The sequence below is a fragment of the Streptomyces sp. NPDC057486 genome (assembly GCF_042802415.1).
Taxonomy (GTDB): domain Bacteria; phylum Actinomycetota; class Actinomycetes; order Streptomycetales; family Streptomycetaceae; genus Streptomyces; species Streptomyces yanii.
The window spans coordinates 1-56,035 of sequence record NZ_JBHVEE010000014.1 but is presented as its reverse complement, the minus strand read 5'-3'; the positions used below and the strand labels follow the sequence as shown (position 1 = coordinate 56,035).

General features: G+C 70.2%; 51 protein-coding genes, 1 tRNA gene and 2 pseudogenes (1 of these 54 cut by a window edge). 33 read left to right on the top strand and 21 right to left on the bottom strand.

Annotated features, from left to right (window positions below; translation table 11 throughout):
- The 6 genes from eno to ACFU6I_RS09845 all read left to right on the top strand — a co-directional run.
- On the top strand, positions 1-368 hold the final stretch of the coding sequence (gene eno, locus ACFU6I_RS09870) for a phosphopyruvate hydratase (RefSeq protein ID WP_030926869.1). Its footprint begins 913 nt before the window's first position; 368 of the gene's 1,281 nt are visible here — the last part of the coding sequence; its start codon lies beyond the left edge, outside the window; the stop codon is at positions 366-368.
- A 102-nt stretch (positions 369-470) separates the two neighbouring features.
- Positions 471-941, top strand: coding sequence for a septum formation initiator family protein (locus ACFU6I_RS09865; protein WP_384038785.1), 471 nt, complete (start codon positions 471-473; stop codon positions 939-941).
- An 83-nt stretch (positions 942-1,024) separates the two neighbouring features.
- Positions 1,025-1,558 (top strand): DUF501 domain-containing protein, encoded by a 534-nt coding sequence (locus ACFU6I_RS09860; protein ID WP_384038788.1) that lies wholly within the window; start codon positions 1,025-1,027, stop codon positions 1,556-1,558.
- Positions 1,559-1,673: 115 nt separating this feature from the next.
- Positions 1,674-2,615 carry an exopolyphosphatase gene (locus ACFU6I_RS09855; protein ID WP_384363513.1) on the top strand — a complete coding sequence of 314 codons (942 nt, stop codon included), beginning with the start codon at positions 1,674-1,676 and terminating at the stop codon, positions 2,613-2,615.
- 487 nt (positions 2,616-3,102) lie between these two features.
- Positions 3,103-4,488 carry an NAD(P)/FAD-dependent oxidoreductase gene (locus tag ACFU6I_RS09850; protein ID WP_345517743.1) on the top strand — a complete coding sequence of 462 codons (1,386 nt, stop codon included), beginning with the start codon at positions 3,103-3,105 and terminating at the stop codon, positions 4,486-4,488.
- Positions 4,489-4,779: 291 nt separating this feature from the next.
- Complete coding sequence (locus ACFU6I_RS09845; RefSeq protein WP_384363511.1) at positions 4,780-6,084, top strand: class I SAM-dependent methyltransferase; 1,305 nt, start codon at positions 4,780-4,782, stop codon at positions 6,082-6,084.
- A 93-nt stretch (positions 6,085-6,177) separates the two neighbouring features.
- Here ACFU6I_RS09845 and ACFU6I_RS09840 read toward each other — a convergent pair whose 3' ends face one another.
- Entirely contained in the window at positions 6,178-8,703 is a 2,526-nt protein-coding gene (locus tag ACFU6I_RS09840) for an ABC transporter permease (RefSeq protein WP_384363509.1), read from the bottom strand.
- Positions 8,704-8,761: 58 nt separating this feature from the next.
- Positions 8,762-9,532 carry an ABC transporter ATP-binding protein gene (locus ACFU6I_RS09835; protein ID WP_266984854.1) on the bottom strand — a complete coding sequence of 257 codons (771 nt, stop codon included), beginning with the start codon at positions 9,530-9,532 and terminating at the stop codon, positions 8,762-8,764.
- A gap of 689 nt (positions 9,533-10,221) precedes the next feature.
- Between ACFU6I_RS09835 and ACFU6I_RS09830 the strand changes: the two genes are divergently transcribed.
- Together ACFU6I_RS09830 and ACFU6I_RS09825 are read left to right on the top strand one after the other, a co-directional pair.
- Positions 10,222-10,307: transfer RNA gene (locus ACFU6I_RS09830), tRNA-Leu, on the top strand.
- A 169-nt stretch (positions 10,308-10,476) separates the two neighbouring features.
- Positions 10,477-11,364 (top strand): Bax inhibitor-1/YccA family protein, encoded by an 888-nt coding sequence (locus ACFU6I_RS09825; RefSeq protein WP_384363507.1) that lies wholly within the window; start codon positions 10,477-10,479, stop codon positions 11,362-11,364.
- An 81-nt stretch (positions 11,365-11,445) separates the two neighbouring features.
- On the opposite strand, the gene ACFU6I_RS09820 is transcribed toward ACFU6I_RS09825, so the two are convergent.
- Positions 11,446-11,673: a DUF4287 domain-containing protein gene (locus ACFU6I_RS09820; protein WP_384363505.1), complete on the bottom strand. Its 228-nt coding sequence runs from the start codon at positions 11,671-11,673 to the stop codon at positions 11,446-11,448.
- Positions 11,674-11,773: 100 nt separating this feature from the next.
- Between ACFU6I_RS09820 and ACFU6I_RS09815 the strand changes: the two genes are divergently transcribed.
- Positions 11,774-12,091: a hypothetical protein gene (locus tag ACFU6I_RS09815; RefSeq protein ID WP_384363503.1), complete on the top strand. Its 318-nt coding sequence runs from the start codon at positions 11,774-11,776 to the stop codon at positions 12,089-12,091.
- Between the two features lie 73 nt (positions 12,092-12,164).
- Here the strand turns inward: ACFU6I_RS09815 and ACFU6I_RS09810 are convergent, their stop codons facing one another.
- From ACFU6I_RS09810 to ACFU6I_RS09800, 3 genes are all read right to left on the bottom strand, one after another.
- Positions 12,165-13,025, bottom strand: a complete 861-nt coding sequence (locus ACFU6I_RS09810) for a hypothetical protein (protein ID WP_384363501.1) — start codon at positions 13,023-13,025, stop codon at positions 12,165-12,167.
- Between the two features lie 348 nt (positions 13,026-13,373).
- Complete coding sequence (locus ACFU6I_RS09805; protein WP_384363499.1) at positions 13,374-14,594, bottom strand: acetyl-CoA C-acetyltransferase; 1,221 nt, start codon at positions 14,592-14,594, stop codon at positions 13,374-13,376.
- A gap of 125 nt (positions 14,595-14,719) precedes the next feature.
- On the bottom strand, positions 14,720-15,868 hold the full coding sequence (locus tag ACFU6I_RS09800; RefSeq protein ID WP_384363590.1) for an SGNH/GDSL hydrolase family protein: 1,149 nt from the start codon (positions 15,866-15,868) through the stop codon (positions 14,720-14,722).
- Between the two features lie 156 nt (positions 15,869-16,024).
- Here ACFU6I_RS09800 and ACFU6I_RS09795 point away from each other — a divergent pair, with 156 nt between their 5' ends.
- Entirely contained in the window at positions 16,025-17,428 is a 1,404-nt protein-coding gene (locus ACFU6I_RS09795; RefSeq protein ID WP_384363497.1) for a cystathionine beta-synthase, read from the top strand.
- 407 nt (positions 17,429-17,835) lie between these two features.
- Here the strand turns inward: ACFU6I_RS09795 and ACFU6I_RS09790 are convergent, their stop codons facing one another.
- Positions 17,836-18,675, bottom strand: coding sequence for a helix-turn-helix transcriptional regulator (locus tag ACFU6I_RS09790; protein ID WP_384363495.1), 840 nt, complete (start codon positions 18,673-18,675; stop codon positions 17,836-17,838).
- Between the two features lie 150 nt (positions 18,676-18,825).
- Between ACFU6I_RS09790 and ACFU6I_RS09785 the strand changes: the two genes are divergently transcribed.
- Positions 18,826-19,587 (top strand): SDR family oxidoreductase, encoded by a 762-nt coding sequence (locus ACFU6I_RS09785; RefSeq protein ID WP_384363493.1) that lies wholly within the window; start codon positions 18,826-18,828, stop codon positions 19,585-19,587.
- Positions 19,588-19,629: 42 nt separating this feature from the next.
- Here ACFU6I_RS09785 and ACFU6I_RS09780 read toward each other — a convergent pair whose 3' ends face one another.
- The 3 genes and pseudogenes from ACFU6I_RS09780 to ACFU6I_RS09770 form a co-directional block, all read right to left on the bottom strand.
- A complete protein-coding gene (locus ACFU6I_RS09780) occupies positions 19,630-20,052 on the bottom strand; it encodes a hypothetical protein (protein ID WP_384363491.1) in 423 nt (140 codons plus the stop codon).
- Between the two features lie 282 nt (positions 20,053-20,334).
- Entirely contained in the window at positions 20,335-21,741 is a 1,407-nt protein-coding gene (locus ACFU6I_RS09775; RefSeq protein WP_384363489.1) for a purine-cytosine permease family protein, read from the bottom strand.
- 20 nt (positions 21,742-21,761) lie between these two features.
- Positions 21,762-21,940 (bottom strand): annotated as a pseudogene (locus ACFU6I_RS09770) (glycine betaine ABC transporter substrate-binding protein); the annotation flags it as partial.
- 271 nt (positions 21,941-22,211) lie between these two features.
- Between ACFU6I_RS09770 and ACFU6I_RS09765 the strand changes: the two are divergent.
- From ACFU6I_RS09765 to ACFU6I_RS09755, 3 genes and pseudogenes are all read left to right on the top strand, one after another.
- Positions 22,212-22,559, top strand: a pseudogene (locus ACFU6I_RS09765) (histidine ammonia-lyase); the annotation flags it as partial.
- Positions 22,556-23,404, top strand: a complete 849-nt coding sequence (locus ACFU6I_RS09760; RefSeq protein ID WP_384363487.1) for a MurR/RpiR family transcriptional regulator — start codon at positions 22,556-22,558, stop codon at positions 23,402-23,404. The pseudogene ACFU6I_RS09765 and the gene ACFU6I_RS09760, both read left to right, overlap by 4 nt.
- A 352-nt stretch (positions 23,405-23,756) precedes the next feature.
- Entirely contained in the window at positions 23,757-24,344 is a 588-nt protein-coding gene (locus ACFU6I_RS09755; RefSeq protein WP_384363485.1) for a hypothetical protein, read from the top strand.
- A 16-nt stretch (positions 24,345-24,360) separates the two neighbouring features.
- Here ACFU6I_RS09755 and ACFU6I_RS09750 read toward each other — a convergent pair whose 3' ends face one another.
- From ACFU6I_RS09750 to ACFU6I_RS09735, 4 genes are all read right to left on the bottom strand, one after another.
- A complete protein-coding gene (locus tag ACFU6I_RS09750; protein WP_384363483.1) occupies positions 24,361-24,735 on the bottom strand; it encodes a hypothetical protein in 375 nt (124 codons plus the stop codon).
- Between the two features lie 76 nt (positions 24,736-24,811).
- The gene (locus ACFU6I_RS09745; RefSeq protein WP_384363481.1) at positions 24,812-25,276 is read right to left on the bottom strand and encodes a roadblock/LC7 domain-containing protein; all 465 of its coding nucleotides are present in this window, start codon (positions 25,274-25,276) and stop codon (positions 24,812-24,814) included.
- Positions 25,277-25,314: 38 nt separating this feature from the next.
- Positions 25,315-26,058: a transcriptional regulator gene (locus tag ACFU6I_RS09740; protein ID WP_384363479.1), complete on the bottom strand. Its 744-nt coding sequence runs from the start codon at positions 26,056-26,058 to the stop codon at positions 25,315-25,317.
- Between the two features lie 86 nt (positions 26,059-26,144).
- Complete coding sequence (locus tag ACFU6I_RS09735) at positions 26,145-26,573, bottom strand: hypothetical protein (RefSeq protein WP_384363477.1); 429 nt, start codon at positions 26,571-26,573, stop codon at positions 26,145-26,147.
- Positions 26,574-26,839: 266 nt separating this feature from the next.
- On the opposite strand from ACFU6I_RS09735, the gene hutU reads away from it, so the two are divergent.
- From hutU to hutI, 4 genes are all read left to right on the top strand, one after another.
- On the top strand, positions 26,840-28,498 hold the full coding sequence (gene hutU / locus ACFU6I_RS09730) for a urocanate hydratase (RefSeq protein WP_366135369.1): 1,659 nt from the start codon (positions 26,840-26,842) through the stop codon (positions 28,496-28,498).
- Positions 28,499-28,605: 107 nt separating this feature from the next.
- Positions 28,606-29,820 (top strand): allantoate amidohydrolase, encoded by a 1,215-nt coding sequence (locus ACFU6I_RS09725; protein ID WP_384363588.1) that lies wholly within the window; start codon positions 28,606-28,608, stop codon positions 29,818-29,820.
- Positions 29,811-31,196: a formimidoylglutamate deiminase gene (locus ACFU6I_RS09720; RefSeq protein WP_384363474.1), complete on the top strand. Its 1,386-nt coding sequence runs from the start codon at positions 29,811-29,813 to the stop codon at positions 31,194-31,196. The genes ACFU6I_RS09725 and ACFU6I_RS09720 overlap by 10 nt, the downstream gene beginning before the upstream one ends.
- Positions 31,197-31,228: 32 nt before the next feature.
- Positions 31,229-32,401, top strand: coding sequence for an imidazolonepropionase (gene hutI / locus ACFU6I_RS09715; protein WP_384363472.1), 1,173 nt, complete (start codon positions 31,229-31,231; stop codon positions 32,399-32,401).
- A gap of 132 nt (positions 32,402-32,533) precedes the next feature.
- On the opposite strand, the gene ACFU6I_RS09710 is transcribed toward hutI, so the two are convergent.
- The gene (locus ACFU6I_RS09710) at positions 32,534-33,505 is read right to left on the bottom strand and encodes an RNA polymerase sigma factor SigF (protein ID WP_384363586.1); all 972 of its coding nucleotides are present in this window, start codon (positions 33,503-33,505) and stop codon (positions 32,534-32,536) included.
- Positions 33,506-33,811: 306 nt separating this feature from the next.
- Here ACFU6I_RS09710 and ACFU6I_RS09705 point away from each other — a divergent pair, with 306 nt between their 5' ends.
- The 6 genes from ACFU6I_RS09705 (at position 33,812) to ACFU6I_RS09680 (ending at position 39,380) form a co-directional block, all read left to right on the top strand.
- Positions 33,812-34,180, top strand: a complete 369-nt coding sequence (locus ACFU6I_RS09705; protein WP_384363470.1) for an STAS domain-containing protein — start codon at positions 33,812-33,814, stop codon at positions 34,178-34,180.
- Between the two features lie 236 nt (positions 34,181-34,416).
- Complete coding sequence (locus tag ACFU6I_RS09700; RefSeq protein WP_345517763.1) at positions 34,417-34,920, top strand: ATP-binding protein; 504 nt, start codon at positions 34,417-34,419, stop codon at positions 34,918-34,920.
- Positions 34,921-35,109: 189 nt separating this feature from the next.
- Positions 35,110-35,769, top strand: coding sequence for a peptidase (locus ACFU6I_RS09695; protein ID WP_384038935.1), 660 nt, complete (start codon positions 35,110-35,112; stop codon positions 35,767-35,769).
- A gap of 139 nt (positions 35,770-35,908) precedes the next feature.
- Entirely contained in the window at positions 35,909-36,835 is a 927-nt protein-coding gene (locus tag ACFU6I_RS09690) for a hypothetical protein (RefSeq protein ID WP_384363468.1), read from the top strand.
- Positions 36,832-37,959, top strand: a complete 1,128-nt coding sequence (locus ACFU6I_RS09685; RefSeq protein ID WP_384363466.1) for a hypothetical protein — start codon at positions 36,832-36,834, stop codon at positions 37,957-37,959. The genes ACFU6I_RS09690 and ACFU6I_RS09685 overlap by 4 nt, the downstream gene beginning before the upstream one ends.
- 14 nt (positions 37,960-37,973) lie before the next feature.
- Positions 37,974-39,380, top strand: coding sequence for a hypothetical protein (locus ACFU6I_RS09680; protein WP_384363584.1), 1,407 nt, complete (start codon positions 37,974-37,976; stop codon positions 39,378-39,380).
- Positions 39,381-39,461: 81 nt separating this feature from the next.
- Here ACFU6I_RS09680 and ACFU6I_RS09675 read toward each other — a convergent pair whose 3' ends face one another.
- Positions 39,462-40,952, bottom strand: a complete 1,491-nt coding sequence (locus ACFU6I_RS09675) for an oligopeptide:H+ symporter (RefSeq protein WP_384363464.1) — start codon at positions 40,950-40,952, stop codon at positions 39,462-39,464.
- 492 nt (positions 40,953-41,444) lie between these two features.
- Between ACFU6I_RS09675 and ACFU6I_RS09670 the strand changes: the two genes are divergently transcribed.
- Together ACFU6I_RS09670 and ACFU6I_RS09665 are read left to right on the top strand one after the other, a co-directional pair.
- A complete protein-coding gene (locus ACFU6I_RS09670; RefSeq protein WP_266984907.1) occupies positions 41,445-42,122 on the top strand; it encodes a response regulator transcription factor in 678 nt (225 codons plus the stop codon).
- A 15-nt stretch (positions 42,123-42,137) separates the two neighbouring features.
- Complete coding sequence (locus ACFU6I_RS09665; RefSeq protein WP_384363462.1) at positions 42,138-43,403, top strand: ATP-binding protein; 1,266 nt, start codon at positions 42,138-42,140, stop codon at positions 43,401-43,403.
- Positions 43,404-43,459: 56 nt separating this feature from the next.
- Here ACFU6I_RS09665 and ACFU6I_RS09660 read toward each other — a convergent pair whose 3' ends face one another.
- On the bottom strand, positions 43,460-43,993 hold the full coding sequence (locus ACFU6I_RS09660) for a GtrA family protein (RefSeq protein ID WP_384363460.1): 534 nt from the start codon (positions 43,991-43,993) through the stop codon (positions 43,460-43,462).
- Positions 43,994-44,168: 175 nt separating this feature from the next.
- Here ACFU6I_RS09660 and ACFU6I_RS09655 point away from each other — a divergent pair, with 175 nt between their 5' ends.
- From ACFU6I_RS09655 to ACFU6I_RS09645, 3 genes are read left to right on the top strand one after another with little or no spacing between them, the layout of a single operon-like run.
- Positions 44,169-45,308 carry a 5-(carboxyamino)imidazole ribonucleotide synthase gene (locus ACFU6I_RS09655; protein WP_384363458.1) on the top strand — a complete coding sequence of 380 codons (1,140 nt, stop codon included), beginning with the start codon at positions 44,169-44,171 and terminating at the stop codon, positions 45,306-45,308.
- Positions 45,305-45,844, top strand: coding sequence for a 5-(carboxyamino)imidazole ribonucleotide mutase (purE, locus tag ACFU6I_RS09650; protein ID WP_384363456.1), 540 nt, complete (start codon positions 45,305-45,307; stop codon positions 45,842-45,844). Before ACFU6I_RS09655 ends, purE begins: the two co-directional genes overlap by 4 nt.
- Positions 45,845-45,876: 32 nt before the next feature.
- Positions 45,877-47,109: a dipeptidase gene (locus ACFU6I_RS09645; RefSeq protein ID WP_384363454.1), complete on the top strand. Its 1,233-nt coding sequence runs from the start codon at positions 45,877-45,879 to the stop codon at positions 47,107-47,109.
- 346 nt (positions 47,110-47,455) lie between these two features.
- Here the strand turns inward: ACFU6I_RS09645 and ACFU6I_RS09640 are convergent, their stop codons facing one another.
- Positions 47,456-48,799, bottom strand: coding sequence for a UDP-glucose dehydrogenase family protein (locus ACFU6I_RS09640; RefSeq protein WP_384363582.1), 1,344 nt, complete (start codon positions 48,797-48,799; stop codon positions 47,456-47,458).
- 189 nt (positions 48,800-48,988) lie between these two features.
- Between ACFU6I_RS09640 and ACFU6I_RS09635 the strand changes: the two genes are divergently transcribed.
- Positions 48,989-50,146: an acyl-CoA dehydrogenase gene (locus ACFU6I_RS09635; protein ID WP_326792388.1), complete on the top strand. Its 1,158-nt coding sequence runs from the start codon at positions 48,989-48,991 to the stop codon at positions 50,144-50,146.
- A gap of 377 nt (positions 50,147-50,523) precedes the next feature.
- Positions 50,524-51,003: a hypothetical protein gene (locus tag ACFU6I_RS09630; protein WP_384363452.1), complete on the top strand. Its 480-nt coding sequence runs from the start codon at positions 50,524-50,526 to the stop codon at positions 51,001-51,003.
- 45 nt (positions 51,004-51,048) lie between these two features.
- Here the strand turns inward: ACFU6I_RS09630 and ACFU6I_RS09625 are convergent, their stop codons facing one another.
- Both ACFU6I_RS09625 and ACFU6I_RS09620 read right to left on the bottom strand, forming a co-directional pair.
- On the bottom strand, positions 51,049-51,252 hold the full coding sequence (locus tag ACFU6I_RS09625) for a hypothetical protein (protein ID WP_384363450.1): 204 nt from the start codon (positions 51,250-51,252) through the stop codon (positions 51,049-51,051).
- A gap of 48 nt (positions 51,253-51,300) precedes the next feature.
- Positions 51,301-52,587 (bottom strand): LCP family protein, encoded by a 1,287-nt coding sequence (locus ACFU6I_RS09620; RefSeq protein WP_384363448.1) that lies wholly within the window; start codon positions 52,585-52,587, stop codon positions 51,301-51,303.
- Positions 52,588-52,707: 120 nt separating this feature from the next.
- On the opposite strand from ACFU6I_RS09620, the gene ACFU6I_RS09615 reads away from it, so the two are divergent.
- On the top strand, positions 52,708-53,256 hold the full coding sequence (locus tag ACFU6I_RS09615) for an acyl-CoA thioesterase (RefSeq protein ID WP_266984929.1): 549 nt from the start codon (positions 52,708-52,710) through the stop codon (positions 53,254-53,256).
- Between the two features lie 66 nt (positions 53,257-53,322).
- Here ACFU6I_RS09615 and ACFU6I_RS09610 read toward each other — a convergent pair whose 3' ends face one another.
- Positions 53,323-54,687, bottom strand: coding sequence for an LCP family protein (locus ACFU6I_RS09610; RefSeq protein WP_384363446.1), 1,365 nt, complete (start codon positions 54,685-54,687; stop codon positions 53,323-53,325).
- A gap of 274 nt (positions 54,688-54,961) precedes the next feature.
- On the opposite strand from ACFU6I_RS09610, the gene ACFU6I_RS09605 reads away from it, so the two are divergent.
- A complete protein-coding gene (locus ACFU6I_RS09605) occupies positions 54,962-55,984 on the top strand; it encodes a glycosyltransferase family 2 protein (RefSeq protein ID WP_384363444.1) in 1,023 nt (340 codons plus the stop codon).
- The last annotated feature ends 51 nt before the right edge of the window (positions 55,985-56,035 follow it).

Here is a 56,035-nt window from a genome sequence, read left to right as displayed (position 1 = left end):
TGCAGATCGTCGGTGACGACCTGTTCGTCACCAACCCGGAGCGCCTGGCCCGCGGCATCGAGGAGGGCTCCGCCAACGCCCTGCTCGTCAAGGTCAACCAGATCGGTTCGCTGACCGAGACCCTGGACGCCGTCGAGCTCGCCCAGCGCAACGGCTTCAAGTGCATGATGTCCCACCGCTCCGGCGAGACCGAGGACGTCACCATCGCCGACCTCGCCGTCGCGGTGAACTGCGGCCAGATCAAGACCGGTGCCCCGGCCCGCTCGGACCGCGTCGCCAAGTACAACCAGCTGCTGCGCATCGAGGAGATCCTCGACGACGCGGCGGTGTACGCGGGCCGCTCCGCGTTCCCGCGCTTCAAGGGCTGATCGCAGGCCCGGCATCGGGCAAAGGCCCCGGCCTCCGTCCGTCCCCGCACTCGGTCCCGTACCGTGTGCGGGGACGGACGTGCGTAGTGGGGAGGCGGAGACATGGCCGCGAAGGACCGGGAACGGTTCTCCACCGCGACCCGGCTGCGACTGCTCGGTGAGCAGACCGCCGCCCGCGTCTACCGGTCCCAGAACCGCCGCCAGGCCCGCCGTTCGCGGCTCACCGGCCGGGCCGCGTTCCTCGCCCTGGTCGTCTGCTCCCTGGTGGTGGCGCTCGCGTACCCGATGCGGCAGTACGTGTCGCAGCGCGACGAGATCGCCGACCAGGAGCGGCTGGCGCAGGAGGCCGAGAAGCGCACCGAGGAGCTGCGCGACGAGAAGGCGCGCCTCCAGGACGACGCGTACATCCGGCGGCTGGCCCGGGAACACCTGCACTACGTGAGTCCCGGGGAGACCAGCTACACGGTGATCGACCCCGACGCGGCGAAGGAGCGCAGCGGAGGGGCGAAGGAGACCGACCGGCCGTGGCACTCCAACCTGTGGGACGGCGTGGACAGCGCCGACCGCAACTGACTTCCCATTTCCCTTAGTTCACCTCGTCCCCGCAGCACTGTGCGGAGCCGTGGTTCACACATCCGAGTAGATCCAAGGCAGGCATGGAAACGCCCCCTCCCCAGACCGAGTCCACCACGCCCACCGAGGCGGACATCGCCGCGTTCCAGCAGCAGCTCGGCCGCCCGCCGCGCGGGCTGCGCGCGATCGCGCACCGCTGCCCGTGCGGCAACCCGGACGTGGTCGAGACGTCCCCGCGGCTGGAGGACGGTACGCCGTTCCCGACGACGTACTACCTGACGTGCCCGCGCGCGGCTTCCGCCATCGGCACGCTGGAGGCGAACGGCGTCATGAAGGAGATGACGGAGCGTCTGGCCACGGACCCGGAGCTGGCGGCCGCGTACCGTGCCGCGCATGAGGACTACATCGCCCGGCGCGACGCCATCGAGGTGCTGGAGGGCTTTCCCAGCGCGGGTGGCATGCCGGACCGGGTGAAGTGCCTGCACGTGCTGGTGGGGCACTCGCTGGCGGCGGGGCCGGGCGTGAACCCGCTGGGCGACGAGGCGATTGCGATGCTGCCGGAGTGGTGGCGCAAGGGGCCGTGCGTCACGCCGTGCGGGCCGCCGGACGAGGGCTGACCGCGCCCGGGGGCTCGGCCCCCGGGACCCCCGCCCCTCGACCGCGGGAGGGGATCGAATCGGCGTCGGAGGGGCTTGGACCGGCGCCGGAGAGCTTGAAGACACAGGAGTACTCATGACGCGCGTGGCCGCCATCGACTGCGGTACCAACTCGATCCGTCTGCTCGTCGCCGACGCCGACCCCGCCACCGGTGAGCTCACCGAGCTCGACCGGCGGATGGAGATCGTCCGGCTCGGCCAGGGCGTGGACCGCACCGGCCGGCTCGCCCCCGAGGCGCTGGAGCGGACTTTTGCCGCCTGCCGCCAGTACGCGGCCGTCATCAAGGAGTACGGCGCGGAGAAGACCCGCTTCGTCGCGACCTCCGCCTCCCGCGACGCGGAGAACAGGGACGAGTTCGTCGGCGGCGTGCTGGACATCCTCGGCGTCGAGCCCGAGGTGATCAGCGGCGACCAGGAGGCCGAGTTCTCCTTCGACGGCGCCACCAAGGAGCTCGAGGGCAGCGACCACCTGCCGAAGCCCTACCTGGTGGTGGACATCGGCGGCGGTTCCACCGAGTTCGTCGTCGGCGACGACCGGGTCCTGGCCGCGCGGTCGGTGGACATCGGCTGCGTACGGATGACCGAGCGCCATCTCGTACGCGACGGTGTCGTCACCGACCCTCCCACGCCCGGTCAGATCACCGCGATCCGTGCGGACATCGACGCCGCCCTCGATCTGGCCGAGGAGACCGTCCCCCTCACCGAGGCCGCCACGCTCGTCGGCCTGGCCGGCACTGTCACCACCGTGGCCGCGATCGCGCTGGGACTGGAGGAGTACGACTCCGAGGCGATCCACCACTCCCGGATCTCCTTCGAGCAGGTTCAGGAGATCACCGGACGGCTTGTCACCTCGACCCACGCCGAGCGTGCCGCGATCCCCGCGATGCACCCGGGGCGGGTCGACGTGATCACCGCCGGGGCGCTCGTCCTGCTGGGCGTGATGAAGCGGACCGGGGCCCGCGAGATCGTCGTCAGCGAGCACGACATCCTCGACGGGATCGCCTGGTCCATCGCGTAGCCGGAGGCCGTCGGCAGCCCGTTCGAAAGGGTGCCCGAAAGGCTGTTCGTGAGGGGTGCGGCAGGAGACGCCGAGAACGTGCTCATGCGCACTCCCGCCTGCACCTTTGAGCCGTCGGGAGCCCCTTTGGGAGCCCTTCGCGAGATGCGCCGCGAGGAAGTTCGTGAACTTCTTCACAAGGAATTCGGCCCCTCGGTGCGCACTTCTGCTCCGTACGGGTCCCTGCGGCCGTCCGCGGGCCCGTCCGCAGCGCATACGGGACGGTTCCGGACGTGTCGCTGGAGTGTTGGTCGAAGGGGTGGTTCACCCCGCCTGCGAGGCTCAACGGCCAGCTCACAAGCGGTGAACAACGTTCGCCGTCGCGCTGTGGTTCCCTCGCGGCGCCATGACCTCGGTCACGGGGGCGGCGGAGTGTAGCAGAGGGTGGGCGATACCTTGTGAAGGGGCTCACGAGCATGCCCCCCGAGGGGGGTGGATACTCGATGGCATGAGCACCACGGAGCGTCCCAGGATCCTCGTAGTAGGCGGTGGGTACGTAGGCCTGTACGCAGCTCGACGCATTCTCAAGAAGATGCGCTACGGAGAGGCGACCGTCACGGTTGTCGACCCGCGCTCGTACATGACGTACCAGCCCTTCCTCCCCGAAGCCGCCGCCGGCAGCATCTCCCCGCGGCATGTCGTCGTCCCGTTGCGACGCGTGCTGCCGAAGGCGGAGGTTCTGACCGGTCGGGTCACCACCATCGATCAGGACCGCAAGGTCGCCACGGTCGCGCCGCTCGTCGGCGAGGCCTACGAGCTGCCCTTCGACTACCTCGTCATCGCGATGGGCGCCGTCTCCCGTACTTTCCCGATCCCCGGCCTGGCCGAACAGGGCATCGGTATGAAGGGCATCGAGGAGGCCATCGGCCTGCGCAACCACGTTCTCGAGCAGCTGGACAAGGCCGACTCGACGACCGATGAGGACGTCCGCCGCAGGGCGTTGACGTTCGTCTTCGTGGGCGGCGGCTTCGCCGGTGCGGAGACCATCGGCGAGGTCGAGGACATGGCTCGCGACGCGGCGAAGTACTACACGAACGTGAAGCGCGAGGACATGCGCTTCATCCTGGTCGACGCCGCCGACAAGATCCTTCCCGAGGTCGGCCCGAAGCTGGGCACCTGGGGCCGGGAGCACCTGGAGTCCCGTGGTGTCGAGGTCTTCCTCTCGACCTCCATGGACTCCTGCATCGACGGGCACGTCGTTCTGAAGAACGGCCTCGAGGTCGACTCCAACACCATCGTGTGGACGGCCGGCGTGAAGCCGAACCCGGCGCTGGCCCGCTTCGGCCTGCCGCTGGGTCCGCGCGGTCACGTGGACACGTCCGAGAAGCTCCAGGTGCAGGGCACCGACTACATCTGGGCCGCGGGCGACAACGCCCAGGTTCCGGACATGGTCGGCCGCAGGGCCGGTAACCCGAACGCTTGGTGCCCGCCGAACGCCCAGCACGCGCTGCGTCAGGCCAAGGTCCTCGGCGACAACGTCATCTCCGGGATGCGCGGCTTCCCGCAGAAGGAATACAGCCACGCCAACAAGGGTGCGGTCGCCGGTCTCGGCCTGCACAAGGGCGTCGCGATGATCGTCATGGGCAAGATGAAGATCAAGCTCAAGGGCCGTCTCGCCTGGTACATGCACCGTGGCTACCACGGCATGGCGATGCCGACCTGGAACCGTAAGATCCGGATCTTCGCCGACTGGACCCTTGCGATGTTCCTCAAGCGCGAGGTCGTCTCGCTCGGCGCCATGGAGACGCCGCGCGAGGAGTTCTACGAGGCCGCCAAGCCGACCCCGGCTCCGGCCGCCGCCAAGTCCGAGGGCGAGAAGGCCAAGGCCTCCTAGTCCGGGCTCCGGTCCGCCGGATCCCGTCCGTACGACGCCCGAAGGGGCCGCCCGCCATCCGTGGTGCGGGCGGCCCCTTCGGCGTGTCCGGGGGCCGGGAACGGCCTCCCGGAAAGTGCATGTGGTGTACAGGTGTTTTGCCGTTCCATTGCGCCACTGCGGGATGGCGTTGGCGCCGGAGAGTGTTGACGGGGTGTACCTCGTCGTGGCACCACGGGTGCATGGCGTGGTTCGAGGCATGTTTGGGCATGTTTGGGCTCGTTGGGACACACCATCACGGAGGTGTACGCCATGGCAGACGCCGCGTTGCGGCTGACCGCTCTCGCCGAGGAGTTGCTTGGAGAACCCCTGCCGGTCCGGATCCGGGCCTGGGACGGCAGCGAATCCGGGCCGCCCGGCGCCCCCGTTCTCGTCATCCGGAACCGCCGCGCGTTGCGCAGGCTGCTCTGGAAGCCGGGCGAACTGGGCCTGGCCCGCGCCTGGGTGGCCGGCGAACTCGACATCGACGGCGATCTCTACGAGACGCTGGATCTGATGGCCGGACTGCTCTGGGAGCGTGGCGCGGACGCGAAGGACACCGTCCACCCGGTCCGGGACCCGAAGCTCCGGACCGCCGCCCGGAGCCTGCTGCGCCTGGCGGGTCCCTGGCCGCCACCGCCCCCGCCCGTCGAGGAGGTCCGCCGCCGCACCGGCCCCCTCCACACCAAGCGTCGCGACAAGGAGGCCATCAGCCACCACTACGACGTGGGCAATGACTTCTACGAACTGGTCCTCGGCCCGTCCATGGTCTACTCCTGCGCCTACTGGGAGGACGACGGGAACCTGGAGGACGCCCAGCGCGACAAGCTCGACCTGGTCTGCCGCAAGCTCGCGCTGAAGGAGGGCGACCGCCTCCTCGACGTCGGCTGCGGCTGGGGCTCCATGGCCATCCACGCGGCCCGTGAGTACGGCGCCCGGGTCACCGGGGTGACCCTCTCCGTCGAACAGGCCGCATACGCCCGCAAGCGCATCGCCGAGGAAGGACTGACCGACCGGATCGAGATCCGGGTCCAGGACTACCGGGACGTCAGGGACGGCCCGTACGACGCCATCTCGTCGATCGGCATGGCCGAGCACGTCGGCTCGGTCCGCTACCGCGAGTACGCCGACGACCTCTACGCCCTTCTGAAGCCGGGTGGCCGGCTGCTCAACCACCAGATCGCCCGCCGCCCCGAACGGGACGAGTCCGCGTACCACGTGGACGAGTTCATCGACGCATACGTCTTCCCCGACGGCGAACTCGCCCCGTTGGGCCGGACCGTCGCCACGCTCGAGGAAGCCGGCTTCGAGGCCCGCGACGTCGAGTCGATCCGCGAGCACTACGCGCTGACCCTGCGCCGCTGGGTCGCCAATCTGGAGAAGCACTGGGACCGGGCGGTCACGATGACCTCGCCCGGCCGGGCCAGGGTCTGGCGCCTCTACATGGCCGCCTCCGCCCTGTCCTTCGAGCACAACAAGATCGGGGTCAACCAGATCCTCGCGGTGCGTCCGGTGGACGACGGGTCCTCCCGGATGCCGCTGCGCGCCCGCGTATGGAAGGCGTCCGCGACCGGCTGAAGACGTACGGGTGCAGAGAGGGCCGGTACCCGCAGCTCCAGCTTGCGGGTACCGGCCCTCCGTATCAGGGGCTCACTGCAGGGGGCTCACTCGTCACTCGGTCTTGATCGCCGTCAGCATGTTCAGCTTCGCGGCGCTGCGGGCCGGCCAGAGCGAGGCCAGCACGCCCACCAGCGCCGCCAGCACCAGGAAGACCGCGATCCGGTCCCACGGGATCACCAGGGCGTAGTCCGGGATGGACGAGGCCAGCGTCCGGCCGATCGCCCAGCCGAGGAACGTACCGAGCGCGACCCCGACCACCGCGCCGAAGACCGAGATGACCACGGCCTCCAGCCGGATCATGCGCTTCACCTTGCGCCGGTCCAGACCGATCGCCCGGAGCATGCCGATCTCCTGCTGGCGCTCGAAGACCGACATCGCCAGGGTGTTGATGACCCCGAGCACCGCGATGATCAGGGCCATCGCCAGCAGCCCGTACATGATGTTCAGCGCCATGCTGATGAAGCCGCCGAACGTGTCCCGGATGTCCTGCCGGTCCATGACGGACATCGCCGGGTTGTCACCCAGTGCGTCGACCACGGCCTGCTCGTTGGCCTTCGACGCGCCGCCGTCCGTCCTCAGCCAGATCTCGCGGATGTCCGGGTGGCTCTGATGCGCGTTCAGGATGTTCCTCGGCATCAGGACCGGTGAGAGGAACTCGTTCTCCTCGTAGACCGCGCCGACCGTCAGGGTGCCCTTCTTGTCGTCGTCGTACGTCACCGGGAGGGAGGTTCCGGGCTTCCAACCGTTCGACTTCGCGGTCTTGTCGCCGACCGCGATCTCGCCGTCGCCCAGCGAGTCCAGCGAACCGGAGACCGTCTTCAGGGAGAAGACCTTCTGCACATCGCCCGGCGTGACCCCGGAGACCGCGTGGTACGTGCCCTCTACCTTGACGGAGGCGGCCTGCTGGGGGGAGACCGCGACGACGGCGTCGGACTTCTCCAGGGCGGTGAGCGCCGACTCGTCGAGCGAGTCGCCGCTCGCCATCGAGATCATGTAGTCGGCCCTGATGTTGTCCGTGGTCATCCGGTCGACCGCCTGGCCGAGCGTGACGCCCAGCACCGAGATGCCCGTGACCAGGGTGAGGCCGATCGCGAGAGCGGAGGCGGTTGCCCCGGTACGCCGCGGGTTACGGACCGCGTTCTGTGCGGCCAGCTTGCCCGAGACCCCGAACAGCTTCAGCAGTATCGGCCGCACCAGCGCGATGACCGGTCGCGACAGCAGCGGGATCAGCACGATGACGCCGATCAGCGCCACGAAGGCACCGATGCCGATGATTGTCCGGCCGTCCGAACCGGCCGCCGCGCCCGCGACGATCCCGGCCGCGCCGAGCAGGGTGAGCACCCCGCCGATCGAGTTCCGCACGACCAGCGACTTGGTGGTGGCCACCGCGTGGACGCTGCTCATCGCGGCAACCGGTGCGATCTTCGCGGCGCGGCGGGCCGGCAGCCAGGCGGCCAGCACGGTGATCAGGATGCCGACAGCGAATGCGGCGCCGATCGCGACGGGGGAGATCACCAGCGGTCCGGCCGGGATCTTCCCGCCGATCAGGCTCATCGCCGAGCGCAGTCCGGTGGCGAGACCGAGACCGAGCAGGAAGCCGATCACGGAGGCGAGCGCGCCGACCACGGCCGCTTCGAGGAGTACGGAGCGCTTGACCTGGCGGCGGGAGGCGCCTACGGCGCGCAGCAGGGCCAGTTCCTTGGTGCGCTGGGCGACCAGCATGGTGAACGTGTTGGCGATCAGGAAGATGCCGACGAACAGGGCGATGGCCGCGAACGCGAGCAGCATCGTGTTGAGGTTGCTCAGGGCGCTCTCGATCTGCTTCGCCTGGTCGTCGGCGAGGAACTTGCCGGTCCGGGCGGTGGCGTCCTTGGGCAGCAGGGGCTCCACGGCATCCAGCAGCTTCCGGTCGGAGGCGCCGGCCGCGGCGGTGACGGTGACGTCCTGGAACCAGCCGGGCCTGAGGTAGAGCTGCTGGGCGACCGGGGTGTCGAAGAGGACCAGGCTGCCGCCCGCGTTCACCGCACCGTCCTCGGTGGTGAAGACACCGGAGAGGGTGTACTCCTTCACCGGGCCGTTCGTGGCGACCCGTACCCGGTCGCCGACCCGGTACTCGCCCTTCTTCGCTGTCTCCTCGTCGAGCGCGATCCGGTCGTCGCCGGCCGGTCCGCTGCCGTCGACGAAGGTGTACGAGGGGTCCTTGCCGTTCGTGCCGGGGGAGAAGTTGGCGCCGGTGTTGGACCAGCCGTTGCCGATCAGCTTGCCGCCCGGGTCGGCGACCCCGGCGAAGCCGGAGACCCGGCCGGTGGCGGTGGCCACCCCTTCCAGGCCCTGGATCTTCTCGAGCGTGGCGGCGTCGATGCCGGAGGTCTTGTCGTCGCGCCGGTCCGCGTGGGTGGTGACGGCGACGGCGACGTCGTCGTAACTCTTCGCCGACTGGTTGCGGAAGGCGTTGCCGAGGGTGTCGGTGAAGACCAGGGTGCCGGACACGAAGGCCACGCCGAGCATCACGGCGAGAACGGTCATCAGCAGCCTGGCCTTGTGCGCGAGCACATTGCGCAGGGCAGTACGGAACATGTCTGTCAGTCCTGGGATGGGGAGGGGTTCCGGAAGGGGGCGCGGGGGCGGTCCGTGCTCAGCTGGTACGGCCCTTGGCGTCGAACGCCTTCATCCGGTCGAGAACCCCGTCCGCGGTGGGACGCATCATCTGGTCGACGATCGCCCCGTCCGCCAGGAAGATCACCCGGTCCGCGTAGGAGGCGGCCACCGGGTCGTGGGTCACCATCACCACGGTCTGCCCCAGCTCGCGCACGGAGTTGCGCAGGAAGCCCAGCACCTCGGCACCGGAGCGGGAGTCCAGGTTGCCGGTGGGCTCGTCACCGAAGATGATCTCGGGCTGCGAGGCCAGGGCGCGGGCCACCGCGACGCGTTGCTGCTGGCCGCCGGAGAGCTCGGTGGGCCGGTGCTTCAGCCGGTCGGAGAGGCCCACCATCTCGATGACCTTGCGCAGCCACTCGGCGTCGGGCTTGCGGCCCGCGATGTCCATCGGCAGCGTGATGTTCTCCGCCGCGGTCAGCGTGGGCAGCAGGTTGAACGCCTGGAAGATGAAACCGATCTTGTCCCGGCGCAGCTGGGTGAGCTGCTTGTCCTTGAGGGAACCGAGCTCCGTCTCGCCGATCCGTACCGAACCGCTGCTGAAGCTGTCGAGACCGGCCACGCAGTGCATGAGGGTGGACTTGCCGGAGCCGGACGGGCCCATGATCGCGGTGAACTCACCCTGCGGGAAGTCCACGGTGACCCGGTCCAGGGCCTTCACCTGGGTCTCGCCCTGTCCGTAGACCTTGGAAAGATCCGTGGCGCGGGCAGCCACCGCGGTGGCGCGGTGAGCGGTGGAGGTGATGGTCACGGGGACACTCCTGTTCAGGACTTCGGTTCGGTGCCCGGAAGCGGACCACTCCATCGTCGGCGCCGATTCGCCGCAGGTCGTCAGTCCCCGTGCCCGTTCCGGGGGGCCACTTGAGTCGCACCGGAGGGGCGATTCGTCCTCCTCGGGTATGACACCGACCCTGAGCCGGTCGTACGCCGAACCGGTTCCTCCGCAGCGCGCACACCCGGATCCGAAGATCACACAGAGTGAGGGTCGGGCGGAGCGGGGCGCGGCGCCCCGCTCACCCCTCGCACGACTGTGCCGACGCATGACTGTGTCGCTCGATCGGCTGATTCCGCCCGATGGGGCGGACGGGTCGGGAAGTGCGTCGCAGACCCGGGGCAGACGGTGTGATCCAGGTGACACGTGCGTGTCCGCGGCCCCGCGGGAGCCGAAGATCGTCCGGGAGTGAGAAGTGCCGGTGAGGCCGTTGCCCGGCGGGGGGCGGGCCCATGGCGCACAGGGCCGCTCCGGGGAGGCGAGTTTCCGTCATTCCCGATTGTGCGTCCGGGTGCCCACCGGCCCGCCCAGGCATGTGGCTATGCCTTCCACGCTGTGCTGACGGCCCCTCAAGCGGTCAATAAAATAAGACAACATCGCGCCACTGTTCCGCTGATCGGGGGACACCCCCGGATAGGGTCATGTGCCAACGCGGAGCCGCGCGCCAAGCCCGGATGGTGGAATGCAGACACGGCGAGCTTAAACCTCGCTGCCCCTCGGGGGCGTGCCGGTTCGAGTCCGGCTCCGGGCACCACTGCGACGTTCAGTGACGCTGTCGATCGGCCGGACGTCACTTCGGCGGTCAACCTCCACAAAGATCCTCCCCTGGCACGAGAAAGATCCTCCCCTGGCACGAGGGTGATTCTTTTGCCTACCCATTACTCTTGTGGCAAGGCCACGCAGGGTGGCCATGAAGGAGTGAGATGAGGAGCAGCAACCCGGTCTTCTCGCGACGGGGGTTCAGCCGCGACAACGGCTACGCGGGCTTCAACGCGGCGCCGCAGGCCGGGGCCGCTACCGCGGGTGCCAACCCGTACGCGCAGGGCACCGCCGCCAACCCGTACGCCACCAACCCCTACGCCCAGCCGGACGCCCAGTACGGCGCCCCGCAGGCGCCCGCGCGCACCGGCGCGATGACGATCGACGATGTCGTGTCGCGTACGGCGCTGACGCTGGGCACCGTCGTTCTCACGGCAGCGCTCGCCTGGGCGCTGCTGCCGGTCGACCCCGCCAACATCGGCAAGTCGTACGGCATCGCGATCGGCGCCGCCCTGGTGGCCTTCGTCCTGTCGCTGGTCCAGTCCTTCAAGCGCCGGCCCGTTCCGGCGCTGATCATCGCGTACGCGGCCTTCGAGGGCATCTTCCTCGGGGTGATCTCCAGTGCGGTCAACGCCGCTCTGGGCATGGACGTCGTGGTGCAGGCGGTGTTGGGCACCATGTGTGTCTTCGCCGGCGTGCTCGTCGCGTACAAGATGCGCTGGATCCGCGTCACCCGTCGTTTCTACGGCTTCGTGATGGCCGCGGCCATGGGCTTCATGCTCCTGATGGTGGTCAACCTGCTGTTCTCCGTCTTCGGCGGAGGTGACGGCCTGGGCTTCCGCACCGGCGGTCTCGGCATCCTCTTCGGCGTCATCGGGATCATCCTCGGCGCGTGCTTCCTGGCCCTGGACTTCAAGCAGGTCGAGGACGGCATCGCGTTCGGCGCCCCGCGCGAGGAGTCGTGGCTGGCGGCCTTCGGCCTCACCATGACCCTGGTGTGGATCTACCTGGAGATGCTGCGCCTGTTCTCCATCCTGAGCGGCGACGACTGACCGTACGCACGCTCCGTCCGACGGAACGGCCCGCAGGCTCACCGCCTGCGGGCCGTTTCCGTCGGTCCGGGTTCCGCTCGCCTAGAGCGGCTTCCGCGCCGCCCGCCTCAGGTCGTACTCGTGGACGAGCGCCTTCGCGTGTCCGTAGGCGAGGTCGTGTTCGCTCCGCAGCCAACTGACCTTCTCGTCGAACCGGAGGGCAGGGCCGTCCTCGACGGTGCGGAGCCAGTCGGAGACTTCACGACCGGTGCAGTGAGGGATTCTGGAGAGCAGATCGCGATGGGTCTCTTCGGAGAAGACATGGGTCACCGGCGCCTCCGACGCATTGCGCGTTGCTGGTCCTTCCCGACACCGTGCCCGAGCGTCGGCCCGTTGGCAACCATCACGGGAGGGCGCGTAGGGTCGCGGCATGCTCGATACGACCCCGCTGGTCACCGCCGTGGACCGATTCGCCGACCGGCTGCGCGCCGCTCCGCAGAGCAGGCTGCAGCGCGGAGCGGCCGCCGAAGGGCTGGCCGCGGCCAGGGAATTGGCCGTACGAGCCCAGCGCATCGAGTCACCGGGCCGCGAGCCCCGCATCATGCCGGACGTGGGGATGTTCGCGATCGGCGACCAAGTCGCGGTCGCGGGACGGGACTTGGCGGTGGCATTGGAAAGGGCCCCGTCCGTCGAACTGGACGAGGCCGTGCGATTCGTCGAGGAAGCGACCGCCCGGGCTTTCGCGTAGCGGCCGTCCCGTACGGGAGGTCGTGGCAGCGGCCGACGAGGGCCGCTGCGCGGGAACCGGGGGTTCCCGCGGGTCAGAACGAGGCGATGACGCGGTCGGCGAGAATGTAGACGTTCTCCTTGCCGCAGGAGAAGGTCAGGGCGTACGCGCCGGAGACCCCGGAACCGCCCAGCAGTACCGGGTGCTCACCCGCCAGCAGCGCCTCGGCGAGCCGCTCGGCCGTCTCGCGGTGGCCAGGGGTCATGCAGAGCGTGGTGCCGTCGGCGAAGACGTAGACATCGAGCGTGCCGAGCGGGCCGGGGCGGACGTCGGCGAGCTCGGTCCGACTGTCGGCGAGCTCCTCCAGCCGGTTCACGGTGCGCTCGTGGTCGGTGACGACCGGGGTCTGTACCGGTACGAAGTCGGGGTGCGAGGGGTGCCGGCGCCGGGCCGCCGCCAGCTCGGGGGAGTCCTCGGCGAACTCCACCATCTCCGGGAGGTCGGTCATGTCGGCCTGACCGACCAGTTCCGTCAGCTCCTCGAGCGCCTCGGTGGCATCGAGGTCCATCGCCTCAAGGCCCGCGAAGTCCGCCTGGCGCGGCATGAAGAACGGCGCGTCCTCGCCGATCCCGGACAGGCCGCCCAGCAGGGACGGGGTGTCCGCGGCGTCGCGCGCCTCCTGGGAGGCCCAGAACGCGCGGGCCTCGGCGAGCTCGCGCTCACGCTCCTCGGCGAGTGCCTCGGCGACGGCCGCGCGTATCTCGGCAGCCGGGGTGGCGGTGCTGCGGATCTGCTGGGGCACGGCGGCGGTACGGGCGTGGCCGGCAGCCAGCTCCGTCCGCAGGGCCGTCACCTGCTTGCGCAGCCCGTGAGCAGCGTGCAGAGCGGCAGCGCCCACGGCCGTGGCAGCGGCGGTGGTCAGCAACAGGGCAAGAGGCATGACGCTCACTGACATACTCCCGGTTTCAATCGATCCCCCGACTTCCTACATCAGCTTGTCCTCTACCTGCGCCCGGTGTCAGTGCATTACGTCACGAATTGGACAGGTCTTTGTGCCTGGGGTTTAGCCCTGATGCGGGTGTGACCTGCGGAAATGGCTCTCCCCCAGGAGATAGGTCACATCCTGGGGGAGATTCGGTCACGGTCGGGGCTCGGAACCGGCCGGCTCGTCGGCGCGGGACACCCGCTCAGCCGCTCGTACGCGTGGCCGCGTTCGCTTCTGCGTGTGGTCGTGTTCGCTTCGCTTCCGCTGCGGGCAGGTGCCGCCTTCGTACCTCAGGCGCCCCCTTCCTTCCGCTGCAGCTCAGCTCAGTCGCTCGATGACCATCGCCATGCCCTGGCCGCCGCCCACGCACATGGTCTCCAGACCGAACTGCTTGTCGTGGAACTGCAGGCTGTTGATCAGCGTGCCGGTGATCCGGGCGCCGGTCATGCCGAAGGGGTGGCCGACGGCGATGGCACCACCGTTGACGTTCACCTTCTCCAGCGGCAGGCCGAGGTCGCGGTAGGAGGGGATCACCTGGGCGGCGAACGCCTCGTTGATCTCGGCCAGGTCGATGTCGTCGACGGTGAGGCCCGCACGCTTCAGCGCCTGCTTGCTCGCCTCCACCGGTCCGTACCCCATGATCTCGGGGGAGAGGCCGGAGACGCCGGTCGAAACGATGCGGGCCAGCGGGGTCAGACCCAGCTCGCGCGCCTTGGTGTCAGACATGATCACGAGCGCGGCGGCACCGTCGTTGAGCGGGCAGCAGTTGCCCGCGGTGACCAGGCCATCGGGGCGGAAGACCGGCTTCAGCCCCTGCACGCCCTCCAGGGTGACGCCCGCGCGCGGGCCGTCGTCCTGCGACACGACAGTGCCGTCGGGGGTCGTCACCGGGGTGATCTCGCGCGCCCAGAAGCCGTTCTTGATGGCTTCCTCGGCGAGGTTCTGCGACCGCACGCCGAACTCGTCCATGTCCTGACGGGTGACTCCCTTGAGCCGGGCCAGGTTCTCGGCGGTCTGCCCCATCGCGATGTACGCGTCCGGGACGAGGCCGTCCTCGCGCGGGTCGTGCCAGCCCGCGCCGGTCTCCTCGGCGCGGGCGGCGGTACGGGCCTCGGCCTCGGCGAAGAGCGGGTTGTGCGTGTCCGGCAGGCTGTCCGAGTTCCCCTTCACGAAGCGGGACACCATCTCGACACCGGCGGAGATGAAGACATCGCCCTCGCCGGCCTTGATGGCGTGCAGCGCCATGCGGCTGGTCTGCAGCGAGGACGAGCAGTAGCGGGTGACCGTGCAGCCGGGAAGGTGGTCCATGCCCATCTGCACGGCGATGATGCGGCCCAGGTTGTTGCCCTGCTCGCCGCCGGGGAGGCCGCAACCGAGCATCAGGTCGTCGATGTCCTTCGGGTCGAGCTCGGGGACCTTGGCCAGCGCGGTCTGGATGATCGTGGCGGTCAGGTCGTCCGCCCGCAGGTCCTTCAGCGACCCCTTGAAGGCCCGGCCGATGGGGGAACGGGCAGCAGAGACGATCACGGCTTCGGGCATCACGCGGCTCCATGAGGGCTGGAAGGCTGTCAGGGCTGAGCAGGACTGTCTTGGAAGTTACCCGTACGTATCGCCGAGGTCACCCGGCAGGCTGTGTGATGCGGGCCTCTTTTCTAAGCAACCGCTCAGGCGGTCCGGGGTGCGGGATCCGTGCCGGAGTCCCCGCCTGCGCGAGGGTCCCTGTCCAGCGGAACGTCCGGACCCTTGCCGTCCGGATGCAGGGCGTCCAGGTGCTGGACCTCCGGGGGCTGGACCTCCGGGCGACGGCCGTCCAGGTGCTGTGCATCCGAGTGTCCGACAGCCGGCTCCGGGTGCGGCTCCGTGGCCGCGGGCAGACGCCTGCGCCTGCGGTGCTTGAGGAGAGCCCACGGTGCCCGCGCCGCCGTGACCTCCGTACCGGCCTCCCGGGCCGCCTGGGACGCCGCCTTGGCCACGGGCAGCATGTCCTCGCGCCGCGACCCGTCGAGACGGTCGGACTCCGGCCACAGCCCCAGCGCGGCGCACAGCGTCGGCAGCAGTGCCATCGCCGCCGTCGCGTACCCCTCGGCCGACGGGTGGTAGTTGTCCGGGCCGAACAGCTCGCGCGGATTCGCTTCGAACTCCGGCCCCAGCAGGTCGCCCAGCGACACCGTCCGCCCGCCCTGCTCCACCGAACCGATCGTCTGCGCCGCCGCCAGCTGACGGCTCGCCCGCCGGGCCAGCCAGCGCAGCGGCTGGTAGACCGGCTCGATCGTGCCCAGATCCGGGCAGGTCCCGACGATCACCTCCGCACCCGCCGTACGCAGCCTGCGCACGGCGGTGGTCAGGCACCGCACCGACTCGGTGGCGGGCATCCGGTGCGTCACATCGTTCGCCCCGATCATGATCACGCAGACGTCCGGCGCACGGGACGTGTCGGCCAGCAGCAGCGAGACCTGTCGCTCCAGATCGTCCGACCGGGCCCCCGGCTGCGCGACGTTCCGCAGATCCACCGGCCGCTCCGACACCGCAGCGAGCCCCGAGGCGAGCAGCGCCCCGGGCGTCTGCCCGGCCCTGCGCACACCCTGGCCGGCCGCGGTCGAGTCACCGAGCAGCACGAGCCGCAGCGGCTCCGCAGGCCCGGTGAACGCCACCCCGTACCGCCCGTCCGCACTGGGCGGAACCGGTGCGATACCGCCTCCCACGTGCCGCTTCGCCAGCTGGACCTCCGCCAGCAACACGCCTGCCGCCGCCGCGCCGAGCAGTCCGATACTGCCGCCGCCGTAGGCCGCGCCCGCCGCGATCCGCCGTGCCACCCTTGCTCTCGACACAGTCCGGTCCACCTCCTCGTTGCCGTACCGCCGTACATACAGCTAACTGCCCCGTAACGACCGTCGCCCAATCGCTTCGCCCAATCTCATGCCCGTACGCATACCCTGGCCGCACCATCTCGGAGACCCCGGAGTAACACGGTGCAATTTCACGATTCGATGATCAGTCTCGTTGGCAATACCCCGCTGGTGAGGCTGCGCAGTGTCACGGCCGGCATCCAGGCGACGGTGCTGGCCAAGGTCGAGTACTTCAATCCCGGCGGTTCGGTGAAGGACCGGATCGCCCTGCGCATGATCGAGGCCGCGGAGGAGAGCGGAGCACTGAAGCCCGGCGGCACGATCGTCGAGCCGACGAGTGGCAACACGGGCGTCGGCCTGGCGATCGTCGCCCAGCAGAAGGGCTACAAGTGCATCTTCGTCTGCCCGGACAAGGTGTCCACGGACAAGATCAATGTGCTGCGCGCCTACGGTGCGGAGGTCGTCGTCTGCCCGACGGCCGTTGACCCCGAGCACCCGGACTCGTACTACAACGTCTCGGACCGGCTGGTCCGGGAGACGCCGGGTGCCTGGAAGCCCGACCAGTACTCGAACCCGAACAACCCGCGCTCGCACTACGAGACCACCGGTCCCGAGCTGTGGGAGCAGACGGACGGGAAGATCACCCACTTCGTGGCGGGCGTGGGAACCGGTGGCACGATCACCGGCACCGGCCGCTATCTGAAGGAGGTCAGCGGCGGCTCGGTCAAGATCGTCGGCGCGGACCCGGAGGGCTCGGTCTACTCCGGCGGTTCGGGTCGTCCGTACCTGGTCGAGGGCGTCGGCGAGGACTTCTGGCCGACCGCGTACGACCGGACGGTCACGGACGAGATCGTCGCCGTGTCCGACAAGGACTCCTTCCAGATGACCCGGCGGCTCGCCAAGGAGGAGGGTCTGCTCGTCGGCGGCTCCTGCGGCATGGCGGTCGTGGCGGCCCTGGAGGTCGCGCAGCGCCTCGGACCGGACGACGTGGTCGTCGTGCTCCTCCCGGACAGCGGCCGCGGCTATCTGAGCAAGATCTTCAACGACGAGTGGATGGCCGACTACGGCTTCCTGGACGACACGGGTACGTCCGCCCGCGTCGGCGACGTGCTCGACCACAAGGACGGTCCGCTGCCGACGCTCGTCCACATGCACCCGGAGGAGACCGTCGGGGAGGCGATCGACGTCCTGCGCGAGTACGGCGTCTCGCAGATGCCGATCGTGAAGCCGGGCGCCGGCCACCCGGACGTGATGGCCGCCGAGGTCATCGGTTCGGTCGTGGAGCGGGAACTGCTGAACGCGCTGTTCGCGCAGCGCGCCTCGCTCACCGACCCGCTGGAGAAGCACATGTCGGCGCCGCTGCCGCAGGTCGGCTCCGGCGAACCGGTCGAGGACCTGATGTCGGTGCTCGGCGGCGCGGACGGTGCCGACGCGGCGATCGTGCTGGTGGAGGGCAAGCCGAAGGGCGTCGTGAGCAGGCAGGACCTGCTGGCGTTCCTGGCGAAGGACGCGGGTCCGAAGCAGTAGGGAGCGATTCGGGGCTTCGCGAAAACGGTACGAGCACGACACGTACGCGCAGCACCGGCTTAACACGGCTCCGGCACATTGGTGGGTGTCGGCAGGGAAACCCGCCGGCACCCAAGACGGCGACGCGGACTACGGAGCGGCTCCCGGACCTCCACTGTCGCCAGGACGCGCGCACCCGGCCCTGACCCGGACCCGCGTCCCTCGCGGGGACCGCCGTCGTCCCGCCCCCTGGGAAACCGGGGGTGCGGCGGTCCCCGCGACATATCTATGCGCGTCAACAGGTGATTGCGTCGGGCGTGTCCGCAGGTGACGGCTGTCAGCGCGTCCCCGTGCGTCGGTTCGCTGTGTCTCCCCGTGCGACGGTTGTCGGCGCTTGCCCGCTGTCGCTCTCCGCGGCCGCGGGCCACTCACCCGGCCGGTGCGGCCGCCCAGCTCGCCAGCAGCGCCATGCGCTCCGCGGTCTCCGTGCCCGGTTCCGGGGTGTAGACCACCAGCGACTGGCCAGGGTCGCCGGGCAGCCCCAGCGTCTCGTACGGAAGCGTCAGTTCGCCCGCGACCGGGTGCAGGATGCGCTTGACGCCGTACGTCTTCGTCTTCACCTGATGGTCGGCCCACAGTCGGCGGAAGTCCTCGCTCCGCATCGACAGCTCGCCGACCAGGGTGGCGAGCTTTCTGTCCGTCGGGTGCAGTCCGGCGTCCAGGCGCAGATGTGCGACGGTCTCCGCCGCCACCGCCGCCCACTCCGGGTACAGCTCGCGGGCCGCCGGTTCCAGGAACACCTGGCGCGGCATGTTGCGCTCGGCGACGGGCATCCGGGAGAAGCCGACGAGGGCGTCACCCAGGGCGTTCCAGGCCAGGACGTCCATCCGGCGGCCCAGGACGAACGCCGGGGCCCTGTCGACGGTGTCCAGCAGCAGCCGCAGACCGGGCCGGACCCGCTGGGCGGCGTTGGCCGGCCGCCCGGTCCGTGCCTTCGGTGCCGGGCGGGCCACGGTGTGCAGATAGGCCTGTTCCGTCTCATCCAGCCGCAGCACCCGGGCGATCGCGTCGAGCACCGCGTCCGAGACGCTCGGCCCACGGCCCTGTTCCAGCCGGATGTAGTAGTCGACGCTCACCCCCGCGAGCTGCGCGACCTCCTCGCGGCGCAGCCCGGGAACCCGCCTGCGGCCGTATGCCTGTAGGCCGACGTCCTCGGGCTGAATGCGCGCGCGTCGTGAGCGAAGAAAGTCTCCGAGGTCCCCGTCCATGCCCCGATCGTAGGAGACCGGTCGGAACGGAGCCTGGTACTGGCAGACCCAGGAAAGACGCATCCCTGGGTAGCGGGCGGGCGACGGCGGAGGGTGGGTCCTGCCACCGGGGAGACGCCCCGGCGGACACCACGTACAAGGAGTACGGACATGTCGTACGAGACGCTCGCAGGCCGCACCGCCGTCATCACCGGAGCAGCCAGTGGCATGGGCGCCGCCACCGCCGCGCTGCTCGCAGCCCAGGGCGTAAGGGTCGCGCTGCTGGCCCGGCGGGCGGAACGGCTGGAGGAAGTGGCCGCCAAGATCGTGTCCGAGGGCGGCGAAGCGCTCGTAGTGGTGACCGACGTCACCGACCAGGCGTCCGTCGACACGGCAGCCGAGCGCGTGCACACCGCCTATGGCCGGGCGGACCTGGTGGTCAACGCGGCCGGAGTGATGCTGCCGAACCCGGTGGACGAGGGCCGCACCGACGAATGGCAGCGGATGCTCGACACCAATGTGTCGGGCGCGCTGCGGATCATCCGGGCCTTCACGCCCGACCTGGTGGCGGCGGCCGCCGACGGCCGCACCGCGGACCTGGTGAACATCTCGTCGATCGGCGCGCACGTCACGTTCCCCCACTACGCCGTGTACGGGGCGACGAAGGCGGCGCTCAGCCATCTGTCGGCTTCCCTGCGTACGGAGCTCGGCCCGCGCGACGTCCGCGTCACCAATATCGAACCGGGCCTCACCGACACGGAGCTGGCCGGCCACATCGACAACGCGGAGCTGTCGAGCCAGCTGGACGGCATGTTCGACGCGCTGGGCGGACTGTCGGGCGACGACATCGCGGACCTCGTCGCGTACACCACCAGCCGCCCGCGCCACGTCAACCTGCGCCAGCTGATCGTGCTTCCCACGCGCCAGGCGTAGCCGCGCGTCGGCCTCGCACCCACCGCGCGCTCAGCCGGCTGCTCAGTCCTCCCAGTCGGACTTCGAGCGGTTCTCCGAGCGCCGGAACAACGGCCGACTGCGGGCGGCGTTGAAGGCGTTCACCCCGACGATCCCCAGCCAGGCCACGACGAGTCCCTCGATCCCGGCGTTCGCGACCCCGATCGCGGACAGCGGGATGGCCAGGACCAACGAGACGATCCCGAACCCGAACCGCTCACCGAAGTCGCCCAGCGGCGGCTGGGGCGTATGGGCCCCTCGGGCGACTTTGATCTGCTGCTCGCCCAGGTGCCGCCGCACCCGCCGGTCGAGCGTGGCGTCGAGACGCTGCTCGACCTTCTCCAGAAACGAGTCGATGAGCGCGGACTCGTATTCCGGCCCCAGCTCGCTGCGCGCCTGCAGGGTGGCATTGAGCTCTTTCTTGAACTCGGAGTCACGGGCTTCCATGCGCCTACGGTACGAAGCGGCGGGGCCGGGCGCAGTGGGGCTAGCCCCCCTGTTGGGCCTCGGGCGCGTACCGGGGCAGGCCGTCGGTGGAGATCGTCCACTCGCCGGTCGTGATGTCCGCGCCGTGCACGAAGTCCTTGCGGGTGGCGTGGCGCGGACCGCTCGGAGTCGGATGGATGACCGCCCGGCCACACCACGTCCACCGGCAGTCCGGCGGCACGGGTCTCTTCAACTGTGCCGGCGGGCCGCCGCAACTGTGTCGGCGCGCAGCCGCCCTTCGGCTCAGCCGACCGGCACCCGGTCCGTCGGCATGATGGTGGCGGCCGGAATGTGGGTGGTGTCGCGGCGGGCGAGCAGCCAGTACAGCAGGGCCGGTACGAGCAGGCCGATCACCCAGGAGATGTCCGCGCCGCCCAGCGGCTCCACCAGCGGGCCGGTGTAGAAGGTCGTCGCCAGGAAGGGGAGCTGGGCGACGATGCCGACCGCGTAGACCGTCAGTGCGTCCCAGCGCCAGGCGCCGTAGCGGCCGTCCGGGTCGGACAGGGCCGGGATGTCGTAGCGCTCGCGCGATATCAGGTAGTAGTCGACGAGGTTGATCGCCGACCACGGGGTGAAGAAGGTCAGCAGGAACAGCAGGAAGTCCTTGAACGAGGCGAGGAAGGTGTCCTTGCCGAGCAGGGCGACCGCCGTGCCCGCGATCATGATCACGGCGATGTACGCGGAGCGGCCGCGCTGCGACAGTGCCCGCTGCCCGCGGAAGCCGCTGATCCCGGTCACCATCGACATGAAACCGCCGTAGGTGTTCAGCACGTTGATGGTCAGCTTGCCGAGAGCGATCACGAAATAGAGCAGCGAGGCGATCAGCCCGGTGCCGCCCAGCGAGACGACGTAGCTGACCTGGTCGTCGAGGAACGCGGCGCCCGCCGATGCGGCGACCAGCACGCCGAAGGTCATGGACCACTGGGAGCCGAGCGTCGTGCCGGCCAGCGTCCACCAGAAGGTGGCGCGGGAGCTCGTACGGCGCGGCAGGTAGCGCGAGTAGTCGGCGACGTAGGGCCCGAAGGCCAGCTGCCAGGACGCCGCGATCGACACCGCGAGCAGGAACATCGGCAGGTCGAAGGCGCGGTCGGCGAGGGCGGCGCCGAGATCGATCCGGTCCAGCAACCGGATACCGAGATAGATGAAGGCCAGCGCGCAGACCACACTGGCGACCCGGCCGAGGGCGTGGACGACCCGGTAGCCGATCGCCGCCATCAGTGCGGTGATCGCCGCGAAGACGAGGATGCCGGGGGTCTGCCCGAGGTGGGTGAGCTCGCCGACCGCCTGGCCGGCCAGCACGCTGCCGCTGGCGAAGAAACCGACGTACATCACGACGACCAGGAGCAGCGGCACGACCGCGCCCCGCACCCCGAACTGTGCCCGGCTGGAGATCATCTGGGGCAGGCCCAGCCTGGGGCCCTGCGCCGAGTGCAGCGACATCACCGCTCCGCCGAGCAGGTTGCCCACCAGCAGGCCGATCAGGGACCAGAAGGCACCGCCGCCGAAGATGACTGCGAGTGCGCCGCTGACCACCGCGGTGATCTGGAGGTTCGCTCCGAGCCAGAGGGTGAACTGGGAGAACGCGGTACCGTGCCGTTCGTCGTCCGGTACGACATCGATCGAGCGGCGCTCGACGAGGGAGTCGGCCATCGGGGATTGCTCCTTTTCTCTTACTTCTCTGCCGGACCGTGCGCCGCGGCCCAGTCGTGCGCCACGTCCTCCGGGTCCTTCTTGTCCTTGTCCACCAGGCGGTTCATCTCCGTGAGGTCCTCTGTCGTGAGGGTGGCGCCCAGGCGGGCCAGTGCCCTGTGGACCGTGGAGTGGAGTCCGCCGCGCGGTCGGCGATCAGCTCCCTTGCCCCGGCTGCATATAGTCATGCAGAGTTCTCGTTGGCTGAATAGATTGTCAATGCCTTGAGGTAAAACACTGGTCATAGAAGCCCGAAAAGCAGGATCGAGTGTCCGGATGAGGAGTGTTTGCGCGTGATGTCGTCCCGCATGATGGACTTCTCGCCCTTCGGTGGATGGGCCGCGGACCACGCCGTCTCCATCGTCGAGCTCGGCGGAGAGGCACTCCCCGTCGCCGATGCCGTCCGGATTCCCCGCGGCGCCGCCCGCCCCGCGCCCGCCTCGCTCGGCCACGCCGTGCTGTCCAGGGGCGTGGAGGAGCGGGCGAGTTTCGCCTCGCCGGCAGCCCGCCGGACGCTGCGTGTGTGCGGCGCCCACCGGCAGGTCGTCGCCCGCGAACTCGTCTCCGCCGTAAGGGTGTTGCGGCTGCGTGACCTGCGACCCGATCCCGGTCTGCCGGTCGGGCGGGGATTCGAGCCGGCCGATTCCCTGCTCGAAGGGGAGTTCGCGGACCGGCCGCTCACCGATGATGTGAAGGTGGCGGCCGGGTACCTGCTCGACCGCTGCACGGACCTGTGGAACACCGATCTCACCAGCACGAGCAGTAGGGGGACAGCATGAGCGGGAGCAGCCCGGCCGCGCGGTTGCAGCAGCTCTTCGAGGGGCACCGGCTCACGCCCACCCAGCGGCGGATCGCGCACTCGATGGTGCGCAGGGCCGGGGACGTCCCGTTTCTGTCGAGTGTGGAGCTGGCCGAGCTGGCCGGGGTCAGCCAGCCGTCCGTCACCCGGTTCGCCGTCGCGCTCGGGTTCGACGGGTATCCGGCGCTGCGCAAGCATCTGCGGGAGGTTGCGCCCGGACCCGTCGAGGGCGGTGCGCGCGCCGCCGACACGTACAACGAGTACCAGCAGGCCGTCCGCGCCGAGATCGAGAACCTGCAGCACCTCGCCGAACTCCTTGCCGACCCCACTCCGGTCGAGCGGGCGGGGCGGCTGCTCGCCGCGTCGCGCCCGCTGCCGGTGCTCGGGCTGCGCGCCGCCTCCTCGCAGGCGCGGGGCTTCGGCTACTTCGCGGCCAAGGTCCACCCGGATGTGCGAGTGCTCGACGAGGGCGGCAGCATGCTGCACGACCGGATCGACGCCGCATGCCGGGCGGGGGCGAGCGCGCTGGTCTGCTTCGCGCTGCCGCGCCATCCCAAGGAGGTCGTGGACGCGCTCGCGTACGCCCAGGAGCAGGGACTGGCCGTGGTGTCGGTGGCCGATTCGGCGTTCGCCCCGGTGGCCAAACACAGCGACCTGCTGATTCCCGCCGCCGTCGGCACCGGACTCGCCTTCGACACGGCGTGCGCGCCGATGCTGCTGGGCCGGGTGCTGCTGGAGGCGATGTGCGACGACCTGCCGGACGCGCAGGCGCGGCTGGAGGAGTTCGACGCGCGGGCGGCGGCGCGCGGGCTGTTCGTGGAATGAGGGCGTGACGCACGGGATGTGGCTGCCGGGCCTCCCGCCGGGGTGAGCCGCCCGGGGGTTGTCGTCGCCGCCCGGGGGACCGGGCGGACGGCCGATGCCGATGCCGACGTCGGGTCTGCGGCTGGGCGGGCGGTCGTCGGCGTCCGGAACGTGATCGTTTCCGGTGCTGAAGGGCCCGGGAATTCGCCGGCTGGGAACGGCTCCGCGGAGGCGCGTCCGCCTGCGCCGGGGCGAGGACGGCAGGGCGGGTGTCCGGTGCTGAGGGAAGTCCGGCCGGTGGTCGGCATTCCTCGCCGATTCTCAGACACCGCTCAGATACGGCCATTAATCTGCGCCCCGGGAATCAGCATCGATGGCTGTCGAGAGGGGTACCGACGTGGGGCGCGGAGCGCAGTCGCTGGCGAGGGTGGCCGTGATCGTACGGGCCGGAGCCGCACCGCTGTGGTGGCCGGGGCTGCTTGCCGCCGCCGTCGGTGCGCTCGTCCCGGGGCTCACCGGTCGTCGGATCGGACTGCTCGCCGGAGCCGCGCTCTTCCTGATCACCGCGGTTGTGGTGGCGCTCGCACGCGGGCGCAGGTACGCGGAGCTGGCGAGGGCCGCCACCCGTGCCGGTCGGACGGACTTCCTCCAGGACCGGGCCGTGACCGTACGCAACTGGCGGCGCGGGCACCGGTGGTGGCTGCTGGGCGGGGTCCTCGTGGCGATCGCCGGCGGAGTCGTGCTGCCCGGCGCCGGTGGGCTGATGCTCGCGGGCGCGGGGGCCGGCCTCTGGGCCAAGTCCGTCCGGATCGGGCAGCGGGAGCGGAAGGACGAGGTCCTGTACTGGGTGCGGACCGACTGGGTGGAGAACGGACGGCCCGCGGGCAAGCAGGTCGCGGCATACCGGACGACCGGGCCGGTGGCGGGCGACGCCGCGCCCGGTGGGGCGCGGCGCCGCTGAGGGCGGTCTGCGGAGGTCAGACCTCCAGTTCGGCCTCGATCCGCTTCAGTTGGTGGCGGGCCATCGCCAGGTTGGCGCGGCCGCCGTCCAGCACCAGGTAGAGGAAGAGACCGTTGTTGCCGCGCGCCTTGAGCAGCCGGATCAGGTGGTACTGGGCACCGAGGGTGATCAGGATGTCCTCGATCTCGTCCTTGATGCCGAGATGTTCCATGGTGCGGAGCTTGGCGCGCACGACATCCGTGTTGCCCGCGGCAGCGACCTCCAGGTTGAAGTCCTTTCCGCCGCCGAGGGTGCCCAGCGCCATGCCGCTGGTGTAGTCGACGAGTGCGACACCGAGGGTGCCCTCGATGGACGTCATTGCTTCCTTGAGCGACGCTTCGGTGTTGGCCATGAGTGCTCGTTTCCTTTCCTTGCCGGCCGAGGTGACCGGCTCCGTTTCTGGCGTTCCCGGTGCGGTGCGACTGGTGCTACGTGCGGTGCGGGAGGGGGCCGGAGGGTGGGGTCCGTGGACGCGGGGCATGCGTGGCCGGCGCGGGTTGTGCGGTGCGTTTCAGCGTGGCGTCGACCAGTTCGCCGATCCGGGCGCTCGCCCGGCGGCCTTCCAGGTGGAGCCGGCCGACGTTGATCCGGTCCTCGGCCAGGAGTGTGAGGACGGCGGATGAGCCCGCCGCGTAGGTGGCGATGTAGCCGGTCTCGCCGCGTACGAGCAGTTCGCGGAAGCCGCCCCGGCCGGTCGCCTCCGCCATCCGGAGCGCGACGCCGAGCGCGGCCGCGGTGAGCGCGGCCACACCCTCCGCCTCGACTCCCGGGGTGTCCTGCGCCAGGACGAGGCCGTCGGTGCTGGCGGCCAGCGCGCCCGCGAGGAGCGGCACCCGGGCCCGCAGCCGCTGGAGTTCGTCCAGGACGCCCTGGACCTCGGCCTCGGGAACCATCAGCTGTCTCCTCCCGGCACGCTGTCTGAGCGCGCGTATCACAGGGCCTCCAATGCGTCTCTGAGTCGGCGCAGCAGGGCGACGTCGGGGTCGGCCGTGACCTCGGGAAGCGTGATCCGGCCGGGCGCGGAGGCGGACGGGGCCGCCGTCTGCCGGACCGCTTCGACCAGTCCGGCGGCCGTGAGCCGCCGAAGGTCGACGAGGATGTGGAACGCCGAGCGGCCCAGGTGCTGGGCGATGTCGGGTGCCGTGCGCACTCCGTCCACCAGGTCGAGTACGCGGCGCCGGCGCGACGGGACAGGAGCGTCGACGGGATGGGCCGCCCGGGCGAGCGGGGCGGTGTCGGTCACTGCGTCGGGCCAGATCCGGTCGAGCAGCTCCCGGCGCCGGAGCGTCTCGCGCTGCACGGCATCGACGGGGACGGGGTGCACGGGACCGATCCAGTGCGAGACCCCGTAGCGGAACCGGGCCGGGGTGCGGGTGGGGGCGAGGGCGAAGAAGGCGGCGTCGTACAGCGCACTCAAGTGGCAGAGCTCCAGTGCGCCGCCGGGTATTCGTCCGCTGTCCACCAGGTAGCGGCCGACCCGCTGCCCGGCGCCCGCCCGGGCGACCGCGTCCCACCAGCCGTCGCGGTGCAGGGCGCCGCTCGCGGTGAGCAGGATGTCCAGGCCTGGTGTCGAGGGGCTCTCGGCGTGCACGACCTGGCCGTCGACGAGGTAGAGCGTGCCGCGGTCGCGCATCAGGGCGCCGGTGGCGCGTTCGGCGGCGAGACGCTGGAGCATGGGAGAGAGGGTGGAGGCTGCTGTCACGGGAGAGGTGCTCTCGGGTGAGGTTCTCGCGGGAGGCGTTCTCTCGGGCGCGCCGGTTCTCATGCCAGGACCAGCCGCTCCGCCATCTCGCCCAGCCTCATCCGGGCCAGCGCCAGGTTGCCGTCGGAGCGGTCGAGCCACAGATGCAGGAAGACGCTGCTGTCGAAGGCCGTCTCGACGAATCGGATGATGTGGTAGCCGGCGCGGGTCGTGACGATGACGTCTTCCACAGGTGGCGCGGCGCCCGTCGCGGTAACGTCGTTCTCGCCCGGGCCTGTTAAGGGTTCCGGGGCGGAGAGGGCGAACACGGGCTGCTCCGCCGCCATGCGCGCCACCTCGGCCGTCTCGGCGGCGGTCGCCTCGTGATCGCCGTTGGGCGAGTCGCCGATGGTGCCTAGGGCGAGACCGCTCGTCCAGTCGACCACCGCGGCGCCGCGGGCACCGGGCAGCCTCATGACTTCGAGCAGACACTCGTCGATTCCGGGCACGCGGATTCCCTCCCGACATGACGTGCGGCTGTGACCCAGAGGCTACGCAACGTGCCTGCGCCAGGTGGGAGTTCTGGCATTTTCCATTGGTACATGCGGGAGGCGATCGGAAACGGTCGGAGCCGCCGCCGCCCCTGCCGTGTTCTGTCCGCGTTCGGTGCCGCATCCCGTGTTCGGGGCAGGTCTTTCGGGCGCGCCTGTTGACTACAAGTATTCAGGACAGCAGGATGTGAATAGATGCAACACAGTCGCGAGGAGGCATTGTCATGTCAGGACCCCGCCCCGTACGGGCACCGCGCGGTACCGAACTGAGCGCCCTGGGATGGCAGCAGGAAGCCGCCCTCCGCATGCTGCAGAACAATCTCGACCCCGAGGTCGCCGAGCACCCCGACAAGCTCGTCGTCTACGGCGGCACGGGCAAGGCGGCCCGCGACTGGCGCTCGTTCGACGCGATGGTGCGCACGCTGCGGACGCTCAAGCAGGACGAGACGATGCTCGTCCAGTCCGGGCGCCCGGTCGGTGTCATGCAGACCCACGAGTGGGCGCCGCGCGTCCTGATCGCCAACTCCAACCTGGTGGGCGACTGGGCGAACTGGGAGGAGTTCCGCCGCCTGGAGGCGCTCGGACTCACCATGTACGGCCAGATGACGGCCGGGTCGTGGATCTACATCGGTACGCAGGGCATCCTGCAGGGCACCTACGAGACGTTCGCCGCCGTCGCCGCCAAGAAGTTCAACGGGACGCTGGCCGGGACGATCACCCTGACCGCCGGGCTCGGCGGCATGGGTGGCGCCCAGCCGCTCGCCGTGACCATGAACGACGGCGTCGCGATCTGCATCGACTGCGACCCGCGCGCCATCGAGCGCCGCATCGAGCACCGCTACCTGGACGTGCGCGCCGACTCCCTGGAGCACGCGCTCCAGCTCGCCACCGAGGCGCGCGACGCGCGCAAGCCGCTCTCCATCGGGCTGCTCGGCAACGCGGCGGAGCTGCTGCCCCGGATGCTCGCCGAGGGCGCCCCGATCGACATCGTCACCGACCAGACCAGCGCGCACGACCCGCTCGCGTACCTCCCGATCGGCGTCGACTTCGACGACATGGCCTCGTACGCCGCCGAGAAGCCCGCGGACTTCACGCAGCGGGCACGCGAGGCGATGGCCAAGCACGTCGAGGCGATGGTCGGCTTCATGGACGCCGGGGCCGAGGTCTTCGACTACGGCAACTCGATCCGCGGCGAGGCCCAGCTCGCGGGCTACGACCGGGCATTCGACTTCCCCGGGTTCGTGCCCGCGTACATCCGGCCGCTGTTCTGCGAGGGCAAGGGCCCGTTCCGGTGGGCCGCGCTGTCCGGCGAGGCGTCGGACATCCACAAGACCGACAAGGCGATGCTCGAGCTCTTCCCGGAGAACGAGTCGCTGCACCGGTGGATCAAGATGGCCGGTGAGCGCGTCCACTTCCAGGGTCTGCCCGCCCGGATCTGCTGGCTCGGCTACGGCGAGCGCGACCGCGCCGGTGAGCGGTTCAACGACATGGTGGCCTCCGGCGAGCTGGCCGCACCGCTGGCGATCGGCCGCGACCACCTGGACTGCGGGTCGGTGGCGTCCCCGTACCGCGAGACCGAGGCGATGCTCGACGGGTCTGACGCCATCGCGGACTGGCCGCTGCTGAACGCCATGGTCAACGTGGCGTCCGGCGCCTCCTGGGTCTCCATCCACCACGGCGGCGGCGTCGGGATGGGGCGCTCCATCCACGCCGGTCAGGTGACCGTGGCCGACGGTACGAAGCTGGCGGGCGAGAAGATCCGCCGGGTGCTGACGAACGACCCCGGAATGGGGGTCATCCGGCACGTCGACGCGGGGTACGACATCGCGGAGTCCGTTGCCGCGGACAAGGGCGTGCGGGTTCCCATGACGGAGGGGCAGTGAGCCTGCCGGGCGGAGGCGGCTCCGTGGAGGCCGAGGGTTCCCCGGCGCCCACCCTTCCCCATGGTCCGCAGGGACCGGGACGGGGCGGGCAGCCGTCCTTCCAGGACATGTGGAAGGAACTTGCCCCCGTCGGACGCCACGCCGGGAGCGGTGGGTACCGGCGGTACGCCTGGACCGGTGCCGATGCCGACTGCCGGGTGTGGTTCCGGGAGCAGGCCGAAGCGCGTGGGCTCGGGTACGAGGTCGACCGGAACGGGAATCAGTGGGCCTGGCTCGGGGATCCGCTCGGTGACGACGCCGTCGTCACCGGGTCGCATCTCGACTCCGTGCCCGACGGCGGTGCGTTCGACGGACCGCTCGGTGTGGTCTCCTCCTTCGCGGCGCTCGACGAACTCCGCCGCAGAGGAGTCGAGTTCACCCGGCCGTTCGCCATCACCAACTTCGGTGACGAGGAAGGGGCCCGGTTCGGGCTCGCCTGCGTCGGGTCCCGGCTCGCCGCCGGGCAGCTGACCGTCGAGAAGGCGCACCAGCTCCGCGACGGCGACGGCATCACGCTGCCGCGGGCCATGGAGGCGGCCGGGTACGACCCCGACGCCATCGGCCCGGACCCCGAACGGCTGGCCCGTATCGGCGCTTTCGTCGAGCTCCATGTCGAGCAGGGGCGCTCCCTCGACCTCACCGGTGACCCGGTCGGTATCGCCTCCGCGATCTGGCCGCACGGCCGCTGGCGGTTCGACTTCCGGGGCGAGGCCAACCACGCGGGGACCACCCGGCTCGTCGACCGACGCGACCCGATGCTCACGTACGCCGAGACCGTGCTGGCCGCCCGTCGTGAGGCGGAGCTCACCGGCGCCCTCGCCACCTTCGGGAAGATCGCCGTCGAGCCGAACGGCGTCAACGCCATCCCCTCGCTCGTCCGTGGCTGGCTCGATTCGCGCGCCGCCGACCAGGACACCCTCGACGCCGTCGTCACCGGCATCGAGCGGGCCGCCAGGGAGCACGCCGAGCGTGCGGGCATCGATCTCGATGTCGTACGGGAGTCCTTCACGCCCGTCGTGGAGTTCCAGCACGCCCTGCGTGACGAACTCGGCAAGATCCTGACCGGCCGGGGCGGCGACGACGCGGGCAGGGCCGTGCCCGTCCTCGGCACCGGCGCCGGACACGATGCGGGTATTTTGTCCGCTTCGGTCCCTACCGCCATGCTGTTCGTACGGAACCCCACCGGGATCTCGCACTCGCCGGCCGAGTACGCCGCCGAGGACGACTGCACCGCCGGGGTGATCGCCCTCGCCGATGTACTGGAAGGTCTCGCGTGCAGCTGACAACGACACCGACGGGCGCGCACCGCACCGCCACGTTCTGGATGTCCCACGCCTGGCTCGGCACCCATGTCGAGCCGGGCGTGACCCTGGACGTCGCCGACGGGCGGATCGCCGGAATCCGCACCGGTGTCGACGCCCCGCCGCGGGGCGCCACCGTGCTGCGCGGGCTCACGGTGCCGGGTCTCGCCAACACTCATTCGCACGCCTTTCACCGCGCCCTGCGCTCCACCGTCCAGGTCGGCTCCGGCACCTTCTGGACCTGGCGCGAGCTCATGTACCAGGTCGCGGCCCGGCTCACCCCCGACACGTACTACGACCTGGCCCGTGCCGTGTACGCCGAGATGGCGCTGGCCGGCATCACCGCGGTGGGTGAGTTCCACTACCTGCACCACGCGCCGGGCGGGGCACCGTACAACAACCCCAACGCGATGGGCGAAGCCCTGATCGCCGCCGCCGAGGCGGCCGGGATCCGGATCACCCTGCTGGACACGGCCTATCTCGCCGCCGGATTCGGGCAGCGGGCCGGCCGGTACCGGGAGCCCGACCAGCACCAGCTGCGTTTCTCCGACACTACCGCGGACGCCTGGGCCGAACGCGCCTCCCTGCTCAAGGGAAGCGACCACGCCCTGATCGGCGCGGCCGTCCACTCCGTACGAGCCGTGCCCGCCGGGCAGCTCGCGACCGTGGCGAAGTGGGCCGAGGAGCGGCAGGCGCCCCTCCACGTCCACCTCTCCGAACAGACCGCGGAGAACGACGCCTGCCAGGCAGCCCACGGCTGTTCCCCCACTCGGCTCCTCGCCGACCACGGGGTTCTCGGCCCGCGCACCACCGGCATCCACAACACCCACCTCAGCAGTGAGGACATCGCGCTGCTCGGCGTCTCGGCCACCGGCACCTGCATGTGCCCCACGACCGAACGCGACCTCGCCGACGGCATCGGACCCGCCGTCGCCCTGCAGCGCGCCGGCTCGCCGCTCTCCCTCGGGAGTGACAGCCACGCCGTGATCGACCTCTTCGAAGAGGCCCGCGCGATGGAGCTCAACGAGCGTCTGCGCACCCATGCCCGCGGCCACTGGACAGCGGCCGCACTGCTGCGCGCCGCCACCGTCGACGGGCACGCCGCCCTCGGCCGGTCCGACGCGGGCACCCTGGAACCGGGCGCGCTCGCCGACTTCACCACCGTCGCCCTGGACTCCGTCAGAACAGCGGGACCGGTGCCTCGACTGGCTGCCGAAGCAGTCGTATTCGCCGCCTCCGCGGCCGATGTGCGCCATACGGTCGTGGCAGGCCGCCACATCGTCCGCGACGGGCAGCACACGCTCGTCGAGGACGTCCCCGCAGCACTCGCCTCGGCCATCGCCGTCCTGCACGGCTGACCCCGGACCCCCGCAAGGAGAACAGTCCCCCGATGACGACGACCGCCATCACCAACATCGCCAGTCTGGTCACCAACGACCCCTCCCTCGGTGACGGTTCCCCTCTGGGCCTGATCCTGGACGCGGCCGTCGTCATCGAGGGCGACCGGGTCGTCTGGACCGGTGAATCAAGGAAAGCACCCGCCACTGACAACGCCGTCGACGTGGGCGGCCGCGCGGTGATCCCGGGATTCGTCGACTCCCACTCCCACCTCCTCTTCGCGGGCGACCGCACGGAGGAGTTCAACGCCCGGATGTCCGGCCGCCCTTACACCGCGGGCGGTATCCGCACCACGGTCGCCGCCACCCGCGCCGCCACGGACGACGCGCTGGACGCCAACGTCGTCCGCTATCTCGACGAGGCGCTCCGCCAGGGCACCACCACGTTCGAGACCAAGTCCGGCTACGGGCTCACCGTCGAGGACGAGGCCCGCGCCCTGCGCATCGCCGCCCGCCACACCGACGAGGTCACCTACCTCGGCGCCCACGTCGTCCCCCCGGACTACGCCGACGATCCCGCCGGGTACGTCGACCTGGTCACCGGGCCGATGCTCGACGCCTGTGCCCCGTACGCCCGTTGGGTCGACGTGTTCTGTGAGAAGGGCGCGTTCGACGGCGACCAGGCCCGCGCGATCCTGACCGCGGGCATGGCCAAGGGCCTGCACCCCCGGGTCCACGCCAACCAGCTCACCTACGGCCCCGGCGTCCAGCTCGCCGTCGAGCTGGACGCCGCTTCCGCCGACCACTGCACGCACCTCACCGACGCGGACGTCGACGCCCTCGCCCAGGGCAACACCGTCGCCACGCTCCTCCCCGGCGCCGAGTTCTCCACCCGTGCGAACTGGCCCGACGCCCGCCGCCTCCTCGACGCGGGTGCCACCGTCGCGCTGTCCACGGACTGCAACCCGGGCTCGTCGTTCACCTCGTCCATGCCCTTCTGCATCGCCCTGGCCGTACGCGACATGGGCATGACCCCCGACGAGGCCCTCTGGTCCGCCACCGCGGGCGGCGCGGCGGCCCTGCGCCGCACGGACATCGGCCGCATCACCCCGGGCGCCCGCGCCGACCTGGTCCTCCTCGACGCCCCCAGCCATGTCCACCTCGCCTACCGGCCGGGCGTCCCCCTGGTCCAGGCGGTCCGACAGCGCGGTGAACGCGCTCTCTGAGCGATGTCTCCGGCCTCGCCCCCGAATTGGAAGAACCCGACTTTCACTCTTCAGCCGCATGCGGAAGGACCTGCCCTTTGTCGGGCAGGTCCTTCCGCAAGTGGTCCCGCTGGGGCGCGGGGAACTCCGGGATCATTCCTCCAGAGTCAGGCCCTTCCTGAGCTTGACCAGCGTCCGGGAGAGCAGCCGCGAGACGTGCATCTGGGAAATGCCGAGTTCGTCGCCGATCTCCGACTGCGTCATATTGGCGACGAAGCGGAGCGAGAGGATCTTCCGGTCGCGACCGGGCAGCGCGGCGATCAGCGGCTTCAGGGACTCGACGTACTCGATGCCTTCGAGTCCGTGGTCCTCGTAGCCGATCCGGTCCGCCAGCGCGCTCTCGGTCTCGTCCTCCTCGGCCTTGGCGTCGAGCGAGCTCGCGGTGTACGCGTTGCTCGCGGCCATGCCTTCGACGACCTCGTGGTCGGTGAGTCCGAGGCGGTCGGCGAGTTCGCCCACGGTGGGTGCCCGGTCGAGCTGCTGGGCGAGTTCGTCGCCCGCCTTGGCCAGGTCGAGCCGCAGCTCCTGCAGTCGGCGCGGGACGCGCACGGACCACGTGGTGTCGCGGAAGAATCGCTTGATCTCGCCGATGATGGTCGGCATCGCGAAGGTCGGGAACTCGACGCCCCGGCTCAGCTCGAACCGGTCGATCGCCTTGATCAGGCCGATGGTGCCGACCTGGATGATGTCCTCCATCGGTTCGCTGCGGGAGCGGAACCGTGAGGCGGCGAACTTGACCAGGGCCAGGTTCAGTTCGACGAGTGTGTTGCGTACGTACGCGTACTCGTGGGTGCCCTCTTCGAGGGATTCGAGCCGCGCGAAGAGTGTCTTCGACAGAGCCCGGGCGTCCAGTGCGCCCACTTCGTCGTACGGCGGGATCTCGGGAAGTCCTTCGAGATCGTCGCTGCCCTTGGCGCTGCCGATGTCGCTGGTGCTGCTGGTGCTGCTGGTGCTGCGGCGCGGAGCGGGTATGGCGACCGCGGCAGGGGAGTCTGATTCGGTCAGTCCCTGAGGACATGCTGACGTCGCGATGTGGGTACGCGGTCCGTCGAGCCGGGGTGACATGGTCTCCTCCATCGTTCTCGGCATATGGCTGCCGATGCCCATACGTGTTCCTGCGGTGAAGCGGCGCCTCCAAAGCCGGTTGTGTTTCGGGTGTCCCTCTACCCTTACCCGGTCCGGACGTGCAGATACAACCGCCAATTGAGGCTATATGTCCGGTTTGTTGAGGTCTTCGGCTACCGTGTGCCGTACGGAACGCGTAGTGTTTTACGAACGTCAGCGACAGCTACACACGCAACCGCACGCGCCATCGCAGAGAGTGACGCGCACGGTGACGCAGGCAGTGACGAACGGCGAAGAGGGACGGGCATGGACCGCCAGACGGTCGGCAGTGCGAACCGGGGTCGACTTCGGGTCGAGGTCCGGACAGAGGGGCGCAGCGAGGTGGTGACGCCGGTGGGTGAGCTGGATCACCACACGGCCGATCTGCTCCGCGAACCCTTGGAGAGCGCGGTCGAACAAGGACGGACCCGACTGGTGGTCGACTGTTCGCGACTCGAATTCTGTGATTCCACCGGGCTCAATGTGCTGCTCGGTGCCCGCCTCAAGGCGGAGGCGGCCGGGGGAGGCGTCCATTTGGCCGGAATGCTGCCGGTGGTGGCGAGGGTCTTCGAGATCACCGGGGCCGAGGCGGTCTTCACCGTCCACGACTCCCTCGAATCGGCGCTGGACACCTGATCGTGGCCCGGAGCGCAGTCTCAGCCGTCCCGGGTGTCGCCTGCCTCACGCATTCCGCATGGGCGAAGTGGGTGTTGTCACGATACGGCCGGGCAGGAGACACCCCGGCGAACCTCGTGTGACCCGAGTGGCCTGCACACTCCGTATGCGGTCGGTGCCCGTTTCGGCAGCCGCACCCGTATCTGTATCTGTAACTGTTCAATGGCGACATGGTGAATCGGTGAGGTGAAGCGCTGATGAGCACCACCCGGCAGCATCCGCCGGGCGACCTCGGCCGGGAGCCGGAGGGCGCGGGCGACGGCGCCGACGCAGCCTCCTCCGGGCCCGTCGACCGGCGGTGGCGCACGCTGCCCCTGCGGGAGGTCAGCGGCATCGTGCCGACGGCCCGCGATTTCGCCCGTCAGGCACTCCACGACTGGGGCTGGCTCCCGGCGTCGAGCGCCGACCGGCGCGCAGCCGCCGAGGACGTCCTGCTGGTCGTCTCCGAACTGGTCACGAACGCCTGCCTGCACGCGGAAGGCCCCGAGGAGCTTCGCATCGCCTGCACCTCGAAGGTGCTGCGGGTGGAGGTCGTCGACGGCGGTGCGGGACAGCCCGCGCCACGCACCCCGCACCGGGCGGGCCGGCCCGGCGGGCACGGCATGTTCATCGTGCAGCGGCTCTGCCTGGACTGGGGTGTCCAGCGGGTGCCGGGCGAGCCCGGCAAGACCGTATGGGCGGAGCTGGCCGCCCCCGCGTAGTCATCACCCGAACCGTCGGGCCGTACGGCCCCTCCTTCCTGCCCACGAAGAGCGCGCCGGATCGGCGCGCTCTTTGTCTTCCCTCCATACGGCCCCAGGCGTACCTTGAGCGCCCAATCTGATGTGTCGTCAGTAACTTGCGTCGGAGTGATACGGCGCGCGGCGACTTCCGGCATGAGGGGAACTGAGGTGCCGTACCCGAAGCGAACAGCTCTCGCGCTGGCGTCCGCGCTGGCCGGCTCGGTGGTGCTGCTGGCCGCGCCCGCCGCCCACGCCACGGTCGTGGACGTCGACTACAAGTGCAAGACGCCGATCGGCGACAAGAGCGCGGTCTCGCCCATCGACATCAAGAGCGTGAAGAGCGGCAGCAGTTACACGCTCACGATGTCCTTCCAGAAGGGCGTCTCGTCCAGCCCCGTCGAGCTGGGCAAGGGCGCCATGAAGCCCAGCGCTGTCATCCGGCTGAGCGGCGCCGAATCGGGTCAGGTCCAGGTCTCGGGACCGGCGAACTCCGCGGCGATCCCGGCGAACACCCCGATCAAGATCAGTGACCTCTCGGGTACGTACACCCCGAGGAAGAGCGGCAAGGTCGGCTTCACGGCCGGGGTCCTCACCATCAAGGCGCTCGGTACGACCACGACCTGCACGCCGGGCAACAGTCCGAAGCCGTCGCTCGAACTCGATGTGACGGCGGCGGGCGGCTCGAAGGACACCTCGGAAACGACCCTGCCGAAGACCGGACCGCTCGACTCGGCGATGGCGCTCGGGACGCTCGGCGGCACGGTACTGCTGACCGGTGCGGCCGGGGTGCTGTGGCTGACCAGGCGCGGACAACGGGCCGCGGGCTGAGCTCCACGGAGCCGCCGCGCGCCGTCCGTACGTACACGCCCGTTCTGTACGCAGCAGGGAGCCCGCCCCTATGTCACCGTCGACCGGTCACGCCGTCCGAGCCGTTCTCGCAGCCCTGTTGTGCGCTTTCGCCTGCGCCTTGACCGCGAACCCGGCGACCGCCGCCGACCGGAGCGGCGCGGACTGGACGGCGCAGCCCGCGGTGGGCGCCGGGAACCGGAGCGGCGAGGACGGCGGCAGACCGTACTTCTATCTGGAGGGACTGCCCGGCACCGTGCTGCAGGACCGGCTCTCCGTCACCAACCCGGGCACCGCCCCGGTCGCCGTGCGACTGCGTGGGGCGGATGCGTACAACTCCGGGAGCGGTGACCTCGCCGTACGCGGAACGAAGGACTCCACCGGGACCGGCGCCTGGCTGCGGCTCGCCGCGGACCGGATCACCGTCCCCGCCCGTACCCGCGCCGAGGTGCCGTTCTCCGTCACCGTCCCGGCAGGTGCGTCACCCGGCGACCACCCGGGGGCGATCGTCGCCGAGCACTCCGGGCGCTCGGTGGGCGTACGCGTCCATCTGCGGGTCAGCGGGCCCACGCTGACCGCGCTGACCTTGGAGGACGTCAGCGTGTCCGGGCGGACCATCCACTACACCCTCGTCAATCGGGGCAACGCGGCCCTCGCCCCGCGCCTCGCCGTCAGCGCGGACGGGGTCTTCGGCACCCTGCTGCGGCGCGAGGCGCGGAACCTTCCGGTGGACCTGCTGCCCGGACAGCGGGTGAAACTCACCGAACCGTGGCGGAACCCCCCCGCCCTCGATTCCGCCACCGTCCGGCTCCGCGTCACCGCCGCGGGCGGAGCGCACAGCGAGGCGACAGTCCGGGCGGTCCTCGTCCCCTGGGCGCCGGTGGCCGGTGGCGCCCTGGTCCTGGCCGCGGCCGCCGCAGGCGCGTACGCGTACCGGCTGCGGCGCAGCCACCGCCGCCCACCGGGCGACGACGGCCCGGACCACGGCGACGCAGCTCGAACCACGGCAGAGAGAAGGCACTTGGTGAAGGCGGGAGCGGAATCGTGAGACGACAGATCGGACCGGCGTCCCTCCGGCGCGACAGCCACCGGTGGGCCGCCGCGCTCCTCGTCGCGCTGCTGCCCGCCCTGCTGCTCCTGCCCGCGCCCGGCGCCCGCGCGGCGGACGGAAAGCCCGCGGTCACCCTCTCCGAGCAGCAGGCGGGCAAGGGCGGTGACATTACCGTCAAGGGCACCGGATGGCGGCCGAACACCCTGCTGATGATGCTGATCTGCGGACAGTCCGCCCCCGGCACGGGCGTCATCGGCGGCACCAACTCCTGCGCCAACGCCGACGGACGCGCCGTCACCACCGACGCCAGGGGCGCCTTCAGCAAGAAGATGCCGGTATCCGAACCGCCCAGGCCGTGCCCCTGCGTGGTGCATGTCGCGACGGTCACCGGGGAACAGGCAGCCGCCGACGCCGGGTTCGTCGTCGCCGGACACCCCGTCGCCCCACTGCCGGAACAGACGAACGGCGGAAAGCTCGCGGTGCTCGCCACCACCCGGCTGGAGGGCGACAGCGGAATCCTCACCTGGTTCGGCGCCCCGCCCTCCCGGCAACTCGTCTTCACCGTGGGCAACCTCGGTTCGGCGCCGGTCAAGGACCCGGTCTTCCGGGTCGGCACCGCTCACGGCGTCTTCGCCCCGCAGTGGGAGGAGCGGCAGTGGCGCGGCACCATCGCGCCCGGCCGCAAGGCACGGATCGCACTGCCGGTCGAACTGACGGCGGGCGCCCACGGCGACTACCGGATCTCCCTGCGGTACGGGACGAAAACACTGGCCGAACAGCCGTGGGGGGTGGGCCGCCCCTGGGGCGTCACGCTCTTCTGGATCCTGCTCTGCGTCGTCGTACCGGCCGCGGTGTTCCGCATCGGCATGGCGATCGTCGACAAGGTGCGGCCCCGCGCCGCGTACACGCCGGCCCGCGCCGGCCGCCACCGCCATCCGCTGTCGGCCGACGTGACGGCGAAGCTGCCGAGGCTGCGCCGGGGACCGCGCGCCCCGGAGACCCCCTCGACAGCGTCCGCGGCAGGACCCGCCACGGGCGCGACCACCACGGCCGCGCTGCCGTGGTTCACACCGGATTCCGCACCGTCAGAGAACAGACCCACGACGAAGGGACATTCGTGAGCACGCAACGGAGGATGAGCGCGGCCGGAGTCGCGCTGATGCTCGGCGGCGCGGGGATCCTGCTGGCCGCGAGCCCAGCCCTGGCCGCCGACGTCTCGTACAAGACGGAGTGCATACCGCCATCCATCTCCGGACTGCCTCCTGTGCAGGGCACGACCGAGGTGCAGCTGACCGCGCCCGCCGAGGCAAAGGTCGGGGACAGCGTCGAGGTGGTGTGGAAGACGGTCCAGGCCGCTTCCAGGAACCCCGACGTCCTGGACCTGGCGAAGGACACGGTCAAGCCGACCGGCACCATCGAGGTCGGCGGCGCGGCCACGGGAACACTGCAGATGGAAGGGCCACGGCAGAACCCGCCGATCCCCAAGAACAGCGCCATGGTGCTGCCCGACATGAAGGGCACGCTGAAGCTGGAGAAGGCCGGTGAGATCACGCTGACGCCGGGCGCGTACAACATCAACGTGTCGAAGCCGATCTCCACCGACACCAAGTGCTCCCCGAAGGAGGCCGTTCAGCCGGGCGCGACGATCAAGGTCACGGACGGTGGCGGTACGACGGCGGGCGGGACGACCACCGGCACGACAGCGGGCGGGACGACCACCGGTACGACAGGGGGCGGGACGACCACCGGTACGACAGGGGGCGGGACGACCACCGGCTCCACCACGGCGGGCGGCACGACGGCCGCAGGGGGAACGACAGCGGGCACGACGGCCGGCGGTACGGACACCGGAGGCAGTGGCTCGGGCGGCACCACCGCCGGGGCGAGCGGCGGCGGTGGTGGTCAGACCGACTTCGAGGGCAAGGAGGTGTCTGTCGCGTACGCCTGCAGGACGCCGATCGGTGACAAGAACGCCACCTCCCCGGTGAAGATCAACGCGAAGAGGAACGGCGGCAGCTTCGACCTCACGGTGAAGTTCGGCAAGTCGGTCATGGACAGCCCCGCCGACATCCCGGCCGATTCCGTGAAGCCCTCCATGGAGGTCAAGCTCGGCGGAGCCGACAAGGGCACGGTCCATGTCGAGGGCCCCACCAACAAGGAGCCCATCAAGTCCGGTGAACCGATCGAGATCCCCGATCTCACGGGTACGTACAAGCCGGGCGCGAGCGGTAAGTCCACCCTCAGCCCCGGCGTGCTGACCGTGAAGGCGCTCGGCACGACGACGACCTGCACCCCGCCCGCCGGCGTCGCGGTCTCCCTGGAGCTGGACACCTCGTCCCAGCCCGGCGGGGCCGTGGGCGGCTCGGACACGGGCGGCGCCACGACCGGTGGCGGTACGGACTCCGGAGGCGGACTGGCCGAGACCGGCGCCGAGGACAACGGCACCCTGCGCGCACTCGGCCTGGTCGCCGGTACGGCGATCCTGCTGGGCGGTGCCGTGTTCACGTTCACCCCGTGGCGCAGGCTGCGCGGCACCCGGTGAGCTGAGCCGCCGGATACGCGAAGGGCCGCTGCACCGACGATCCGGTGCAGCGGCCCTTCAGTGCTTCAGCGCCTCAGTGCCTCAGTGCACGTCGCCCATGAGCTGCTTGACCTTGTTGCGGTACAGGAAGATCGCGACACCCGCGGCCGCCGCGAGGGCGGCCTGCAGAGCGACGATCCCGGTGCCGTTGAGGTCGACACCCGCGATGGAGAGCAGACCCGTGGTGCAGTCACCGGCGGTGACGGCGAGGAACCAGACACCCATCATCTGGCTCGCGTACTTGGCCGGAGCCATCTTCGTGGTGACGGAGAGACCGACCGGGGACAGCGTCAGTTCGGCGACGGTCTGCACGAAGTAGATCGCGACCAGCCACATCGCGGCGGCCTTGTGGCCGTCCGTGGCGATCGTCAGCGGCATCAGGAAGAGGAAGAACGACGCACCGACCAGCACCAGACCGGAGCTGAACTTCACGATCGTGCTCGGCTCCTTGCCACGCCGGTTCAGCGCCAGCCAGAAGGCGGCGAAGACCGGGGCCAGCGCCATGATCAGGACCGGGTTGACCGACTGGTACCAGGAGACCGGGAAGTTCCACCCGAAGACGCTGTTGTCGGCCGAGCTGTCGGCGAAGATCGCCAGGGTCGAACCGCCCTGGTCGTAGATCATCCAGAAGATGGCGGCGGCGACGAAGAACCAGATGTAGCCGGACATCTTCGACTGCTCGGCGGCGCTGAGTTCCTTGTCGCGCTTGATGCGCGTCAGGACCATCACCGGAATGACCAGACCCGCGATGGTGATCGGGACCAGGATCCAGTTGAGCGTGTAGACGCCGGTGACGACCGTGACGATGTAGAAGACGGCCGCGACGGCCAGCCAGATCATGCCCTTGCGCAGCGTGGAGGCGCGCTCGACGGCCGACAGCGGCTTCGGGACGACGAGGCTGCGCTGGTTCAGGTGGCGGGTGCCGAGCAGGTACTGGACGAGGCCCAGCCCCATGCCTGCCGCGGCGAGCGCGAAGCCCAGGTGCCAGTTGACGTTCTCACCGATGGTGCCGATGACCAGCGGGGCGGCGAAGGCGCCCACGTTGATGCCCATGTAGAAGATCGTGAAGCCACCGTCGCGGCGCGGGTCGTCCGGGCCGTCGTAGAGGTGGCCGACCATCGTGGAGATGTTGGACTTCAGCAGACCGGAGCCGATGGCGACGAGTCCGAGACCGGCGAAGAAGGTGCCCTGCAGGGGCAGCGCCAGCGCCAGGTGGCCGATCATGATGACCGCGCCGGCGATGGCGACCGTCTTGCGGGGACCCCAGACACGGTCGCCGAACCAGCCGCCGGGCATCGCGAGCAGGTACACCAGCGACACGTAGACCGAGTAGATCGCCGTGGCCGTGGCGGGGTTCATGTGAAGCCCGTTGGGGGCGATCAGGTAGAGGGGGAGCAGGGCCCTCATGCCGTAGTAGCTGAAGCGCTCCCACATCTCGGTCATGAAGAGAGTGGCCAGGCCGCGGGGGTGGCCGAAGAAGGTCTTCTCGGAGCCAGACGTGCTGGCGGAGTCCTTCGTCAGGCTGGACGCCATGGTCGATCCTTGCTTGCTCGGGACGCGGCGCCTCGTGAGCGTGACGCGCCCGGTGGGGGGAGGCCGGCACCGACGCGGCAAATGCCCCATCCCTACACGCCTGAGAAGGGATTCGCTCCGGACTCCGCACGGTGTACGGAGCGGGTACCGGAGTCGGGGACCAGCTGCATCGGGATCCACGCCCGGCGCACTTCCTTGCGCTCCGGGCCCGGCCACAGGTCATTCACTGAAGTCAGGGCTGGCAGTTACCAGCCCACGCACAAAAAAGACCCTTGGCGCTTAAAGCTGCCCAAAGGTCTTTGAGTAGTGCAACAGGCGTCGAGTCACCATACGACACGACGGTGGTCGATATGAAAGGACTTGAGAGATGGATCACAGGTCCGGGTGCAACCAGACTCGCATATTCCAAGGTCCCCCTCCGAATGGGGCGCAGACCTAAAGGCCTTGTGGATCACCTCCCGGTGGCCGCCCCATGCGGACTACCATCACTCCATGACCCGTGTACTGCTCGCCGAGGACGACGCTTCCATCTCGGAGCCGCTGGCTCGCGCCCTGCGTCGGGAGGGTTACGAGGTCGAGGTCCGCGAAGACGGTCCGACCGCTCTCGACGCCGGCCTCCAGGGGGGCATCGACCTGGTCGTGCTCGACCTGGGCCTGCCGGGGATGGACGGCCTCGAAGTGGCCCGACGGCTCCGCGCCGAGGGCCACGCCGTGCCCATCCTGGTGCTCACCGCCCGCGCCGACGAGGTGGACACCGTCGTCGGCCTGGACGCCGGAGCCGACGACTACGTCACCAAGCCGTTCCGCCTGGCCGAACTCCTCGCCCGGGTCCGGGCGCTGCTCCGGCGCGGCGCCACCGACCCGACCCCGCAGCCCGCCACGCACGGGGTGCGGATCGACGTCGAATCGCACCGGGCCTGGATGGGCGACGAGGAGCTCCAGCTCACCGCGAAGGAGTTCGACCTGCTGCGGGTCCTGGTCCGCGACGCCGGCCGGGTCGTCACCCGCGACCAGCTGATGCGCGAGGTCTGGGACACCACCTGGTGGTCGTCCACGAAGACGCTCGACATGCACATCTCCTGGCTCCGCAAGAAGCTCGGTGACGACGCGGCCAACCCCCGCTACATCGCGACCGTCCGGGGCGTCGGCTTCCGGTTCGAGAAGAGCTGACGTACAGAAACAGTCATGCGCCGCCGACTGATCAACTCCACGCTCGCCGTGGTGCTCGTGGTGATCGCCGTCTTCGGCGTCTCCCTCGTCATCGTCGAGACCCGCACCATCAGCAACAGCGCCCAGGAGAGTGTCGACTCCGAGGCGCTGCGACTGATCAGCGTGGTCGAGAGCCGGCTCCTCGGGGCGGAACGGATCAACCCCGGGGTGCTGGCCCAACAGGTCGCCCACAACCGGTACGCCCGGGTCGAGATCCCCGGCCGCACCCCCATCGAAGTGGGCACCCGCCCCACCGGCAGTGTGATCAGAAGCACAGCGAAGGGGGAGCAGGGCGAGAAGGTCACCGTCGAGGAGTCCAGCTCCGCCGTCACCAGCGAGGTCGGGCGCACCCTGATGATCATCGGGGCGGTGGCGTTGCTCGCGATCGTCTCCGCGGTGCTCCTCGCCGTACGCCAGGCCAACAAACTGACCTCGCCGCTCACCGACCTCGCCGAGACCGCTGAACGCCTGGGCTCCGGTGACCCTCGGCCGCGCCACAAGCGGTACGGGGTGCCCGAGCTGGACCGGGTCGCGGACGTCCTCGACTCGTCCGCCGAACGGATCGCCCGGATGCTGACCGCGGAACGCCGGCTCGCAGCCGATGCCTCCCACCAGCTCCGCACGCCGCTGACCGCGCTCTCCATGCGGATCGAGGAGATCTCCGTCACCGACGACCCGGACACGGTGAAGGAGGAGGCGAACATCGCCCTCACCCAGGTCGAGCGCCTCACCGACGTGGTGGAGCGGCTGCTGACCAACGCCCGCGACCCGCGCACCGGCTCGGCGGTCGTCTTCGACCTCGACGAGGTCGTCAAGCAGCAGATCGAGGAGTGGCGCCCCGCCTACCGCGGCGAGGGCCGCGCCATCGTCCGCTCCGGCAAACAGGGTCTGCGGGCCGTCGGCACGCCGGGCGCGGTCGCCCAGGTGCTGGCCGCGCTGATCGAGAACTCACTGATGCACGGTGGCGGCACGGTGGCCCTGCGCACCCGGGTCACCGGCAACCAGGCGGTCATCGAGGTGACGGACGAGGGTCCCGGCGTCCCGCCCGATCTGGGCGCCAGGATCTTCGAGAGGACGATCAGCGGCCGCAACTCGACGGGAATCGGCCTCGCGGTCGCCCGCGATCTGGCCGAGGCGGACGGCGGTCGCCTGGAACTGCTCCAGCAGCAACCGGCGGTCTTCGCCCTGTTCCTGAGCCGGGTGGCCCTGAACCGCGCGGAACCGGAACGACCGGTCCGCTGAATCGAGCCCGTCGAGGGGGATCGAGGACGAGGCGGCGACCGGTCGGTCCCGGTGCCTCAACGCCGTACGGGCTCCGCCGGCTCGACCGGCACCCGTTCCACCGGCACCTGGTCCGCGGCCCCGCGCCCCTGCGCCACCACACCTACGCCGTCTTCGGCAGGCAGCGCCTTGAACACCCAGCTCCGGTAGGACCAGAACCGGAACAGCGTCGCGATCCCGATTCCCAGGATCTTGAAGACGTTGCTCTGGACCGGGCCGTTCCATCCGAAGCCGTACGTCGCCGTGTACAGCACGCCGTTCTCGATCGCCGCACCCACCGCGCTGAACAGCAGGAACAGGGTGAGTTCCCGGGTCCGCCCGGTCTTGTCGCGGTCCCGGTACGTCCAGTAGCGGAAGCCCACGTAGTTGAAGAGGATGGCGACGAACGTGGCCAGCAGACTGGCCCGCACCACTTGAAGGTCCGTGGTGTGCCACAGCAGGTTGGACACCCCCACATTGACCAGCAGACCCATCGCACCGACCACGCCGAACTTGGCGATCTCCCGGGCCAGCGCATCCAGCCGGGTCCGTAGTACGCCCCGTTCGTTCATGGTGATGGCTCAGCCCCGTCCGTGGATTCGGTCAACCCAGTCATGCTATCGAGGCCTCCCATGAGATACCTGTGAGCATCCATCGAGGCGTGGCGAGCCTGTGGCACGGAGCCTCCGGCCGCCGCCCTCCGGGGCTTCGTCCGGCGGTCCCCCGGACGCCCGATATCCTGGAGGCGTGACGTTCCCGGTAGTCGGCATGGTCGGTGGCGGTCAGCTCGCCCGTATGACCCACGAGGCGGGCATCCCCCTCGGCATCAAATTCAAGCTCCTCAGCGACACCCCTCAGGACTCGGCGGCCCAGGTGGTGAGCGAAGTCGTCGTCGGCGACTATCGCGACCTGGACACGCTGCGCGCCTTCGCGCGCGGTTGTGACGTGATCACCTTCGATCACGAGCACGTCCCGACCGAGCATCTGCAGGCCCTGGAGGCGGACGGCATTCCCGTGCGCCCCGGCCGCGACGCGCTGGTGCACGCCCAGGACAAGGGGGTGATGCGCGCGAAGCTCGGCGAGATCGGCGCGCCCTGCCCCCGCCACCGCATCGTGACCGACCCGGCGGACGCCGCGGCGTTCGCGGCCGAGGTCGGTGGCTTCCCCGTCGTCCTGAAGACGGTCCGCGGCGGATACGACGGCAAGGGCGTCTGGGTGGTCCGTTCCGAGGCGGACGCGGCCGACCCGTTCCGGGCGGGTGTCCCGGTCCTCGCCGAGGAGAAGGTCGACTTCGTACGGGAGCTGGCGGCCAACATCGTCCGCTCGCCGCACGGCCAGGCAGTCGCCTACCCGGTCGTCGAGTCGATCCAGGTCGACGGCGTCTGCGACACGGTCATCGCTCCGGCTCCCGAGCTGAGCGAGCAGCTCGCCGGTGAGGCGCAGCAGCTGGCCCTGCGGATCGCCGCCGAGCTCGGTGTCGTCGGCCACCTCGCCGTCGAACTCTTCGAGACCCGTGACGGCCGCATTCTCGTCAACGAGCTCGCGATGCGCCCGCACAACTCCGGGCACTGGACCCAGGACGGCGCGATCACCTCGCAGTTCGCCAACCACGTCCGGGCCGTTCTCGACCTGCCGCTCGGCGACCCGCGCCCGCGTGCCACCTGGACGGTCATGTGCAACGTCCTGGGCGGCGACTACCCGGACATGTACCAGGCGTACCTGCACTGCATGGCCCGCGACCCGCAGCTCAAGATCCACATGTACGGCAAGGACGTGAAGCCGGGCCGCAAGGTCGGGCACGTCAACACCTACGGCGACGACCTGGCGGACGTGCGTGAGCGCGCCCGGCACGCGGCCGACTACCTGCGAGGAACGATCACCGAATGACTTCCCCCGCCTCCGTCGCGCCGGTCGTCGGCATCGTCATGGGTTCGGACTCCGACTGGCCCGTCATGGAAGCAGCGGCCAAGGCCCTCGACGAGTTCGAGATCCCGTACGAGGTCGACGTCGTCTCCGCCCACCGCATGCCGCACGAAATGATCGCGTACGGGGAGAACGCCGCGGACCGCGGCCTCAAGGCGATCATCGCCGGCGCGGGCGGCGCAGCCCACCTGCCCGGCATGCTCGCGTCGGTCACCCCGCTGCCCGTCATCGGCGTCCCGGTTCCGCTGAAGTACCTGGACGGCATGGACAGCCTGCTGTCCATCGTGCAGATGCCGGCCGGTGTGCCCGTTGCGACCGTGTCGGTCGGCGGCGCGCGCAACGCGGGTCTGCTCGCCGCCCGTATCCTCGCCGCCCACGACAGCGAACTGCTGGCCCGCATGCGGGAGTTCCAGCAGGAGCTGAACGACCAGGCGACCGAGAAGGGCAAGCGGCTGCGCAGCAAGGTCGAGGGCAGCGACTCCTTCGGCTTCGGCAAGTAGACACAGCGGACAACAAGCGGAAGCGGGCGACCATGGCGGAGCAGATCGCGGACCGGACCACGGACCACGTCGGGGACCACCGGGCACAGGCCGCGGAACTCCTCGCCGAGTACCCGGTCGTCGACGGTCACAACGATCTGCCCTGGGCACTCCGGGAACAGGTCGGATACGACCTGGACGCCCGCGACATCGCCACCGACCAGTCCGCCCACCTCCACACCGACATCGGGCGGCTGCGCGCCGGTGGCGTCGGGGCGCAGTTCTGGTCCGTCTACGTACGGTCCGACATGGCGGGCGAGGACGCCGTCAGCGCCACCCTCGAACAGATCGACGTGGTCGCCGAGCTGCTGGACCGCTACCCCGCGGACCTGCGGCGCGCACTGACCGCCGACGACATGGAGGCGGCCCGCACCGAGGGCCGGATCGCCTCCCTGATGGGCGCCGAGGGCGGCCACTCCATCAACAACTCGCTGGGCACCCTGCGCGCCCTGCATACCCTCGGCGTCCGCTACATGACGCTCACCCACAACGACAACATCGCGTGGGCGGACTCGGCGACGGACGAGCCGGGCGTCGGCGGTCTCTCGCCGTTCGGCCATGAGGTGGTGCGGGAGATGAACCGCACCGGCATGCTGGTCGACCTCTCCCATGTGGCGGCCACGACGATGCGCGACGCACTCGCCACCTCCACCGCGCCGGTGATGTTCTCGCACTCGTCGTCGCGGGCGATCTGCGACCACCCGCGCAACATTCCCGACGACGTCCTCGCGCAGCTCCCGGCCAACGGCGGCATCGCCATGGCGACCTTCGTGCCGAAGTTCGTCCTCCCGGAAGCCGTCGAATGGACCCGCGCGGCGGACCGGAACATGCGTGACCACGGTCTGCACCACCTCGACACCACCGCGCAGGCCATGAAGATCCACGCGGAGTTCGAGGCCGCCCACCCGCGCCCGATGGCCACCGTGGCGACGATCGCCGACCATCTCGACCACATGCGTGAGGTCGCCGGGATCGACCACATCGGCATCGGCGGCGACTACGACGGCACCGCGTTCCTCCCCGCAGGTCTGGAGGATGTCGCGGGCTACCCGAACCTGATCGCGGAACTTCTGGGCCGGGGCTGGTCCGCCGCCGACCTCGCCAAGCTCACCTGGCACAACGCGGTACGGGTGCTGCGCGACGCCGAGGCCGTCGCCCGCGACCTGCAGACGCGACGCGGCCCGTCCCACGCCACGATCCAGCAACTGGACGTCCGGGCGTCCTGACGTTCCACGGGACGGGAGGACGTTCCCCCGTCCGCCGGTGCGACCCCGAACCGGGCGAACGATCCCTGGACACGGACGCCCCCCGGCTGCGCGTCGGCGCCCGGTTCCGGTCCCTCCCGGTCGCCGCGGAGCACGCCGACGACCGGGCGGTCAGCGCCACCCTCGACCGCATCGACCGGGTCCGCGCCCTCGTTGCCGCATACCCTCGTCGGCATTCGATGTCGCGGCGCTGACCTGGGAGAACACGGCACGCGTGGTGCGTGAGGCCGAATTCGCCTCCCGTGCGGCACAGCTCCGCCGGGCCCCGTCGACGGTCACGATCGGCGAACTCCGCCGGTAGGGCGGGTCAGGCGCGGGGCCGGCCCATCGCCCGGAATGTCCAGCCCGCTTCGCGCCACAGCGTGCTGTCCAGCGCGTTGCGGCCGTCGAGGATGATCCGGTGTGCGGCGGCCTCGCCCAGCACCGCCGGGTCCAGCTCGCGGAACTCGCGCCATTCCGTCAGGTGCAGGACCACGTCCGCGCCGCGCACCGCGTCCAGCGCCGACTCGGCGTACCCGAGCGTCGGGAAGAGCCGACGGGCGTTGTCCATGCCCTTCGGGTCGTAGACGGTGACCTGGCCGCCCTGGAGGTGGATCTGCCCGGCGACGTTCAGGGCGGGCGAGTCGCGTACGTCGTCCGAGTCCGGCTTGAACGTCGCACCCAGCACGGCAACCCGCTTGCCGAGGAAGGTCTCCCCGCCCACGGCCTCCCGGGCCAGCTCGACCATGTGGCCGCGGCGCCGCATGTTGATCGAGTCGACCTCACGGAGGAAGGTCAGCGCCTGGTCCGCGCCCAGCTCACCGGCGCGCGCCATGAACGCCCGGATGTCCTTCGGCAGACACCCGCCGCCGAAGCCGATACCGGCCCGCAGGAACTTGGATCCGATCCGCTCGTCGTGACCGATCGCCTCGGCCAGCTTCGCCACATCGCCGTCGGCGGCCTCGCAGACCTCCGCCATCGCGTTGATGAAGGAGATCTTGGTCGCCAGGAACGAGTTCGCCGAGGTCTTCACCAGTTCCGCGGTCGGGAAGTCCGTCACCACGAACGGCGACCCCTCCGCGACCGGCACCGCGTACACCTCGCGCAGCACCTTCTCGGACCGCTCGCTCTCCACCCCGACGACGATCCGGTCGGGGTGCAGGGTGTCCTTCACGGCGAAGCCCTCGCGCAGGAACTCCGGGTTCCAGGCCAGCTCCGCGTCGGTTCCCACCGGCGCGAGCTCGGCCAGCCGCGCCGCGAGCCGGACCGCGGAGCCCACCGGCACGGTCGACTTGCCGACGACCAGCGCGGGCCGGGTGAGCTGCGGCGCCAGCGACTCGAAGGCGGAGTCCACGTACGACATGTCGCAGGCGTACTCGCCGTGCTTCTGCGGAGTGTTCACGCAGACGAAGTGCACATCGCCGAAGGCACCGACCTCTTCCCACGAGGTGGTGAACCGCAGCCGCCCGGTGGATCCCTCGATGCCCGCGACGTGCTTTCGGAGCAGCTCCTCCAGCCCCGGCTCGTACATCGGGACCCGGCCGCTGCTGAGCATCTCGATCTTCTCGGGCACGACATCGAGCCCGAGCACTTCGAAGCCGAGCTCCGCCATGGCCGCGGCGTGGGTGGCGCCGAGGTAGCCGGTGCCGATCACAGTGATTCTGAGGGCCATGGAGTGCTCCAGAGAGATGCGGACAGACATGCGGTGAACGAGCATAGTCGTGCCTTTGAAGACCGGGATTTACGGGCCTGGGGGACCCTTGTCGCGAAGCTCACGTGCAGCCCTCATAGGTCTTTGTGGGCCAGGGCACCTAAAATTGGGTTACTTAACGGTAGTTAGCGTCCCTGGGGAGTGAGAGTCTTGGCGGGTTCCACCGATTTCGACCTGTACCGTCCGGCCGAGGAGCACGACATGCTCCGCGAGACGGTCCGTGCGCTCGCCGAGGCGAAGATCGCCCCGTTCGCGGCGGCGGTCGACGAGGAGGCCCGCTTCCCGCAGGAGGCGCTGGACGCCCTGGTCGCCTCCGAGCTGCAGGCCGTGCACGTCCCCGAGGAGTACGGAGGCGCCGGCGCCGACGCCCTCGCCACCGTGATCGTGATCGAGGAGGTGGCCCGCGTCTGCGCCTCCTCCTCCTTGATTCCGGCCGTGAACAAGCTCGGCTCGCTCCCGGTGATCCTCTCGGGTTCCGAGGCGCTGAAGAAGAAGTACCTGGGCCCGCTCGCCAAGGGCGACGCGATGTTCTCGTACTGCCTCTCCGAGCCCGACGCGGGCTCCGACGCCGCCGGCATGAAGACCAAGGCCGTCCGTGACGGCGACTTCTGGGTCCTCAACGGTGTCAAGCGCTGGATCACCAACGCGGGCGTCTCCGAGTACTACACGGTGATGGCCGTCACCGACCCGACCAAGCGCTCCAAGGGCATCTCGGCGTTCGTCGTCGAGAAGTCGGACGAGGGCGTCTCCTTCGGTGCCCCGGAGAAGAAGCTCGGCATCAAGGGCTCCCCGACCCGCGAGGTCTACCTCGACAACGTCCGGATACCGGCCGACCGCATGATCGGTGAGGAGGGCACCGGCTTCGCCACGGCGATGAAGACGCTGGACCACACCCGCATCACGATCGCGGCCCAGGCCCTCGGCATCGCGCAGGGCGCCCTCGACTACGCCAAGGGCTACGTCCAGGAGCGCAAGCAGTTCGGCAAGCCGATCGGTGACTTCCAGGGTGTCCAGTTCATGCTCGCCGACATGGCGATGAAGCTGGAGGCGGCCCGCCAGCTCACCTACTCGGCCGCCGCCAAGTCCGAGCGCCTCGACAGCGACCTCACCTTCTTCGGTGCCGCGGCCAAGTGCTTCGCCTCCGATGTCGCGATGGAGATCACCACGGACGCGGTCCAGCTGCTCGGCGGCTACGGCTACACGCGGGACTACCCGGTGGAGCGGATGATGCGCGACGCCAAGATCACCCAGATCTACGAGGGCACGAACCAGGTCCAGCGGATCGTCATGGCGAGGAACCTGCCGTAGCCCTTCGGTTCCAGCTGTGCGAGACGGCCCCCGGCGCCATGCCGGGGGCCGTTTCCGACGGCTGCCGGGAACTCCCGTGGGCTGGTGGTGCTGTTCGGCTGCGGCACCGGCGGGATTCGAACCCGCGGACAGGTAGGGGCAGGATCCGCCCCGGACCCCGTCAGTCGCTGTGAGGGGGACCTCCCTCACAGCGATCGCAATGGGCCGCTCTGCCACGGCTCCGCAGCCTGCGGGACTGCGCGGTCCCGGTCCGGCGAGGGTAGCGGTTTCCCGCCGGGCCCGGCCACGGACCATGTCGGCACCGTATCCCGGCGCCCATCGCCGAGACGGGTCGAGGGCGTAGGCGCGTCCCCTTCCGTGGCGTACTTTCCCTGTCCATGAACGACATCGACAGGCTCACCGCGCTGTTCACCGCGCTCGGCGCCGACGACGCCCGGGGCTGGGCGGACTCCGAGGCGGAGGAGAACATTCCACAGCTTGCCCGCTACCGGTTCCTCCGCATGGTCTGGCAGGACATCGACGCCTGGAGCACGGCAGCACCCGACTGGGTCGGGGCGTACGCGGAAGAGGGCTCCGCCGCCGGGGCGGTCGGGCGGGCGCTCCGGCTGGGCCTGACCCACCAGGAGCTGGGTGAGATAGCCCGCGAGGTGGCGAAGGAGACCGCCTTCGGTGTCCTCTACGGCCTCGCCGACCCCACGGACGGCCGGCTTCCGCCGGGGGTCGAGGAGCAGCTGCCCGGCTGGTGCCTGGCTGAACTGTCCCCGGCGGGCGAGCCCACGGGGCGGGTCCTGGACGCTCTGTACGAGGACCTGGACGAGGTCGACCCCGCCGCACCCCGTGGGCAGGACAGCGCCTGAGCGTCGGATCTCACCCGCCGCCCCTTCCCGGGGTGCGGGCGTATGTCAGGCAGGCCGGCGCCGCCCGTCGGCACCGGCGGTACGCGAGGAAGGTGCTGGGCCGACGACGAACCGGCCGCCCGCCGGCACCACTTGGGCGACATGACCGGCGCGGGCGACGGTGTCCGTACGGAGCAGGCGGTCCGGCAGTCCCGGCGCAGCTCGGTCGGGGCGTCGGGACTGCCGGGCGCCGGGCCGGTTGCTGCGCATGAAGAGGGCCCGGACGGTGAACCGTCCGGGCCCTGTCTTCCCCTGCTGTCAGTTACCGGAGACGGTGACCTTCTCGTCGTTGTTGAGCTGCTCCACCAGCTGCTTGACCTTGGCCTTGTCCCAGACCAGATTGCCGCCCGTGGAGCCGGAGATCGGCATGTTCATGGACGTGCCGTCACCGCCCGTGACGCCCTTCATCGCGAAGAACATGTTGCCCAGGTTCCACAGCGACATGTCCTTGTCGACGATCAGGGTGTCGAGACCGGCGCCCATCGTCGGATACAGCTTGAACGGGTTGAGGATCGTGGACGGCGTCGCCGTCTGGCTCGCCAGTGCCGCGAGGAACTTCTGCTGGTTCTTCGTACGGTCGAGGTCGCTGCCCGCGAAGGCGTAACGGGTCCGCACGAAGGCGAGGGACTGCTCGCCGTTGAGGGTCTGCTTGCCGGCCTGGAAATCGGCGCCGGAGTTCTTGTCCTTGAACGCCTTGGGGATGTCGAGCTCCACGCCGCCGATCGCGTCCACGATCTTGGCGAAGCCGCCGAACCCGATCTCGACGTAGTGGTCGATGTGCAGCCCGGTGTTGAACTCGACGGTACGGACCAGCAGTTCGGGTCCGTCCTCGGCGTAGGCGGCGTTCAGCTTGGTGAAGCGGCCGCGGCCCGGGTAGAGCTTGCCGGAGTCGGAGCCCTTGTAGGAGGGGATCTCGACGTTCGAGTCACGCGGCAGCGAGACCAGCGTCGGCCCGTTCGAACCGTCGTGAAGGATCATCATCGAGTCGGTCCGCTTGCCCTCGGCCGAGCCGGTGTGGAGCCTCTTCTTGTCCTCGGCCGTCATGCCCGCGCGGCTGTCGGAGCCGACGATCAGATAGTTGGTGCCGTCGCCCTCGTGCGGTCGCTCGATCACCTTGGAGAGGTCGACCTCACGCTTGAGCTTCGAGTCGGCCCAGAAGTACGTGCCGACGGAGACGGCCAGCACCACGACCACGAGGGTCAGGGTGCCTATCTTTATCCGGCGGCGCCAGTCCGGCGCGGGCCGCCCCTGGACGTAACCGCCGTCACCCCGGCCGCCGCCGTAGCCACCGCCGTTGCCGTGGCCGCCGCCGTAGACGTGGCCCGTGTTGTAACCGTCGTCGTACCCTGCGCTGTCGTCATAGCCGCCGGAGTACTGCGGCGCCTCGGGCTGACGCTGTCGCGGCGCCGTCGGACGCTGCTGAGGCGGCGCGGGGCGCCGCTGGACGTGCCGCATGACGCGGGCGCCCTCGGGCTGGGCGTTGTCACTGCCCCACCCGTAGCGGTCGTTGCGGTCGTCGGTCCATCCACCGGGCCTGTCGCTCATGCGGTCCAGTGTGCAGTCCGGGCGTGCCGGTATTACAAGGGGGTGTGAGATATCGGGCCTGGGCTGTTGCGAAGCTGATGCAATGTCCGAGGCCCAGGGCCCCCGCATAAGGTGGACGGTATGACAGATCAGGCCCCACGTCCGGAGGGCGACATTCCGGGCAAGCCGACTGCGGCGTCCCGGACCACCCTCAGCCACATCATGACCGGCAACGACACCAATCTGCTGGGTACGGTGCACGGCGGCGTGATCATGAAACTGGTCGACGACGCGGCGGGCGCCGTGGCCGGCCGGCACTCCGGCGGACCCGCGGTCACGGCCTCGATGGACGAGATGGTCTTCCTGGAGCCGGTACGCGTCGGTGACCTTGTTCACGTCCGTGCCCAGGTGAACTGGACCGGCCGTTCCTCGATGGAGGTCGGTGTCCGGGTCATGGCCGAGCGGTGGAACGAATCGACCCCGGCCCAGCAGGTCGGCAGTGCGTATCTGGTCTTCGCGGCGGTCGACGGGGACGGCAAGCCGCGCCCCGTACCGCAGGTGATCCCCGAGACGGAGCGCGACAAGCGGCGCTACCAGGAGGCGCAGATCCGGCGCACGCACCGGCTGGCCCGGCGTCGCGCGATCAAGGAACTGCGCGAGAAGCGCGTGGCGGACGGCATCGAGGACTGACGGCGGGGTGCCCTCCCCGGCCCCGGGGCGGACCGCCGCCCCGGGCTCCGTCGGCCGGGCGCCTCGCTACGGGCACGTCACCTGGTCGCCCGTGACCGCGGCGAACGCGCCCCGGTGCGTGTCCTCGCCCCGTACCCGTTCGACCTTGCTGAAGTCCGTGCCCGTCGTCACCTTCATCGTCGCGCCCTGCCCCTTGACTGCCCGCAGCTCGGCCCCCGGCAGCGCCGCCGCCAGCGACTTCGCCGACCGGTCCCACCTCGGGTCGTACTCGACCAGGGTGTGTTTCAGTTCCCGCGGTGCCCCGTCGAGCGGGGCCCGCGTCGTATTGAAGCCGGTGGCGCGCAGGGCGTCGTCGGCTGTCCTGCCGAGGCCGTCCATCGGGGTCCCGTTGTAGACCTGGACCCGAATCTGCTGCGGCGCGACATCGACGGTCTTCGCCGCGGCCTGCTCCGGCTGCTTCGCCGCGAGGGGCCTGTCGTCACGCAGCGCCTGGAACAGCTTCGTCGACTTCACCGGATCCCACTTGACCGTCGAGCCGATGCCCTTGACCGGATAGGAGGGATCGCTGACCGGTACGGAGGTGAACTCGGACGACGCCGCGGTGAAGCCGCGCATCGCCTGGCCGAGGTCCAGCATCTGCGCGGTGCCGAACCCCTCGTCGGCCCGGACCGAATGGAGCATCGTCGAGGCGATCTCCCGGAACTTCACCGGGTTCAGCAGCACACCGCTGCTGGTCGTCTGCTTGATCAGTGAGGCGAGGAACCGCTGCTGGCGCTGCATCCGGCCCAGGTCCGCGGCCCCGTCGACATGGCGCGAGCGCACGTACTGGAGCGCCTGCCCGCCGTTCAGCCGGTGGGTGCCGGCGGCGAGATCGAGACCGGTGTGCGAGTCCTTCATCGGCCGGACGGTGCAGATCTGCACCCCGCCCAGGGTGTCGACCGTCTTCATGAAGCTGGGGAAGTCGACCTCCAGGTAGTGGTCGATCTTGATGCCGGTCATGTCCTCGACGGTCCGTACGGTCAGATTCGGCCCGCCCTCCGCGTAGGCGGCGTTCAGCTTCAGCGGGTGGGCGGCGTGCTCGGCGCCGGTGTTCCGGTCGCGGTGTTCCGGGATCTCGGCGTAGCTGTCGCGCGGCAGGGAGACAATGCTCGCGCGTTCCTTGTCCGCCGACAGGTGCACCAGCATGATCGTGTCGGTGCAGTGGCAGGGAGCACCGCCCAGCCGGTACTTCTTCTTCTCGTCCGGGGTGATGCTGTCGCGGCCGTCGGTGCCGACGAGCAGCAGATTCGTGCCGTTCCCGGCCCGCGGCCGGTTCTTCATGTCCTTGAACGGGTCGATGCGGTCGATCCCGGTCTCCAGGTTGGCCACCACGGCGTGACCGATCCCGCCGGCGCCGAGCACCAGCACGGACAGGCTGGTCGCGACCCGCATGCCCCAGCGGGGCCTCTCGTCCTGCTTTCTCGACCTGAGCTGCGGGGGAGCGGCGCGGGGGCGCGGCGGACGGGGGGAGCGGTGCGGTGTGGGCACGTGGGGGACCTCCGCGGTGCAAGGGGGATCGTTCGCACAGTAGGCCCGTACGATCTCCATACCGGGAAGCGACCTTGCGGCGCGCGCCCGCGTCCCCCATTCGCGGTAACGTGGCGGCCGAAACGCCGCCTCCTGGGGTGAGAGCCCCCGGCGCCCCCGAGGACCCCCCGAGGACCACATGTCTGCCGCGCAGTACCCCGCCGTCTCCGTGATCATGCCGGTGCTCAATGAGGAACGCCATCTCAGGAACTCCGTCCGGCACATCCTGGAGCAGGAGTACGCCGGTGAGATGGAGGTCGTGATCGCGCTCGGTCCGTCCACGGACCGTACGGACGAGATCGCCGCCGAGCTGGTACGGGAGGACTCCCGGGTCCACACCGTGCCGAACCCGACCGGTCGCACCCCGGCGGCGCTCAACGCCGCGATCAAGGCCTCCTCGCACCCCGTCGTGGTGCGGGTCGACGGCCACGGCATGCTCTCGCCGAACTACATCGCGACGGCCGTCCGCCTCCTGGAGGAGACCGGCGCGCAGAACGTCGGCGGCATCATGCACGCCGAGGGCGAGAACGCCTGGGAGGACGCCGTCGCCGCGGCCATGACATCGAAGATCGGCGTCGGCAACGCGGCCTTCCACACCGGCGGCCAGGCGGGCCCGGCCGAGACCGTCTACCTCGGCGTCTTCCGCCGCGAGGCGCTGGAGAAGGCGGACGGCTACAACGTGGAGTTCATCCGCGCCCAGGACTGGGAGCTGAACTTCCGGATCCGCGAGGCCGGCGGTCTGATCTGGTTCTCGCCGGAGCTGAAGGTGCAGTACCGGCCGCGTCCCTCGGTGAAGGCCCTGGCCAAGCAGTACAAGGACTACGGCCGCTGGCGCCATGTCGTCGCCCGCTACCACTCCGGCTCGATCAACCTGCGCTATCTCGCCCCGCCGACCGCCGTCTGCGCGATCGCGGCGGGCCTCGTGGTCGGCGCGGCCGTCACCCCGTGGGCGCTCGTCGTCCCGGCCGGTTATGTCGCCGCTATCGTCGCCGGGTCCCTCCCGGCGGGCAAGGGCCTGTCGCTGAAGGCACGGGCCCAGATACCGGTGGCGCTGGCCACCATGCACATGTCCTGGGGCTACGGCTTCCTGACCAGCCCGCGTTCGCTGGCGAGGAAGGTCATCGCCAGCCGCCGCCCGGCGGTCCAGCGACAGGCGGTCTGACCCGGCACGGACATGAACAGGGGCGCCGGCTGTTTCTCCGCGGAGAAACAG

Bases quoted from the DNA above. Each gene is read 5' to 3' on its own strand.
- ACFU6I_RS09680 (WP_384363584.1), top strand. From the start codon at position 37,974: ATGAGCGCGGCCGGAGTCGCGCTGATGCTCGGCGGCGCGGGGATCCTG.
- ACFU6I_RS09865 (WP_384038785.1), top strand. From the start codon at position 471: ATGGCCGCGAAGGACCGGGAACGGTTCTCCACCGCGACCCGGCTGCGA.
- ACFU6I_RS09620 (WP_384363448.1), bottom strand. From the start codon at position 52,587: ATGAGCGACAGGCCCGGTGGATGGACCGACGACCGCAACGACCGCTAC.
- ACFU6I_RS09615 (WP_266984929.1), top strand. From the start codon at position 52,708: ATGACAGATCAGGCCCCACGTCCGGAGGGCGACATTCCGGGCAAGCCG.
- ACFU6I_RS09845 (WP_384363511.1), top strand. From the start codon at position 4,780: ATGGCAGACGCCGCGTTGCGGCTGACCGCTCTCGCCGAGGAGTTGCTT.
- ACFU6I_RS09855 (WP_384363513.1), top strand. From the start codon at position 1,674: ATGACGCGCGTGGCCGCCATCGACTGCGGTACCAACTCGATCCGTCTG.
- purE (WP_384363456.1), top strand. From the start codon at position 45,305: ATGACTTCCCCCGCCTCCGTCGCGCCGGTCGTCGGCATCGTCATGGGT.
- ACFU6I_RS09630 (WP_384363452.1), top strand. From the start codon at position 50,524: ATGAACGACATCGACAGGCTCACCGCGCTGTTCACCGCGCTCGGCGCC.
- ACFU6I_RS09825 (WP_384363507.1), top strand. From the start codon at position 10,477: ATGAGGAGCAGCAACCCGGTCTTCTCGCGACGGGGGTTCAGCCGCGAC.
- ACFU6I_RS09810 (WP_384363501.1), bottom strand. From the start codon at position 13,025: ATGTCAGTGAGCGTCATGCCTCTTGCCCTGTTGCTGACCACCGCCGCT.
- ACFU6I_RS09605 (WP_384363444.1), top strand. From the start codon at position 54,962: ATGTCTGCCGCGCAGTACCCCGCCGTCTCCGTGATCATGCCGGTGCTC.
- ACFU6I_RS09775 (WP_384363489.1), bottom strand. From the start codon at position 21,741: ATGGCCGACTCCCTCGTCGAGCGCCGCTCGATCGATGTCGTACCGGAC.
- ACFU6I_RS09780 (WP_384363491.1), bottom strand. From the start codon at position 20,052: ATGGAAGCCCGTGACTCCGAGTTCAAGAAAGAGCTCAATGCCACCCTG.
- hutU (WP_366135369.1), top strand. From the start codon at position 26,840: ATGTCAGGACCCCGCCCCGTACGGGCACCGCGCGGTACCGAACTGAGC.
- ACFU6I_RS09725 (WP_384363588.1), top strand. From the start codon at position 28,606: ATGTGGAAGGAACTTGCCCCCGTCGGACGCCACGCCGGGAGCGGTGGG.
- ACFU6I_RS09750 (WP_384363483.1), bottom strand. From the start codon at position 24,735: ATGGCCAACACCGAAGCGTCGCTCAAGGAAGCAATGACGTCCATCGAG.
- ACFU6I_RS09805 (WP_384363499.1), bottom strand. From the start codon at position 14,594: ATGCCCGAAGCCGTGATCGTCTCTGCTGCCCGTTCCCCCATCGGCCGG.
- hutI (WP_384363472.1), top strand. From the start codon at position 31,229: ATGACGACGACCGCCATCACCAACATCGCCAGTCTGGTCACCAACGAC.
- ACFU6I_RS09670 (WP_266984907.1), top strand. From the start codon at position 41,445: ATGACCCGTGTACTGCTCGCCGAGGACGACGCTTCCATCTCGGAGCCG.
- ACFU6I_RS09760 (WP_384363487.1), top strand. From the start codon at position 22,556: ATGAGCGGGAGCAGCCCGGCCGCGCGGTTGCAGCAGCTCTTCGAGGGG.
- ACFU6I_RS09665 (WP_384363462.1), top strand. From the start codon at position 42,138: ATGCGCCGCCGACTGATCAACTCCACGCTCGCCGTGGTGCTCGTGGTG.
- ACFU6I_RS09705 (WP_384363470.1), top strand. From the start codon at position 33,812: ATGGACCGCCAGACGGTCGGCAGTGCGAACCGGGGTCGACTTCGGGTC.
- ACFU6I_RS09745 (WP_384363481.1), bottom strand. From the start codon at position 25,276: ATGGTTCCCGAGGCCGAGGTCCAGGGCGTCCTGGACGAACTCCAGCGG.
- ACFU6I_RS09640 (WP_384363582.1), bottom strand. From the start codon at position 48,799: ATGGCCCTCAGAATCACTGTGATCGGCACCGGCTACCTCGGCGCCACC.
- ACFU6I_RS09675 (WP_384363464.1), bottom strand. From the start codon at position 40,952: ATGGCGTCCAGCCTGACGAAGGACTCCGCCAGCACGTCTGGCTCCGAG.
- ACFU6I_RS09755 (WP_384363485.1), top strand. From the start codon at position 23,757: ATGGCTGTCGAGAGGGGTACCGACGTGGGGCGCGGAGCGCAGTCGCTG.
- ACFU6I_RS09710 (WP_384363586.1), bottom strand. From the start codon at position 33,505: ATGTCACCCCGGCTCGACGGACCGCGTACCCACATCGCGACGTCAGCA.
- ACFU6I_RS09860 (WP_384038788.1), top strand. From the start codon at position 1,025: ATGGAAACGCCCCCTCCCCAGACCGAGTCCACCACGCCCACCGAGGCG.
- ACFU6I_RS09840 (WP_384363509.1), bottom strand. From the start codon at position 8,703: ATGTTCCGTACTGCCCTGCGCAATGTGCTCGCGCACAAGGCCAGGCTG.
- ACFU6I_RS09790 (WP_384363495.1), bottom strand. From the start codon at position 18,675: ATGGACGGGGACCTCGGAGACTTTCTTCGCTCACGACGCGCGCGCATT.
- ACFU6I_RS09740 (WP_384363479.1), bottom strand. From the start codon at position 26,058: ATGCTCCAGCGTCTCGCCGCCGAACGCGCCACCGGCGCCCTGATGCGC.
- ACFU6I_RS09610 (WP_384363446.1), bottom strand. From the start codon at position 54,687: ATGCGGGTCGCGACCAGCCTGTCCGTGCTGGTGCTCGGCGCCGGCGGG.
- ACFU6I_RS09850 (WP_345517743.1), top strand. From the start codon at position 3,103: ATGAGCACCACGGAGCGTCCCAGGATCCTCGTAGTAGGCGGTGGGTAC.
- ACFU6I_RS09625 (WP_384363450.1), bottom strand. From the start codon at position 51,252: ATGCGCAGCAACCGGCCCGGCGCCCGGCAGTCCCGACGCCCCGACCGA.
- ACFU6I_RS09660 (WP_384363460.1), bottom strand. From the start codon at position 43,993: ATGAACGAACGGGGCGTACTACGGACCCGGCTGGATGCGCTGGCCCGG.
- ACFU6I_RS09785 (WP_384363493.1), top strand. From the start codon at position 18,826: ATGTCGTACGAGACGCTCGCAGGCCGCACCGCCGTCATCACCGGAGCA.
- ACFU6I_RS09700 (WP_345517763.1), top strand. From the start codon at position 34,417: ATGAGCACCACCCGGCAGCATCCGCCGGGCGACCTCGGCCGGGAGCCG.
- ACFU6I_RS09815 (WP_384363503.1), top strand. From the start codon at position 11,774: ATGCTCGATACGACCCCGCTGGTCACCGCCGTGGACCGATTCGCCGAC.
- ACFU6I_RS09645 (WP_384363454.1), top strand. From the start codon at position 45,877: ATGGCGGAGCAGATCGCGGACCGGACCACGGACCACGTCGGGGACCAC.